General features: G+C 70.8%; 41 protein-coding genes and 2 pseudogenes. 17 read left to right on the forward strand and 26 right to left on the reverse strand.

Annotated features, from left to right (window positions below; all coding sequences use genetic code 11):
* Nucleotides 1-438: 438 nt before the first annotated feature.
* Nucleotides 439-1,374, forward strand: a complete 936-nt coding sequence (locus ABZS54_RS21060) for a diiron oxygenase (protein WP_355537974.1) — start codon at nt 439-441, stop codon at nt 1,372-1,374.
* Between the two features lie 336 nt (nt 1,375-1,710).
* On the opposite strand, the gene ABZS54_RS21065 is transcribed toward ABZS54_RS21060, so the two are convergent.
* Nucleotides 1,711-2,712: an alpha/beta hydrolase-fold protein gene (locus tag ABZS54_RS21065; protein WP_355537977.1), complete on the reverse strand. Its 1,002-nt coding sequence runs from the start codon at nt 2,710-2,712 to the stop codon at nt 1,711-1,713.
* Between the two features lie 493 nt (nt 2,713-3,205).
* Here ABZS54_RS21065 and ABZS54_RS21070 point away from each other — a divergent pair, with 493 nt between their 5' ends.
* From ABZS54_RS21070 to ABZS54_RS21085, 4 genes are all read left to right on the forward strand, one after another.
* A complete protein-coding gene (locus ABZS54_RS21070; protein ID WP_355537980.1) occupies nt 3,206-3,406 on the forward strand; it encodes a hypothetical protein in 201 nt (66 codons plus the stop codon).
* Nucleotides 3,407-3,549: 143 nt separating this feature from the next.
* Entirely contained in the window at nt 3,550-6,339 is a 2,790-nt protein-coding gene (locus ABZS54_RS21075; protein ID WP_355537983.1) for a hypothetical protein, read from the forward strand.
* A gap of 214 nt (nt 6,340-6,553) precedes the next feature.
* Nucleotides 6,554-6,772 carry a PQQ-binding-like beta-propeller repeat protein gene (locus ABZS54_RS21080; protein ID WP_355538082.1) on the forward strand — a complete coding sequence of 73 codons (219 nt, stop codon included), beginning with the start codon at nt 6,554-6,556 and terminating at the stop codon, nt 6,770-6,772.
* Between the two features lie 135 nt (nt 6,773-6,907).
* Nucleotides 6,908-8,593 (forward strand): MBL fold metallo-hydrolase, encoded by a 1,686-nt coding sequence (locus ABZS54_RS21085; RefSeq protein WP_355538085.1) that lies wholly within the window; start codon nt 6,908-6,910, stop codon nt 8,591-8,593.
* Here ABZS54_RS21085 and ABZS54_RS21090 read toward each other — a convergent pair.
* The 6 genes from ABZS54_RS21090 to ABZS54_RS21115 all read right to left on the reverse strand — a co-directional run bounded on the left by ABZS54_RS21090 (nt 8,561) and on the right by ABZS54_RS21115 (nt 15,352).
* Nucleotides 8,561-9,052 (reverse strand): S26 family signal peptidase, encoded by a 492-nt coding sequence (locus ABZS54_RS21090; protein WP_355537986.1) that lies wholly within the window; start codon nt 9,050-9,052, stop codon nt 8,561-8,563. The genes ABZS54_RS21085 and ABZS54_RS21090 overlap by 33 nt on opposite strands.
* Nucleotides 9,052-10,956: an ABC transporter ATP-binding protein gene (locus ABZS54_RS21095; protein ID WP_355537989.1), complete on the reverse strand. Its 1,905-nt coding sequence runs from the start codon at nt 10,954-10,956 to the stop codon at nt 9,052-9,054. The genes ABZS54_RS21090 and ABZS54_RS21095 overlap by 1 nt, the downstream gene beginning before the upstream one ends.
* Complete coding sequence (locus ABZS54_RS21100) at nt 10,953-11,465, reverse strand: hypothetical protein (RefSeq protein ID WP_355538087.1); 513 nt, start codon at nt 11,463-11,465, stop codon at nt 10,953-10,955. Before ABZS54_RS21100 ends, ABZS54_RS21095 begins: the two co-directional genes overlap by 4 nt.
* On the reverse strand, nt 11,350-12,045 hold the full coding sequence (locus ABZS54_RS21105) for a MauE/DoxX family redox-associated membrane protein (protein ID WP_355537992.1): 696 nt from the start codon (nt 12,043-12,045) through the stop codon (nt 11,350-11,352). Before ABZS54_RS21105 ends, ABZS54_RS21100 begins: the two co-directional genes overlap by 116 nt.
* An 85-nt stretch (nt 12,046-12,130) precedes the next feature.
* Nucleotides 12,131-12,313 carry a hypothetical protein gene (locus ABZS54_RS21110; RefSeq protein WP_355537995.1) on the reverse strand — a complete coding sequence of 61 codons (183 nt, stop codon included), beginning with the start codon at nt 12,311-12,313 and terminating at the stop codon, nt 12,131-12,133.
* Between the two features lie 216 nt (nt 12,314-12,529).
* Nucleotides 12,530-15,352, reverse strand: a complete 2,823-nt coding sequence (locus ABZS54_RS21115; RefSeq protein ID WP_355537998.1) for a BTAD domain-containing putative transcriptional regulator — start codon at nt 15,350-15,352, stop codon at nt 12,530-12,532.
* 650 nt (nt 15,353-16,002) lie between these two features.
* On the opposite strand from ABZS54_RS21115, the gene ABZS54_RS21120 reads away from it, so the two are divergent.
* The 3 genes from ABZS54_RS21120 to ABZS54_RS21130 are packed head-to-tail and all read left to right on the forward strand — an operon-like array spanning nt 16,003 to nt 18,312.
* On the forward strand, nt 16,003-16,899 hold the full coding sequence (locus tag ABZS54_RS21120) for an ABC transporter ATP-binding protein (RefSeq protein WP_355538001.1): 897 nt from the start codon (nt 16,003-16,005) through the stop codon (nt 16,897-16,899).
* Nucleotides 16,896-17,864 carry an ABC transporter gene (locus tag ABZS54_RS21125; RefSeq protein ID WP_355538004.1) on the forward strand — a complete coding sequence of 323 codons (969 nt, stop codon included), beginning with the start codon at nt 16,896-16,898 and terminating at the stop codon, nt 17,862-17,864. The genes ABZS54_RS21120 and ABZS54_RS21125 overlap by 4 nt, the downstream gene beginning before the upstream one ends.
* A gap of 55 nt (nt 17,865-17,919) precedes the next feature.
* On the forward strand, nt 17,920-18,312 hold the full coding sequence (locus tag ABZS54_RS21130; RefSeq protein ID WP_355538007.1) for a GntR family transcriptional regulator: 393 nt from the start codon (nt 17,920-17,922) through the stop codon (nt 18,310-18,312).
* 206 nt (nt 18,313-18,518) lie between these two features.
* Here ABZS54_RS21130 and ABZS54_RS21135 read toward each other — a convergent pair whose 3' ends face one another.
* The 5 genes from ABZS54_RS21135 to ABZS54_RS21155 all read right to left on the reverse strand — a co-directional run bounded on the left by ABZS54_RS21135 (nt 18,519) and on the right by ABZS54_RS21155 (nt 22,429).
* Nucleotides 18,519-19,133 (reverse strand): dihydrofolate reductase family protein, encoded by a 615-nt coding sequence (locus ABZS54_RS21135; protein ID WP_355538010.1) that lies wholly within the window; start codon nt 19,131-19,133, stop codon nt 18,519-18,521.
* A 473-nt stretch (nt 19,134-19,606) separates the two neighbouring features.
* Nucleotides 19,607-20,041: a VOC family protein gene (locus tag ABZS54_RS21140; RefSeq protein ID WP_355538013.1), complete on the reverse strand. Its 435-nt coding sequence runs from the start codon at nt 20,039-20,041 to the stop codon at nt 19,607-19,609.
* Between the two features lie 394 nt (nt 20,042-20,435).
* A complete protein-coding gene (locus ABZS54_RS21145; protein ID WP_355538016.1) occupies nt 20,436-21,158 on the reverse strand; it encodes a DUF2637 domain-containing protein in 723 nt (240 codons plus the stop codon).
* A 58-nt stretch (nt 21,159-21,216) separates the two neighbouring features.
* Nucleotides 21,217-21,414: a hypothetical protein gene (locus tag ABZS54_RS21150; protein WP_355538019.1), complete on the reverse strand. Its 198-nt coding sequence runs from the start codon at nt 21,412-21,414 to the stop codon at nt 21,217-21,219.
* 880 nt (nt 21,415-22,294) lie between these two features.
* Nucleotides 22,295-22,429, reverse strand: a complete 135-nt coding sequence (locus tag ABZS54_RS21155) for a hypothetical protein (protein WP_355538022.1) — start codon at nt 22,427-22,429, stop codon at nt 22,295-22,297.
* Nucleotides 22,430-23,383: 954 nt separating this feature from the next.
* Between ABZS54_RS21155 and ABZS54_RS21160 the strand changes: the two genes are divergently transcribed.
* The gene (locus tag ABZS54_RS21160; RefSeq protein WP_355538025.1) at nt 23,384-23,707 is read left to right on the forward strand and encodes a cupin domain-containing protein; all 324 of its coding nucleotides are present in this window, start codon (nt 23,384-23,386) and stop codon (nt 23,705-23,707) included.
* Nucleotides 23,708-23,808: 101 nt separating this feature from the next.
* On the opposite strand, the gene ABZS54_RS21165 is transcribed toward ABZS54_RS21160, so the two are convergent.
* From ABZS54_RS21165 to ABZS54_RS21175, 3 genes are all read right to left on the reverse strand, one after another.
* Nucleotides 23,809-24,300, reverse strand: coding sequence for a hypothetical protein (locus tag ABZS54_RS21165; RefSeq protein WP_355538028.1), 492 nt, complete (start codon nt 24,298-24,300; stop codon nt 23,809-23,811).
* A gap of 128 nt (nt 24,301-24,428) precedes the next feature.
* Nucleotides 24,429-25,730, reverse strand: a complete 1,302-nt coding sequence (locus ABZS54_RS21170; protein ID WP_355538031.1) for a WS/DGAT domain-containing protein — start codon at nt 25,728-25,730, stop codon at nt 24,429-24,431.
* A 196-nt stretch (nt 25,731-25,926) separates the two neighbouring features.
* Nucleotides 25,927-27,390, reverse strand: coding sequence for a pyridoxal-dependent decarboxylase (locus ABZS54_RS21175; RefSeq protein WP_355538034.1), 1,464 nt, complete (start codon nt 27,388-27,390; stop codon nt 25,927-25,929).
* A 55-nt stretch (nt 27,391-27,445) separates the two neighbouring features.
* On the opposite strand from ABZS54_RS21175, the gene ABZS54_RS21180 reads away from it, so the two are divergent.
* The 4 genes and pseudogenes from ABZS54_RS21180 (at nt 27,446) to ABZS54_RS21195 (ending at nt 31,359) form a co-directional block, all read left to right on the forward strand.
* Complete coding sequence (locus tag ABZS54_RS21180) at nt 27,446-28,423, forward strand: hypothetical protein (RefSeq protein WP_355538037.1); 978 nt, start codon at nt 27,446-27,448, stop codon at nt 28,421-28,423.
* Nucleotides 28,424-28,673: 250 nt separating this feature from the next.
* Complete coding sequence (locus ABZS54_RS21185; protein ID WP_355538040.1) at nt 28,674-29,468, forward strand: 3-hydroxybutyrate dehydrogenase; 795 nt, start codon at nt 28,674-28,676, stop codon at nt 29,466-29,468.
* A 278-nt stretch (nt 29,469-29,746) separates the two neighbouring features.
* Nucleotides 29,747-29,936, forward strand: a pseudogene (locus tag ABZS54_RS21190) (helix-turn-helix domain-containing protein); the annotation flags it as partial.
* A gap of 343 nt (nt 29,937-30,279) precedes the next feature.
* Entirely contained in the window at nt 30,280-31,359 is a 1,080-nt protein-coding gene (locus tag ABZS54_RS21195) for a hypothetical protein (RefSeq protein ID WP_355538043.1), read from the forward strand.
* A gap of 158 nt (nt 31,360-31,517) precedes the next feature.
* Here the strand turns inward: ABZS54_RS21195 and ABZS54_RS21200 are convergent, their stop codons facing one another.
* The 7 genes and pseudogenes from ABZS54_RS21200 to ABZS54_RS21230 form a co-directional block, all read right to left on the reverse strand.
* On the reverse strand, nt 31,518-31,889 hold the full coding sequence (locus ABZS54_RS21200) for an STAS domain-containing protein (RefSeq protein ID WP_355538046.1): 372 nt from the start codon (nt 31,887-31,889) through the stop codon (nt 31,518-31,520).
* Nucleotides 31,886-33,184, reverse strand: a complete 1,299-nt coding sequence (locus ABZS54_RS21205) for a PP2C family protein-serine/threonine phosphatase (RefSeq protein ID WP_355538049.1) — start codon at nt 33,182-33,184, stop codon at nt 31,886-31,888. The genes ABZS54_RS21200 and ABZS54_RS21205 overlap by 4 nt, the downstream gene beginning before the upstream one ends.
* A gap of 149 nt (nt 33,185-33,333) precedes the next feature.
* Nucleotides 33,334-34,056 (reverse strand): neocarzinostatin apoprotein domain-containing protein, encoded by a 723-nt coding sequence (locus ABZS54_RS21210; RefSeq protein WP_355538052.1) that lies wholly within the window; start codon nt 34,054-34,056, stop codon nt 33,334-33,336.
* 425 nt (nt 34,057-34,481) lie between these two features.
* The gene (locus ABZS54_RS21215; protein WP_355538090.1) at nt 34,482-34,625 is read right to left on the reverse strand and encodes a hypothetical protein; all 144 of its coding nucleotides are present in this window, start codon (nt 34,623-34,625) and stop codon (nt 34,482-34,484) included.
* A gap of 196 nt (nt 34,626-34,821) precedes the next feature.
* Nucleotides 34,822-35,355 (reverse strand): annotated as a pseudogene (locus ABZS54_RS21220) (methyltransferase domain-containing protein); the annotation flags it as partial.
* A gap of 75 nt (nt 35,356-35,430) precedes the next feature.
* Nucleotides 35,431-37,143: a DUF885 domain-containing protein gene (locus tag ABZS54_RS21225; RefSeq protein WP_355538055.1), complete on the reverse strand. Its 1,713-nt coding sequence runs from the start codon at nt 37,141-37,143 to the stop codon at nt 35,431-35,433.
* 104 nt (nt 37,144-37,247) lie between these two features.
* Nucleotides 37,248-38,066 carry a hypothetical protein gene (locus tag ABZS54_RS21230; protein WP_355538058.1) on the reverse strand — a complete coding sequence of 273 codons (819 nt, stop codon included), beginning with the start codon at nt 38,064-38,066 and terminating at the stop codon, nt 37,248-37,250.
* A 1,444-nt stretch (nt 38,067-39,510) separates the two neighbouring features.
* Here ABZS54_RS21230 and ABZS54_RS21235 point away from each other — a divergent pair.
* Together ABZS54_RS21235 and ABZS54_RS21240 are read left to right on the forward strand one after the other, a co-directional pair.
* Nucleotides 39,511-40,461: a hypothetical protein gene (locus ABZS54_RS21235; RefSeq protein ID WP_355538061.1), complete on the forward strand. Its 951-nt coding sequence runs from the start codon at nt 39,511-39,513 to the stop codon at nt 40,459-40,461.
* Nucleotides 40,462-40,657: 196 nt separating this feature from the next.
* Complete coding sequence (locus tag ABZS54_RS21240) at nt 40,658-41,068, forward strand: Rid family hydrolase (protein WP_355538064.1); 411 nt, start codon at nt 40,658-40,660, stop codon at nt 41,066-41,068.
* 163 nt (nt 41,069-41,231) lie between these two features.
* On the opposite strand, the gene ABZS54_RS21245 is transcribed toward ABZS54_RS21240, so the two are convergent.
* Nucleotides 41,232-41,960: a helix-turn-helix transcriptional regulator gene (locus tag ABZS54_RS21245; RefSeq protein WP_355538067.1), complete on the reverse strand. Its 729-nt coding sequence runs from the start codon at nt 41,958-41,960 to the stop codon at nt 41,232-41,234.
* A 265-nt stretch (nt 41,961-42,225) separates the two neighbouring features.
* Between ABZS54_RS21245 and ABZS54_RS21250 the strand changes: the two genes are divergently transcribed.
* The gene (locus tag ABZS54_RS21250) at nt 42,226-42,894 is read left to right on the forward strand and encodes an alpha/beta hydrolase family protein (RefSeq protein WP_355538070.1); all 669 of its coding nucleotides are present in this window, start codon (nt 42,226-42,228) and stop codon (nt 42,892-42,894) included.
* A 442-nt stretch (nt 42,895-43,336) separates the two neighbouring features.
* On the opposite strand, the gene ABZS54_RS21255 is transcribed toward ABZS54_RS21250, so the two are convergent.
* The 3 genes from ABZS54_RS21255 to ABZS54_RS21265 form a co-directional block, all read right to left on the reverse strand.
* Nucleotides 43,337-43,567, reverse strand: coding sequence for a YbdD/YjiX family protein (locus ABZS54_RS21255; RefSeq protein ID WP_355538073.1), 231 nt, complete (start codon nt 43,565-43,567; stop codon nt 43,337-43,339).
* Nucleotides 43,564-45,771: a carbon starvation CstA family protein gene (locus ABZS54_RS21260; protein ID WP_355538076.1), complete on the reverse strand. Its 2,208-nt coding sequence runs from the start codon at nt 45,769-45,771 to the stop codon at nt 43,564-43,566. Before ABZS54_RS21260 ends, ABZS54_RS21255 begins: the two co-directional genes overlap by 4 nt.
* Before the next feature lie 178 nt (nt 45,772-45,949).
* Nucleotides 45,950-46,195 (reverse strand): DUF3311 domain-containing protein, encoded by a 246-nt coding sequence (locus ABZS54_RS21265; protein WP_355538078.1) that lies wholly within the window; start codon nt 46,193-46,195, stop codon nt 45,950-45,952.
* A 215-nt stretch (nt 46,196-46,410) separates the two neighbouring features.
* On the opposite strand from ABZS54_RS21265, the gene ABZS54_RS21270 reads away from it, so the two are divergent.
* Nucleotides 46,411-47,973, forward strand: coding sequence for a sodium:solute symporter (locus ABZS54_RS21270; RefSeq protein ID WP_355538079.1), 1,563 nt, complete (start codon nt 46,411-46,413; stop codon nt 47,971-47,973).
* Nucleotides 47,974-48,043 lie beyond the last annotated feature (70 nt).

The following is a 48,043-nucleotide window of genomic DNA, read 5'->3' on the forward strand; positions in this document are numbered from 1 at the left end:
GGCATCGCACGCCACTTGACGCCGTTGTCGACCAGGTAACGGACCGCGTCGAGCATCTCGCGGTGGCAGTACGCCTCCGGCTGCCCGCCCCGGCCTTCCAACCACGCCGGCACAGCCGATTTCGGAGATCCTCGTCGCGCCGCGGTTCGCCCCACGTTGCCCCACGTCGGCTCGCGTGGTTCGAGCGGTTCGTCGAGGCGGTGGATCGCGGTCTCGTGCGAGTGCGTCCCGGCGCGGCGCGGTGCGTGCCGGGCGTGGGTTCCGCCCCGCGCGGATGCCACCCGATACCGCGGGGCACACGATTCGGCGCGCCGCAGCATGATTGACACAAAGTGCATATATATAACTTTATGTAACATTCCTTGCGTCCTGGCGCCAGTTTGCGCCGCCGGGAAGTACCCGCCGAACCACCAGCACGAATGGACGAGGAGGCCGCGCATGCCGGTCAAGGACGACACCATGGACCGTGAGCGCACCGCGGAGCGCCTGTTGACGGCGTCCGCGAAGAACTGGTTCGACCCGCTGACCGAGATCGACTGGGACGCGGCGCTGCTACCCGACACGTTCTTCATGAACGAGGAGCGCTGCACCCTGTACGGCACTCCCACGTGGGACCGGCTCGGCCGGCAGCAGCGCATCGACCTGTCCCGCCACGAGGTGGCCAGCACGGCGAGCGTCGGCATCTGGGTTGAGGTGATCCTGATGCAACTGCTCATCAGGCACGCGTACGACCAGGACATGACGAGCCGTCATGTCCAGTACGCCTTCATGGAGATCGCCGACGAGTGTCGCCATTCCACGATGTTCGGGCGCATGATCGGCAAGTTCGACTGCCCCAATTACGGTCCCGGCCGTCACGCGCACGAACTCGGCCGGTTCCTGAAGACGGTCGCCTCGGGCGTTCAGCCGTTCGCCGCCGCGCTCATCGCCGAGGAGATCCTCGACACCATGCAACGCGAGATGATGCGCGACGAGACCCTCCAGCCGTTGGTCCGCGACGTCGCGCGCATCCACGTGATCGAGGAGGCGCGGCACGTGCGTTACGCCCGCGAGGAGGTCGCACGCCGCACACCGCATCTGAACCGGAGGGAGAAGGCGATGTGCCGGCTGCTCATCGCGCGGGTCGCGCACGTGACCGCGCGCAACCTGATCCATCCGGGGGTCTACGCCGCGGTGGGCCTGGACCCCCGGGCCGCCGCCCGCGAGGCCTGGAAGAACCCGTACCGGAGCCGGGCGTTGCAGGACTGGGGACGGCGCCTGGTGGGGTTCTACGAGGAGAACGGGCTCATGGGCGGCCCCGGCCTGGCCCTGTGGCGGCGTTCCGGACTGGTGGCGCCCGACTATCGACCGGGAACGGCGACGGACGAAGGCTGACCGTCGCCGGCGACGGCAGGACGAACGAGCGCGTGCTCGGCCCGCCACACCCGCGAAACGACAAGGACCCGGCGCGGCCGACCGCACAACCGCCCTCCAGGACAGGACCTGAACGGTCGAGACCCATCCAACGGACGGTCGAGATACATCCACGAGCAGGGAACATCTCCGCCCGCGCCGGGCCGACCCGTCCACGGGCCGACCGGCCGCGGCCGGGACCGTGGGCGCCGGTGTCGCGGATGTGGTGGATTGAATTCCCGACGACGGCGCAGCACGCGGGCCTGCGCGGCCGGGTCGTCCAGGTGGGACAGGAAAGCCGGCAGCACGAAGAAGCAGCTACGCCGCCGGACGAAGGTGGGCGACAATGCCGTCGATGTCCTCGGCGAGGAGGTGCCAACGGAGAGTGTGGCCACCGGGAACCTCGTGGGCCGTGTACGGGATGCCCGCCTGATCGAGAAGGCCACGGAACTCGCGCTGGCCGTCCAGGACATGAGACTCCTGAAAGGCGCTGAACCACGGAATGTTCTCGGCACCCGTGCCGGCCACCATGAAGATCCGCTTGTTGTGGTAGCTCGGGATGCGCTCGACCGCGTTGTCGGCACTGACTCGCGCTTCGTTCCACAACGGGACGCCGTAGATGGTGCCGCCGCCCAGCTCGATGGCGGCCGAGGACGCGTTGGCCCAGTGGCCGACGGCACCGCCGTTGAGGCGCAGGCTGGGCGGGCCGGAGTGAGCGCTGACCGAGGCGAAGTGGCCGTAGTACTTGGCGGCGTACTTCAGCGCGCCGAAGCCGCCCATCGAGTAGCCGGCAACCGCACGTCCGTCGTACTCCGCATGGGTCCGGAAATTCGCCTCGACCCACGGCAGGAGCTGGGACATGTGAAAGGTCTCCCAGTTGCGGGGACCGACGAACGAGGTGACCGGGTTGGAGTACCAGCCGGCGCCGCCACCGTCCGGCATCACGACGATGATCGGCTTGCCGGCGGTGAGTTCCCGAATGCCGCCCGGGACATCGAAGTTGCGGAAGTCCGCGCCGGTGCCGCCGCCGTGGAACAGGTACATGACGGGGTACCTGCGGCCGCTGCTGTCGTAGTCGTCGGGCAGCAGGACGTTGACACCGGGGCCCGTGGTCCACCCGATCTGGCTCGTCTTGAAGCGGTAGTACTTCAGGCGCGGGTCGCTCTCGTTGCTGTCGATGACGCGCAGCCCGAAGCCGTCGCCGACCGCATGGGCGGCGGAGGCGCCGCCGACGACGCCTGCGGCGCCGAGCACCGCCGCCGCGGACAACCCACCGGCGGCCTTCAGGATGTTGCGGCGGGTGGGTTGGAACTCGGTCATGCCATCCCCCGTGTTCGGTTTGTGGTGTCGATGCCGGGTGCAGTGGTGTCGATGCCGGGTGCGGACGACGCTCGGCCTTCACCGAGCCGCACCTGTCCTCATGGACGAGCGAACTGCCGGCGCAGGACGACCGACCACCCTGGCGCGGCGGTTGGTTACATCCGGTGCGCGTCGATCACACACCAGTCACCCGCAATGGTCAATACCGAACCGAGCTAAGTTTTTGCACCGCCCGATGACCCCAACTCCCCTACGCATCACGGCTACACGTGTCACCGCACACCGCAGCCACCGATGGGGCAGACACGCGGTGACCCCGTCGCATCGCGCTGGAACCGCCTCGACGGGCCCTGACTGTCGTGCCGTTTGATCACGGGACGGCCGGGCGGCGGGAAGTCTCGGCCGGCGACGCGCGTCCTGGACGACGTCGCCGAGCCGCCCGGGGCTCGTCACGGTGTGGCACGAGTGCCCCGCGAACGACGACAACACCCTCGTGCCTTGGCAGCTGGTGACTCGGCTGATCGAGGCGTTGAGCGCCGCGTCGCCCGACTACGTAGCGGCGCTCAGCCGGCGGACCGGCACGCCGATGACCGTGGTCTCGCACGTCACGATCGCGAACGCCCACGGCTCGGCCGTCAGCAGCGTCTCCATCGACTCCCTGTCGCCGGAGGGGAGTCGGTGCGCTCCGCGCTGATCCGGTATCCCGGTGGCGGCGATCACATCTGATCTTGACTTATTGTCCGGAAACTCTGCTTGTTGGCCGGGCAGCCCGAATGGTGGGGTTATAGCCCGGCGTGGATCCGGCCGATTTGGTGCTCGTCTTGGGGGGCGATACGCATGGGGTTCTTCCGGCGCAAGCAGACCTTGTACAGCGTGGTGCTGGGCCGCCCCGAAGGGAACGGGTGGCAGACCGATTTCCTCAGCACTCCCGATGTGGTGGCGATCACCGAGACCGGGCTGGTCGCCTCCGGCCCACGCACGGCGGTGCTCGGCGGGCGGTACGGCGCCTTCCCGGCGCCGTTCGCCGACGGCCTCGACGGTGCGCTGCAACTGCCGCCCAACGGCCCATACGCGATGTACATGTTGTTCAGCGGCGACCAGGCGATCATCTACGAAGAGCGGCGCGGCCGGATCACTCCGGAGGGTGGGACCTGGCAGCGGATGGGCAGTCTCGCGGCGACCCAGTACAAGTCGCTCGGCTCGCTCCTGCCCGCGGCGTGGTCGTCCGACCTGGACGCGTTGATGCAGGCGCCGCCGGACCCGGCGACCGGCGAGTGGCGGACGTACTTCTTCAAGGGCGCCCGCGTGATGACGCTGGACTGGACCAACGGCGTCCTGCGCGACGTCCCGATCACCGATGGGCCGGATGCCGGGCAGGCTGGTTGGGCCTCGTTGCCTGCGGAGTTCCAGTCCGACCTCGACCACGTTGCCGCGCTGGCGCCCGCCGCAGACGGCACGCGCCGCTCGCTGCTGATCAAGGGACCACGCGGGGCGATCCTGAACTGGGCCACGGGTGTGGAGACGTCGGGTGATCTGGGATCGCTCAACCCGGGGCTGACGCAGCTCCGCGACGAGGGCTTCGCGATGCGGGTGTACCCGGTGTCCGGCCGCTACACGTTCCAGAAAGACGCGTGCTCGGTCGAGCTGCGCGTCGACATCGACGGCCCGAACGCCTCGATGATGGTCAGCGGCGACGTATACATCACGATGAACGGGATCCGCTACTACACCAATTCGTTCCGCGTGCGCCCGACACTGGTGTTCAACCAGTACGTGACGGTGCCCGTCCAGAACATCGAAATGGCGAACGGCGCGCAGGGGAAGATCTACCTGCTGCTTCTGCGGGTGCTGCCCCGCGACGACTCGCGCCGGGAGATGTCCCTCGCGCTGATCCAAGGCGACGGCTACATCGACTTCGACTCGGGCAGATGGGACTCGCCCTACATGCGCACCATCGACTACGAGGTCGACACGGTCGCGGGCTCGGGTGCCTTCACCCAGTACGACACCTCCGTCAGGGCGGTCCCGCCCGGCTACCGCAACCGGGTGCTGACCATCCCGAGCACGTTCGCCGAGGCCGGTATCGAGCTGCGGCCCGCCGGCCAGTCGAACACGCTCCCCACCACCTGGGCCGGCTCGGACCTGCGCTGGTCGGACGCCGAACTCCACGCCGCGATGCTGGCGAACTACAGTCTCTACCGGGATGCGCCGAACTGGGCCCTGTGGGTCCTGGCCTGCGGCTTCTCCGAGCGGGGCAGCAACTTCCTCGGTGTCATGTTCGACCAGTCCGGTCCCCAGCGCCAGGGGCTCGCCGTGTTCGAAGGAGCCCTGGCGAGCCCGCAGATGTACGGTGCCCACCCCGCCACGCGCGTGCACACCTACGTCCACGAGATCGGACACGCGCTCAACCTGCTCCACTCCTGGCAGAAGGATCTGGCCACCCCACCCGCGCCGCTGGGACCCAACCTGGGCTACGGCGACCTGTCCTGGATGAACTACCCGCAGAACTACCAACTGCCCAACGGCGGCAGCAACGCCCAGCGAGCCGCCGCCGCCGACGCCTTCTGGGCCGCGTTCCCGTTCCGGTTCAGCGACAGCGAACTCCAGCACCTGCGCCACGCCTTCCTCGGCTACGTCATCCCCGGCGGAGCCAAGTTCATGGGCGGCGCGGCCTTGGACGCGGATGCCGCAGCGGCGTCCTTCGGCGCGCCGGTCGCCGAGGAGACGGGCCTGCGCCTCGAACTGCAAGGCGCCACAACATTCGAGTACGGCGAACCCGTCGTCGTACAGATCAAGCTCGCCCGCACCGGCGGACGCGGCGACGTCGCCGTCACCCCGCACCTGCACCCGAGCGCGGGCGCCGTCGCCCTGGCGATCACCAATCCCGCCGGCACCACCCGGGTGTTCCGCCCGTTGGTCAACGCGTGCCACGGACACGGCGACGACCAGGCCACCACACTCCTGACCGAACAAAACCCGGCGGTCTACGAGAGCGCGTACATCGGATACGGCGGCGCCGGACTCTACTTCGGCGAACCCGGCCGCTACACGATCACCGCCGCCTACCACGGCCCCGACGGCTCCCGAACCGTCGCGAGCTCCCGCGCCATCCTGGTCCGGCACCCCCTGACCCGCACCGACCAGCACGTCGGCGAGCTGCTCCTGGACGACGCCCAAGGGCAGCTCCTCACCCTCCTCGGCTCCGACGCCCCGCAACTGCAAAGCGGCAACGACGCGCTCCAGGAGGTCGTCGAACGCTACGGCAGCCACCCCCTTGCCACCTACGCCAGACTCGCCCGAGGCGCCAACGCCGGACGCCACTTCCAGCGCATCGAAGGCAGCCAAGTGCTGGTCCGCGAAGCGGACATCAAGGAAAGCGTCCAGCAGCTCGGCGCGGTCGTCAGCGCCTCCGCCGGCGACGAAGGCGTGGACAACATCACCCTCAACGAGACCATGCGCCGACTCGCGCGAGTTCACGCGAAAGACGGCAACCTCGCCGAGGCCGACGCGGTCCTGGACCGCATGATCGACGTGTTCACCGCCAAGAACCTGCCCGACACGGTGCAAGCCACGATCGCCGACCAGGCCGAGGAGGCCCGGAACCGGATTCACGAGACGAACGGCTAGCCAGGCCGGCTACGTGCCCCTGAAGAAGCCCGGGGTCGGGGTGGCGGACACGCAGCGAATCGCGAAGATACGGCCGAGGTGCCCCTGTGCCCGCCACTGCGGCGACGGGATCATCCGTAGGAGCAGGGCGAGTTCGATTCAACGGGAACTCGCCCGGGCCGTCGCGCGCAGCGGCTGTTGCCGAGGTCCTCACCTCACGCGGGTCGTTGCGGGGGTGCTGTATGTAGGCAGCTACGACAAGAACGTGTACGCCTTGGACGCCGCCACCGGGAAACAGCGATGGGCCTTCACCACCGGCGGCGGCGTCTCCGCGACGTCGGCGGTGGCCGAACGGGTCGTGTACGTAGGCAGCGCCGACGGAAACATGGACGCCACCAGGAATAACCGGCATAGCTATCCTCCGCACCCTCGACGGTCAACGGTTGCGGCGTAGGAGTCGAACGGCCTCGCCCCGAGCAGCGGCCGGCGGCGTCGGGAGGTGGTCGCGCAGCGTCGCGACAAGGTCTGGTCGGAGCCGAAGTGCCGGGCGATCGAGGTTGCGCCGCGCACGTGGCAGGTCACCGCCGGGGTGGTCGACGTCGCGGTGATCGAGACGGACGAGGGACTGGTCCTGGTCGACGCCGCGATGAGGCACGACGGGCCGGAGCTGTTGCGTCTGATCCGCACCGTCACCGATGCGCCGCTGCGCACGGTCGTGTACAGCCACGCGCACATCGACCACGCGTTCGGGCACGGTCCACTGCTCGCCGAGGCGGCCGAGCGCGGCGACCCGCCCCCGCGCATCGTGGCGCACCGCGCCGTCGTGGACCGGTTCCGCCGCTACATCCGCACCGCCGACCTCAACACCACCCTCAACGCCCGCCAGTCCGGCGGCCCGCGCACCTGGTGGCCCCGTCACGACACCGACGTGTTCCGGCCGGACACCGTGTACGACGACACGCTGACCCTGCGGATCGGCGGCGCTGCCGTCGAGCGCGTGGCGGCTGTTGAGGGCGCACGGCTGGTCGCCGCAGGGGCCGGCTCGTCGTACTGGTGTGGGACACCCTCGGCAGTCGTCGCAGTCGAAGGATGCGCGCGTTCGCCGACCGCGTCGACAACCGCCCCGCACCGAATCCGGCAGAAGGAAGTGCGCTGTGCGCGCGAACGCTATCCCTGCCGGGCCTTCGCGGCGAGGTGGATAGGTGATATGCGTCCTCCATTGTCTGTTTTCCCGACGTTGTGCGTTCTGGCCAGCGACATTCGGGCGCGCCCGAAGGCCGTTGCCCGCATCGGTCTCGGCCGAAGAGGCTTTGCCCAGGTCGACCGCAAGGCACGAAGTCGCGTGTCCTGCCCTCGTACGGTTTCCAGCAGCACGTCGGGAGCACGCAGTACACCCGCGAGAAGGGCGCATTCGGCACAACAAGTGGTGAATTCCCGCTGCCTGGACGGCCGACCCAGTGCCGTGCCCCTCACACCGATGGCTACTACTGCCTCTGGGCCTATCCCTGAAGGTTTCCAAGTAGTCGGGTCAAAGGGCGTTGCACGACCGGCCAAGACATTCAGGCTCGACCACTCGGGAGAAATATGCGTAAGGCAATCGTATGGATCGGGCGAGGCGTTGGTAGCCGGGTGCGCCGTGGTCAGGAGCGCGGATGGAGCCGCACACTTCGGCCGGAGCGCGCGCACAGTGCGGTCGGGGGCGGGGTCCAGGTCCAGGTCCAGGTCCAGGTCCAGGTCCATCATCGCCTCCCGGATACGCTCCGCGAGGTCCGCGTCCTCCCCGACCAACCGACGCGGCTCGTCGGCGTTGATCCGCCACACCACCCACGCGAAGTCCGAGCGGTGGGTCACGTTTCCGCTCCAGCCCTGGGCCCTGTGCATGGTGGTCGATACGTCAGGGCTCGTGTGGAGGTCGGTGGCAACGTCGGCGGACAAGGAGACCTGCGGGGCGTACGTGACGTCGGTGAGGACGTGGCCCGATCGGGATTCACCCGGACGAGCGACCGGTGAACCGTCGACGTCCGGGGTAGGAGACACCTTGGGCGCGGCACCGGGTCCTCGGGGAAAAAGACCCGGTCCGCGCCCCGTCACGAACCGCCGCTCCGGCCCAACGCCGGGCGGCCGTTCGGTAAAGCAACTCGCCCATCCAGGTCCGATGAAACCGTACCGACGCTTCCGCGCAGATGTCAGCGCAATCCCCGCACGACCTGCCGGCCGCAACCACCGGGTCGAGAACGAGACTTCACCGACGCTCCAGCAACGTCGTGGGCGCTGACAGCCCCATCCGACGCATCACGGTCCCCAGGACCCGGTCCGCCGCGAAGTAGCCCATCTGCCGGGAGTCGAGACTCGCGTCCGGATTGTCGCCGAGCAGGACCAGCTTCCCCGGTGGCACATGCCGTTCGGGTACCGCGGCCAGCGCCGCCACGCCGTCGCGCGGCACCGGGTCTCCGGGTACCGCGGCCACGCGCTTGATCAACCACGTCCGGGTCCGGGCGTCCGAGGCGGATCGTCCGGGCCTGGCGTGCGCGATCACCACGACCCGCCCTGGAGCGGGCCGAGACCCGCGCGTCACGAGCACGCGATCTCCGTCACGGTACGCGGGCTCCATGCTGGAACCGCGCACGGTGACCGCCACCAACCGCCTGCGCGCCGACACGACGACGAGCATGAACGAGACCATGCCGAGGCCCACGAGCACGACCGGCAGCCGTCGTCCGAGCGCCCCGCGCATCAGTGCCCGCCTGTGCGAACGTCATCGCCCAGATACCCGGCCGCTTGGAGCGTGAACAGCCGGGCGTACTCGCCGTCCAAGGTCATGAGCACGTCGTGGGGGCCCTGTTCCACGATGCGACCGCCGCCCAGCACGACGATGCGGTCCGCGTCGCGCACCGCACCGAGACGGTGCGAGATCAACAGGCTTGTGCGTCCGGCCCGATAACACGCGAGCGACGCGTGGATCTCGTGTTCGGCCGCCGCGTCGAGCCCGGCCGACGGCTCGTCCAAGATCATCAGGTCTCGCTCGTCGCCGTGGTCGCGCAGGAACGCGCGTGCCAGGGCGAGGCGTTGCCACTGACCGCCCGAGAGCATGACACCGGCCTGCGACCGGGCGCCCTCGACATCGTCCTCGACGGTGCCCTCGGCGGCGTCCCCATCGTCGTCCCCGGACGGCGCCGAGAACATCCGCGACAGCAGGGTGTCGTAGCCGTGCGGCAGTTGGGCGAGCTTGTCGTGGATACCCGCGCGTCGGGCCGCGTCCCGCAGTCGGATGCCGTCGTCGAGCGCGGTCAGATCGCCGAGGGCGATGTTCTCCGCCGCCGTCATGTCGTAGTGCATGTAGTCCTGGAACACCGCGCCGATGCGTCGGCGGTACGCGGCGACGTCCATGTCGCGCACGTCCACGCCGTCCCACAGGATCGCGCCTGCGGTCGGGTCGTGGAAGCGGCACAACAGCTTCACGAGCGTGGATTTGCCCGCTCCGTTGAGCCCCACGAGCGCGATCACGCTCCCGTGGGGGATGTAGAGGTCGACCCCGCGCAGGATCCACGGATGCCCGTCGGAGTAACGGAACCACACGTCGCGCAGCTCGATCCCCCCGCGCAGCGCCGTCGCCGGACGAGGTGCGGCGACGACGGGCAGGTCCGGCTCGGCGGTCGTCACCGCGAGGTAGTGGTCGAACATCAGCAGGGCCTGATGGGTGCGGGCGACCTCCGTCGCGAGCGTGGCCAACGCCGCCTGCACCCCGGCCACCGCCGCGACGAACATCGTCACGCCGCCTACCGACAGCACCCCTGAACGCGCCGCGCCGACCGCCCACAGCAGGCCGCCGCCGGAGACGAGCGCCGCGAGCAGCCCCAGTCCGGTCTGGACACGGACCTCGCGCCGATCCAGAGCTCGCCTGGCGGCATCCGCCGCGCGTCGTTCGGTCAGCATCCGCCCGCGCAGGAACGCGCCGATGCCGAACAGCCGGATCTCCTTGGCCGCTTCCACGCCGGTGAGCAGGTCGCCATAGAACAACTCGCGCCGCTCGGTGGGGCCGATGTCCCAGAGCATGCGCGAGCGACGCCGCGACAGCGCGATCTCCGCGAGCAGCACCGGTATGCCGGACACCAGCACGAGTCCGGCCATGACCGGGCCGAGCAGCGCCAACGACCCGAGGAACCCGGTGATCGTGAGCACCGAGCGGACGACGCCCAGGGCTCCGACCACCGTCTCGTTCGGGTTGTGGCCCACGCTCTGCTGGGCCAGTCGCAGCCGGTCCAGGAAGCCGGGGTCCTCGAACCGTCCGAGCCCCACGAACCCGTCCACGGCGGTGAACAGCCGGTCGCGCCCCAGCAGTCCCACCCGTCGGTCCAACTCCGCCCGCAGGTACTCGGTGACCTGCTGCGTCGCCCCGGCGACGATCCCGGCCGCCGCCAGGCCCGCCGCCAACGCGAGCAACGTCCCCGTGGACGCACCCGCAACCAGGTCATCCAGGAGCAGCTTTGTCAGGAAGGCGGCGACCACGGGGAGCGCACCGGCCGCCAACGTCAGCAGCACGTACGCCGCGAGCGTCCCGGGGGCGCCCTCGATCGCCAACGAGCCCGCGGCGAATACCCGGCGTGCGGCGGCCCGGGCCCGCGTCGACAAGTCACTCATCGCGCCGCGGCGGCCGATCGGCCCAGGTCGACCCGGTTCGCGGTGACCACGAGTCGACCCGCGTCGTCCGGGGCCACCCGCAGCAGCGTCGGGTACGACCTGGCCCGGAACGCCCGCCCCAGCGCGTCGTCCGGACCTGCCTCCACGACCACCCGTGCGAACGGTGACAGTTCGGCGACGAACGCGGCCGCCTCGCCCGCGTCGCCCACCACCGCGGCCAGCACGCGATCGCGCCCCCCGGGCAACGTCCGCGCGTGCTCGACGAAGCGCGGCAGCTTCTCCCGGCACGGTTCGCAGCCCGGCGAGAAGAACGCCACCAGCGTCTCCTCGGCCAGCATCCCCCGGGTCAAAGGCTCGCCGTCCACCATCGACGTCGAGAATTCGCCGACCTCCTCACCCACCGCCATGTCGAGCGGGTCGCCCGAGCCACCCCCGCTCGACAGCAGTTCGGCGTGCTCCCGCAGTCGCCTGATCACGCCCAGCGTGAGGACCAGGTCGAGTGCGCACAACGCGCCCACGAGCACCAACGCGACCACCAGGAACGGCATCGTCCCTCTCCTTCGTCGACGAGCGGAACAGCGCTTCGATGTCCTCGATTCGGATCACCGTCATACCGACGACGACGCCGGCCGCCGACGCCACCGCCACCTGGGCCGGTTCGACCCGCCCGCCCGAGGTTGCGAACGCACCGAGGACGGCGATCAGCGTCAGAGTGCCGTTGCGCACCACGTGAAGCCGACCCATCGGCTTCCCTCCGGCCCCGAAACAGCGGCACTCGACGTGAGCCCCGCGAATGACGGTCGCTGCGGCGACCGTCGTGAACGCGAACAGGAGGCCGGCGGCGAGCGCGAATCCCGCGACGCCCGCATGCCACGTCGCGTATTGCCCGGCCAACAGCGGCGGCACCGCCGCCTCGGCCGCCACGACGGCCGCGGCGCACGCACGGGCCCACCTGCGGGGCACCGCTTCCACGGCGGCCAGCGCCCGGACGAACGCCGCGTACGATGCCCGGTTGCGCAATTTGCCCACGGCCGCCGCGGCGAACACCACGGCGAGCGCCGAGCCACAGGCCACGGCAAGGATTTCCACGAACCGTCACTCCTCCCCGGGGCGGGCGTCGGTCGGGCGCACGCTCGCGCGGCGTCCCGACCGACGACCTATGGGACGAGTACGACTAGAAGCAGCCGCACCGGATGAACGTGTTGGTGCACGAGTCCTTGACCCACGTGTGGTTCCAGCGTGCGCACCCCGAACCGGGGCCGCCCGTGACGCATACGTAGCCGCAGGCGGCGGCCTCGACCCTGGGCACGAACCGTTCGAGGAGGCCGTTCCCCCACGCCTCGATCTTCTTGTACATGTCCACACTCCTGACATGATCGGACCGGGCGCGGGATCCGCCCGGCGGCTGCACGACGGCCGCGGCAAAGAACCGGGCCATCGAGATGGCGCCCCTTACGATGCTCGGCCGACCGTGCATAAACCTTGTCCAAACCTTGAATCGGCTGGTGGGACAGGCAGCGGGAGTGCTGTGCGGGACGCGGGAACCCGGCCGGGCGGGCATGTGATCGTGCCGCTACGGGCGCGGATCGCCGTCGACGGGCGCCAGGCGGTCCACCACGCCCTCGGCCCGATCGCTCCGGCCCTGGTGCCGGTACAGCGCGAGCGCACGCCGCCACGCGTTCCGTGCCTCGGCGTCCTGGCCCAGGGCGTGGTGGACGTCGCCGAGGCACACCAGCGCGTCGGCCTCCTCGTAGGCGTCGTCGAGGTCGCGGCGCAGCGCCACCACCCGGCGGTAGTGGTCCAGGGCCTCGGTGTGTTCGCCGTCGCGGTGCGCGAGGTAGCCGAGGCTGTCGAGCGTGAACGCCTCCCCCTCGCGGAAGCCGTGCCGACGACACAGGGCGAGGGCCCGCTCGCAGTGGTCACGGGCGGATCGCAGGTCGCCCAGGCGGGCTTGGTACCAGCCCACGGCGTTGAGCGCCTCGGCCTCCCGATGCGGGCTGTCCAGCGTGCGTCGGATGCGGAGGTTCTCCAGGGCGTGCGTCAGGGCCTGCCGGTCGTCGCCGTGCTGTTCCCACGCGAGCGCGAGGTTGAGTTGGGCCTGGGCCCGACCCGCGCCGTCGTCGATCGCCTCCGACAACGCGAGGGATCTGCGCAGGTGTTCGAGTGCGTCGGCGTGGTCTGCGAGCGGTACGTGGGCCCGGCCGAGCAGTCGGTGCGCGAGGGCCCGGTCGGCCGGATCGGCCCACACGTCGACGTCCGCCAGGGTTGCCCGAAGCATGGCGACGCGCTCGGGCAACCGACCACGCCGCCACTGGAACGTGTCCAGCGACCAGGCCAGTTCCCACGCTCGACGGCTCAGGCCGTGTTCCATCGCGAACGCGTGCGCGTCGCGCAGGCATGCGTGTTCGGCCTCGAACCAGGACATCGCGGTGGTCGCGTCCCGGAACGGGGGCGACGCGGCAGGAGGCCGTGCCGCCGCGAGCGGGGTTCGCTGTGGGGAGAGCACGCGGTCGCCGGCGTGGGCGGCGTCGACGTAGAAGTCCACGAGCCGGCGCAGCGCTTCCTCGCGGGCGCGGCCTCGCTCGGGCTCGCGGGCGCGCTCGGCGGCGTACAGTCGCACGAGGTCGTGCATGCGGTGGCGGCCCGTGACGTGTTCCTCCGTCAGGTGCGCGGCCTCGAGTGCGCGCAGGTGCGACCGGGTCCGTGCGGGCGTGAGCCCGGTGAGCGCCGAGGCCGCCGCGAGCGCGATGTCCGGGCCCGGCGCGGCGCCCAGCAGTGCGAACACCCATGCGGTCGTCGGGTCCAGGGCGGCGTACGACGACGCGAACACCGCTCGCAGGTCCGCGATCGGGTCGTCGGTTCCCAGGGCGTCCAAGCGGGCTGAGCGGTCCTGGAGTTCCGCCGCGAGCACCGCGAGCGGGAAACCGGGGCGGCCGGCCGTGCGCGCGGCCACGATGGCGACGGCCAGCGGCAGGCCCGCGCAGTGGTCCACGAGCGCGGACACCGCCTGCGGTTCGGCTGCGGCGCGTTTCGGTCCGAGGTGGTGCACGAGCAGTTCGCGGGCTTCGGTTTCGGTCAGCAAGCCCAAGACGAGCGAACGGGCGCCGTGCGCGGCGGTCAGCCCCGCCAGGCGCCGGCGGCTGGTGACCAACACGGTGCAGGATGGGCCGCCGGGCAGCAGGGGCACGACCTGTTCACTGTCCCGCGCGTTGTCCAGCACGATCAGCATCCGCTTGTCGGCGACGAGGCTGCGGTAGAGCGCGGCACGACCGGGCCGGTCCGCCGGGATCGCGTCCGCCGCGACGCCGAGAGCGTCGAGGAATCCGCGCAGTGCCGCGGCCGGGGCGACGGGCTCGCCCACCGGAACGAAGCCGTGGAGGTCGACGTACAACTGCCCATCGGGGAAGGCCGCGGCATTCCGGTGCGCCCAATGCAGCGCGAGCCAGGTCTTCCCGACCCCGCCGGCGCCGCCGATCGTCGCGATCGCCACGCCACGACCCAAGTCGCCGCGCTCGTTCAGATGCCGGTCGAGCTCGGCCGCCGTCACCGCACGGCCAATGAAGACCGGTGGTGCTGCGGGGAGTTGGCGCGGGACCGGGGTCGCGGTGGTCATGCGTGGGTGCGGGGAGGACGGGGCGGCCAGGGCTGCCGGGGCGGCGAGCGAGGGCGAGGCAGTGAGAATCTGCTGGTGCAGTCGCCGCAGCTCCGGACCGGGGTCGGTGCCCAATTCCTCCACGAGGCGCCGTCGGACGTGTCGGTAGTGGGTCAGCGCCTCGGCGGGGCGACCGCCGCGGTACTGCGCGAGCATGAGCTGCGCGGCCAGGCGCTCGTCGAGGGGGTCCGCCCGCGCGCGGGCGGCTAGTCCCGGCAGCAGCCCCGCATGCTCGCCCAGCCGCAACCGAACGTCGACCAGGTCGAGTTCGGCCTCGTAGCGCTCCCGGTGCAGTGCCTCGCGGAGGGCGTTGAACCACGGCGTGTCGACCGCGGCGAAGGCGTCCCCGTGCCACAGGTCGAGGGCTTGCCGCCACATCGACGCGGCGCTGTGGTCGTCTTCGGCCGCGCGGGCCTCGGCCGCGAGCGCCCGGAAGCGATGCAGGTCGACGGCGAACGCGTCGATCTCCAGGAGGTAGCCGCCCGAGTGGCGGGCGATACGCACCTCCGTGGTGGCGGCCAGGCGGCGGCGCAGCCGGGAGAGGTAGCTGTAGAGGGTGCCCTGCGCGCGCTGCGGAAAGCTTTCGCCCCAGATCCGTTCGACGATGCGATCGATGGACACCGGACGATTGGCCTCGATCAACAGCACCGCCAGCACACAGCGTTGCCGGGTATGGCCGAGGTCGACGAGCGCGCCGCCGACGCGCGCCTCGATGCCGCCGAGCAGAGCGAATTCCACCACCATGGAAGACAACCCTGTCGCAAAGCCCGGCCGTCGGGCAGTGCTTCGGCCGGCGAAGTCGCCCATCCGATACGAAAGATGGGTTCGGGTCGAGACATGTCCGACCTGTGGACGGGCGGGGCGCGAGCCGACGCGATCGGGGCACTCTCACCGGCTCCTGTGCCTCGCGAATCATCCGAGGACCCGGGCCGGGCGGCGGTGTAAAAGCGGGCCGTGATCCCGTCGGCCGAAGGCGATGGGCACTTCGCACGTATGCAGCCCTGCGTTGATTACCAGGGAAGACGACACCCCGGCGAAAACTCGCGTGCCCGAACGCGAACACGGCGGCTTCGGACTCCTGCGGCAGCCCCGGGCAACGCGCGCCCATCGGGCGCGGAGCGGGCGCGGGGCTCCGTCGGGCGGCCTGGTGATGATGTGTCCCGCACAGACTTCGCGGTGCGTCGTATGCCGCGGCCATCGGTGTCGGCCGGCCAATATGCGGCCCCCTGCCGGGCAGTCGCACCCTGAACAGGCACGCGCGCTCGTCGTCGCGCAGCGGAGCGTCCGCGGGCAGGGGCGAGATCGACCCGGACGAAGCCGGGTTGACAGGGAGGGAGCCGACTTGCACCATGATTCCACTAACTACTTAGTGGAATCATGAAGGGCGGAGCGGTGTGAACGACACCTGGGCGATCGAGGCGCGCGGCCTCGGCAAGCGGTATCGGCGCGGCTGGGCCCTGCGCGACTGCTCGTTGCGCATCCCCGCCGGCCGGATCTGCGGCCTGGTCGGCCCGAACGGGGCGGGCAAGAGCACCCTGTTGAACCTGGCCGCGCGGCTGCGCCGACCCACCGCCGGCAGCCTGCGGCTGTTCGGCACCTCGATCTCCGATCCCGAGGCGATCCTGCGGATGGCCTTCCTCCCCCAGGACAAGCCGCTGTTCAAGCGATTCACCGTGGAGGAGACCCTGCGCCTGGGTCGGGAATTGAACCCGAGCTGGGATCAGAGCGTGGCCGAGCGCATCGTCCGGGCCGGAAACATTCCCCTGCATGCCCGGGTGGGCACGCTCTCCGGCGGTCAGCGCACTCGTGTCGCCTTCGCGCTGGCCTTCGGCAAGCGGCCGAACCTGCTCGTCCTGGACGAGCCGATGGCCGACCTCGATCCCCTCGCCCGGCACGAGACGGCCGCGACCCTGATGGCCGAAGCCGCCGACTCCGGCACGACGGTGGTGATGTCCTCGCACCTGCTCGGCGAACTGGCGGACATGTGCGACTACTTCGTCCTCCTCCGCGAGGGACGAATCCGGCTGGCGGGCGACGTGGACGAACTCCTGCCCGAACACCGGCTGATCACCGGAGCCGGCACCCACCTGGAACCGCACACCGTGGTCGAGAGCCGGACCGCCGGACGTCAGACCACCGCGTTGATCCGGCCCCAAGGCCCCATCGCCCCGTCCTGGGCAGTCGTGGAACCATGCCTGGAGGACGTGCTATTGGCTTACCTGCGCGCACCGGCCGCGCCCGCCCTGCTGACCGACGTCGCCCGGGTACCGGAGCGGGCGGTGGCTGCGTGAGCACACTCGCCCACACCCCATCCACCCGGTCGGCCGCGCGCCGCCGACCGCACCTGAGCGGCATGGCCTGGCTGACCTGGCGTCAACACCGCGCCGCCTACCGGGTGGCCATCGTGGCCACCCTCTCGGCCGGCGCCTGGATGCTCTACCAGGGTCTGCGCTGGCGTGACTTCCTGCGCGACGCACCGCCGTTCCACGACGAGCGGTACTCCCACGAGTACATGAGCTGGTACCTGCCCGCGCAGCTGTACACGGGCCTGGCCCTGTACATCCTTCCGCTGCTCCTGGGCGTCTTCCTGGGCGCGCCGCTCCTCGCCGCGGACCGCGACAACGGCACGGCGAAGCTGGTCGTCACCCAGTCGGTGTCCCGGGTGCGGTGGATGGCCACCAGACTGGCCGTAACCGCGCTCGTGGTGGTGGTGTGTACCGGTGTGCTGTCCGCCGCGTTCACCTGGTGGTGGCAACCGCACGGCCTGAAGGTCGAGTGGTATCGACCCGAACGCTTCGCCACCACCGGCCCGATGCCGGTCGCACTCGCCCTGGCGACGACTTTGCTGGGCGCCCTGATCGGCTTCGCGATCGGCCGAACACTGCCGGCCATGGTGATCACCCTCGGCGCGAGTACGGCCGTCCTGTACGTGTCCACGCGTTTTCGGGGCCTGCTCGGCGTGCGCCGCACGATCAGCGGCCCGCTTCCCGACCCCGCCGTCCGCGCGCCGGAACACTCGGCCCACGTCGACCACTTCTTCACCACCGCCTCCGGCCGGCAGGTGCCGCTGGGCAAGTGCTCGCCCGACCCGATCGACTCGTGCCTGGCCGTCAAGGGTGTCGTGCACTCGTCGGTGAAGTACTTCGACCTCGCCCAACGCGACACCCTGCAGTGGACCGGTGCCGCGTTCTGGACCGCTGTGGCCCTGATCGCCGGCGCCCTGACCGTATGGTGGGCCGCCCGCCGACCGCTTTGACACCAACCGGTGACAACCTCGAACATCGACCCACCCGGCCGGAGGTGACGAGGAGGTGAACACCATCGAATTCCGCATCGACCGCCGCAGCGGGGTCGCCACCTACCTGCAGATCGTCGACCAGGTCAAACAGGCCCTACGCCTTGGCGTCCTCATCGAAGGCGACCGCCTCCCCACCGCCCGCGAAGTCGCCGAGACCACCGCGGTCAACCCCAACACCACCCTCAAGGCCTACCGCGAACTCGAACGCGAGGGCCTGGTCGAACCCCGCCCCGGCCGGGGCACCTTCATCCTGCACTCGCTCGTAATGCCGGCCGGCGCCGACGACTCCCCCCTACGCGCCGAACTCCGCGACTGGATCACCCGCGCACACGCCGCCGGCCTACAACGCGAAGACATCACCGCCCTGGTCACCTCCCTCACCGAAGACCACTACGGCCGCCACTGACACGCGGCGTCCGGCACGCGGCGCGTTCACGGTCATCGGCGATCTCGGATGCGATCGGCCCGGGCTCGCGGCCCTTGGTGATCGGCTCCCGGCGGTGGCCGAGCCGACCGGAACGTACCCTCGGTCGGCTCGGCCACCGCCGCACCCCTGCCGTAGGGGCCCGCCGTTTTTTTGACTGCTCGATGCGAAGTTCCGCGACGTCGTCGTCACAGGACGTCGTAAGTCAGGTGCGTCGCGGTCGATGTCGGGGTCACGCTCCGCCGTACCAGCGTGCGCGGCGTTCCGCCGGTGAACAGCGGCGTCCCGGCGCCCAGCACAACGGGCGCCAGGTGCAGCGTCAGCACGTCGACCAGCCCGGCATCGAGCGCCGAGCCGATGGTGGCCCCGCCGCCCATGAGGACGACGTCCAGGTCCCTGCCGCTGTCCGACGACGCCGCCTCGGCACGCTCGCGCGCGGCGGTGACCGCGTCGGGCAGACCGGTGGTGACGAACGTCCAGTCGAGGTCGGTGAGCCGCACCGACTCCGGCGGCGAGCTCGTCACGACGACGAACACGGGCCTGCCGACCTCGCCGGCGCCGTAGCCGGTTCTATCGTCCCAGCCGTTCGGACCGTCGACCATGTCGAAGAGCCGGCGACCGAGGACGACGGCGCCCGAACGGGCGGTCGCCTCGCGCAGGACCCGGCGATCGTCGGGGTCGTCGGAGAACGCCCAGGTGTGCAGAGCCTCGCCACCGATGCCCAGACCGTTGTCCGGGCCGGGGTCCGGCCCGGTGACGAAGCCGTCGAGGGAAACCGAGATGTCGGCGATGATGCGAGTCATACCAGGACAGTCCCCATCCGCCGCCCGAACTCATCGCTGACGCGGGAAACGTGTCCCGGATGCGAACCCGAGAGCCCCCAGACGGGCAGCCGACCCGGCCTGCGGGGGATCGAAGAGGATTTCGGGTCGCGCCGCGACAGCGGTCGGACACTCGGGATCCGATCACCCGCAAGTCATCCCCTGGGACGCAGTACGCCCTCGACACCTGGGCCCGCCGCGAGACGGTGCTCCGGGCGTCGCCGACACCCTTGGGCGTGTCGGCGCGAGAGCCCGGACCATGGAGCGCACGGAGGTGCTTGAGCGCGCATTGTCGGCGGCATGAGCGGATGTTCTCGCCGATCGCCGCCGGATTCGTGCCCGTGGACACCGAGGGGTGGTTCTGGATCAGGAGTGGCGCGCCGCGGGATGGCGACCGACCCTCGTGACGGCGAACCGCTCCAGTCGACTCGCGAAGGTGCCACGTTCGCGGCCCCTCAGTCGAGACAGAACTCGTTGCCCTCGATGTCCTGCATCCCGAGGCACGACTCGTTGTCGTCGTCGGCAGGCAGTAGTCGCCCGCGTACCGCGCCGAGCGGGACCAGTCGTGCGCATTCGGCCTCAATTGCGGCCAAGCGCTCTTCACCCACGAGCCCGGTGCCGACCCGTACGTCAAGATGCACCCGATTCTTGACGACCTTGCCTTCGGGAACGCGCTGGAAGAACAGTCGCGGGCCCACACCTGAGGGATCGATGCATGCGAACGCCGAACCCCGACGCTCAGGCGGCAGCGCGCGATCGAAATCGTCCCAAGTGGCAAACCCCTCCGGTGGCGGCGGTACGACGTACCCCAACACCTCGCACCAGAAACGAGCGACGCGCTCGGGTTCTGCGCAGTCGAAGGTGACTTGGAACTGCTTGATCGACGCCATCGGGCCACCGTAGCGGCGGGGTTTCGTCGTCGCTACGGGCTTACTCCTGGCCGGGTACCGCGCAAGGGTCACGATCTCCGCCGGCCTGATGCCTTCGTGGCAACGGCCATCCGCCGTGAAAGGGGTCGGCGGATCTCCACCCGGTATCGGCGCCGTCGGGCCGCTTCGCCGCCGCGGGCGACGAGGCGACCCGGAGCAGCCGGGACTTGTGGATCGTGTTCTCGCGAAAGGGGGCGCCGTGGAGCCCGGCACCGGCCGACACGCCCGCGACAGCGGGGTTCGACCGGGTCGGCAGTGCACGACGGCGCCCACACCTCTCGTGTTCCCGTATGACGCGAGAACGAGGGCGATGCCCGCCCCGGGGCGATTCCTGGGCCATGCGCTCGGGCGTGGTTCAGGGTGAGGAGTTGCGGCGTTGGTCGGGGACGGATCGTCGGGGTGGTCGGGTGAGGGTGATCTGGCGTACGAGTTGGTGTAGGCAGGCGGTGGTCGCGGCGGCGGGCAGGGCGGCGACGACGACGCCTTGCACGGTCCTGGGGGCGTGGGTGAGGGAGAGCAGCATGGACAGGCCCGCGAAGGCGCCGACCACGATCCACGAGTGCAGTGCCCGGCGGCGGTGGAGGCTGGAGCGCAGGATGGACAGGGAGGCCACGATCCAGGGGCCGTGGACCAGAACGGGCCACCACCGGGCCGGGCCGGTGGTGGAGGTGGCGGTGTGCCGCAGCGACGCGAGGGTGATCACCGCGCCCAGCACGCTGATCGTGGCGACCAGGAGGACGCTCGCCACCACCATGGTGCGGCTGAGCCGGTCCAGCAGCCGTGCGCCGCCCGCCGGTCGGACGGGCGCCGGGGACCGCCGGCGATGACTGCCGGGTCCCCGGATCGGGGTCGGCAGTTCGACGGTGGCGGGAACGTCGTCGACCGGGTTGCCCAGGAGCCGGGCGAGATCGGCCTCGAACTCCGGATCCCCCACCACCGCGAACGACGAGGAGAGCCCGTCGGGTGGCGCGGCCGCGTCCGGGGCCGGCCACTCCGCAATGCCGGGGAACGATGCGACGCCCTGCGGGAATTGCATGCCGGGCGGGAGATACGGGTCGTATCCATAACCTTCGTACATGGGCCTGACTCGTTCATGGGCTCGGGCGTTGTCGGATGTCGGTAAGTATTCCCGCGGGTCACGATCGTGGATCGTCCAACACGTCGTCGAGTCGGCGCGAGTACTCCGCAGCGATCAACAGCATCGTCAGGGCGAACTGCTCCATGTCGGCGGAGCAGTGGCGAAGCAGGATGCGATCTCCCGCGCGTTCGATGCACGCGTGCGGGGAGCGCTTGAGGAAAGTCGCGGCCCGAGGGGTGAGTACCCAATCCCCCATACGGAAGGTTCGTTGGGCGAGTGCGGGAGGAGCCGCGACGGAGGCGGATGCTCTGGGGGTCACGCCGAGGGTAACGACGCGCTTTCCTCGTGGGCGCTGGTCCATAACGGTGAACTACGGCCCGCGTTCCTGTCCTTTTCGACCTCGCGTCGCACATTTCCGAACACCGGCCGCGTGGAGGACTGCCCCCAAGTACGCGAATTCCGTGCCGCCAAAGGGATGTGTGACCGCACCGGCCGGCCTCTTCACCTTCGCAACGAACAACTCTCGGATTGGTAAAGATTAGGAAAACCGGCCGAATGGCAGTCTTATCTTCCGTCATGTTCATATTCGGGTGAACACCTTGTAATCCCCGCAGAGCCACGAACCCGTGCCGACAAGGCCACGACATGCGGGCAGTCGAACGCGTCGGCGCGCGCTCGACGCAAATGCCCCCGCTCGACGTAGCGGTCCGGATCGCACACCCTTGCTCGGCGCCAGGTGATCTCGGTGCGAACTTCGACGTCGGGACGGTTGCGCGATCGGCGCAGCAGGGCGACGGCAGCGTCGACGCCCGCCGTAACGGCGGCTGTGACGAAGCGGTGTGCGGTGTCGGGTCGGGCATCGCAGTGGCGTCCGAGCCGGCCTTTGATCCGATGTCATGCTCCACGCGTCGGACGTGCAACACGGCGACCGGGTCCACCGTTCATGGAGTAGCCGCGCGAAAGGCCCTTTCCACGCCGGGAATTGGCGCGGCCGCTTCTTCCCGACGGGGAAGGGCTGTGCCTCGCAACGGGACAGGGAACAGCCCCGAACCGCGGGGATGCGCGGTTCGGGGCCGTTCCTGTCGTCGCGCGGGCGACCGGCGGAGGGGGGTGCCGGGGCGTGCCCGTGGACGGGTCTACCGCGGCTCGCCGCTCCGGATCCGGATCCGGTCCACGATGGTCTCGATCCGCGGATCGAACATGCAATCGTCGCCGACGACGACCCTGCGGAGGCGGCGCTCGTCGTTGATCCATGCACGGATGACCCACATTTCGGGACCTCCAGAACCGGGACCGAGAACAGTACTCCGCCGATCCGACAAGAAAAAGAGGGTCGCGGCGCGAACCGCAGCCGACGGGAGCATCGAAACGGGCTCGTCCGTGGACTCCGCACACCATCCGGTCCCGGCCTGAGTTGGAAGAGCAGGCCGGCTCTCCTCCCCCGGCCCGACCTCGTGTGACACACCACGACCCCAGGGAACGGCTCGCCGGTTCGGGTGAATGCGCGTACCGGATCCGGCGAGGCGCCCGCGCCTGCCGCCCGCGCGGGCGCGATGGTGGGGCGTGTCGCGGGGTGTTCGCGTGTGGGCCCGAACATCCCCGTCGACACACCGCGGCCGGCCGCCCCGCCCCTCGGGCGCCCGGCCGCGCCTCACCCTCCCGGGGCGCCGGGTAGGCCGGGGAGGCATCGTGGTGGTACAGGGACGCGGACAAGGCAGCGCACGCAGATGTTGGTCGCGTTGGGGGCGTACCGATGCGAACGCCGCCGTCGGCCGACTGCTTGGCTCCACCGCAGCACCGTTGACGTGTGGCTCCGGAAGCCGAACGGCTTCGGACCCGCCTGCGTCACCGAAATCACCCAGCGCGGCACCAGCCCGGATCGGGGCAGGATCGAGTGCCCTGCCTGCGCACGCTGGTCGTGGAAGACTGGTGTCGGCGTACTCGGCTCGCCGGCAGGGGAATGCGCCGGAGTGGGAGCCGTTGCCGGTGCAGTACACGGATTACACGCTGTGGCAGCGGCAGTTGCTGGGCGATGAGGCCGACCCGGGGAGCATCGCGGCGAAGCAACTGGGCTACTGGCGTGCGGAGTTGACCGGACACCGGAGCCGGTGCAGTTGCCGGTGGACCGGCCGCGGCCTACGGAGGGCAGCCACCGCGGCGGCGACGTCCTCTTCCGTTCCCGTACTCCCCTATGTCGGGCGGCACGGCCGTGGCATCATCGCCGTATGGAGGTCATTGACGCCGGCCGGTTCGCACCCGCCGCAGACGGGTCCGCCGACTACGTCGAGCACCTGCGGGTGCCCGCACTCAGCTTCGGGACGTACTCGATCCCCGCCGGACAACCCGACGATCAGGCCCCGCATTCGGAGGACGAGATCTACGCCGTGGCCGGCGGCCGCGGGAGGTTCACCTCCGGCGGCCGCACGATCGACGTCGGTCCCGGCTCCACGCTGTTCGTCCCGGCGGGCGAGGAGCACCGCTTCCACGACGTCACCGAGGACCTCACGGTGCTGGTCTTCTTCGCACCCGCCTACACCGGGCGCCCCTGACCCGAACCCCTGCCCACCGAGTGCGGCAGCCGTCGCCGAGCGTCTTCCCCCGGCCGCTGCGTCCTGCGAAGTCGTGGCGAGACGATACGGTTCGGCCGTTCTCAGTCGTCCGGTTCGACGATCCGCATCAGGGTCAGGTCGGGCAGGTCGAGGTGGAGCAGGCAACCGCGTCCGGAGATGGTTCCGTGGTAGGCGAGATCGTCCACGTCGACCCCCATGGCGGCGATCGCGTCGACGAGCATGGTCGCCGCGCTGTCGGCGTGTCCGCTGTTCCGTACGGCGTCGTCGAAGCGTCGTTGCCATCGATCGCCGCTTTTGGTCCAGCCGAGCCGGTCGGGGTCGGTCCCCGGTTCCGCGTGGTGGTTGAACGCCTCTATGCACAGGTCAAGTCCATCGCTCCACGCGCTGACGTATCTGAGCCGGTCGCGGCCGGATTGAAAGTGAAGGATGAACCTGCCGGGGAACGCGGGCATGTCCGCGCACAAGGCGCGCAGTGTGGTGGCCAGTTCGGCCTCCGCTCGGGGCCACGTCCGGGTGGGGGCCAGGCGTGGTTCGGGGCTGGGCAGATCGGCCGGCTCTCCGGCGCGCCACACTCCGTGCTTCAGGCCTGCGGCGTCGTTGTCGCGCGCGGTGTCGAGCGGCGTGAACTCATCGGTCCACCGGGTCGACGAGTCGGTACGTCAGTGCCGGACGGGTTCCGACGTCCGGACGGGAAGGGTGGTCAGCGTGTCGCGGTGTGCTCCGGGTCGCCCGGTGCCGGGGCGGCGACTGCTCCCGACGCGATCGCGGCAGGGGCGGCGCGCGGGGTGCGTTCGAGGGCGTCGAGTTCGGCGAGCCATCGGGTGGGAAGTTCGTCGACGGCGGGCAGGCTGGGATCGGCGACCACGGCCAGGTGCGCGGTTCCGGCGTATTCGGCCAGGCAGATCGACAGGTGGTGACCGGGAGGCAGGAACATCAGCGGTAGCAGGGTGTGGATGCTGTGGCCGTGGAGTTCGAGTGGTTGGGCGGGGCCGGGGACATAGGTCGACACCAGGGTGGTGCGCCGCGGGTGCAGGGACAGTGCCATGGCCCGGCCGTGCCAGCGGGTGGGCAGCGTGTCGAACAGGGTGTCCGCGTCGGGGTCGTATCGGCCGCTTCGGATGTCCGCGGTGGCCAAGTATGTGGCGGCCAGCCGCTCGGCGGCGGTGGGCGTTCGGCAGGGCAACGCGACACGGACACCGCGATGGAAGTTGCCCACCGCGTTGCTCGTGTCGCTGCGTCGGGTGTCGAGGGGGACCATCGCCTGCACGGTGCCTGCGGCGTCGTCGGGCAGCCAGGGCCGCAGAGCGCCGGCAAGGGCGGCGAGGTAGACGTCGTTGAGATTGGTACCACCCGCCCGCGCGATGGCCTTCATGCGGGTCAGCGGAGTGTGGGCCCATCGGCGTCGCGGTGGACCGGTCGGGGCCCGCACACCCGCGGGGCCCAGGGTGACCGCCTGCCCGGGCAGTGCGATGTCGGCGACCCCGCGCAGCAGGGCGCGCACGCGGCGGGGTGTCCACGACGTTGGTGGTTTGGGCGGTGTGCGGCGAGGCCGCAGACCGGGTTCGCCCAGCGCGGCGAGCATGATCCCGATCAGGGACATGCCGTCCAGGAGGCCGTGGTGGGCGCGCAGGAGCAGGGCGAACTCGTTGTCACGGTGGCCGTGAAACAGGGTCACGCCCCAGGTGACCTCCGTAAGGGGCTGGGCGCACCCGCGCTCGATCGCCGCGTGCAGCGCGACTTCACCGCCGTCGGTGGGCAGTTCGAACTTCTCCAGGTGATCGGCGGGCGCGGCCGGGCCACGCGCGTTCGCGCCGGGCGCGCGGGCTCGGTCGCGCAGCGGCGGGTGGGCCGCGCGGACCATGTCGATCAACACGAGCAGTTCGTCGGTCGAGGGCACGGGGCCGGAGACCACGGCCACCCCACCGATCTCCATGGTCGAGTGGGGGTGTGCCGCCCCGTAATGGAACCAGCGTTCGCCCGCCGCGCTGTCACGCTCGTGCATGGTGTTCTCCGTTCGATGTCGTTCGCGCGGCGCGGGTGCGGGTTCGTGGGCGTGTACGCGCTTCGCGGTCGGCGCGCACGAGGTGGGCGATCGTGCGCCCACGGTCCTCGGCCTGCCCTCCGGTACGCGTTCCGCATTGCCGAGGCAGGTACCGCCACCGGAGCGTGGTGGCGGGTGGGCGCGGACGCGTTCGTGGTCACCGGGCGCCCACCGAGATCGTCGCCGGCGCCTCGGAGGGCGTGGGCGAGTCGTCGGGGATCGCGGCGGCGACCTCGCGCACCAGGGCCCAGGCGTTGCGGACGGAGGTCTGCGAGGCCAGGCGCGAGCCCAGGGCCGCGCGCAGGACGTAGCGGCCGTCGACGGTGGTGGGGGTCACCAGGATTCGGTGGGTGGCGTCCAGGTCGGTGCGCAGGCGTTCGGTGCGCGTGTTGTCGCCGGCGAGACGAAAGCACACCAGCCCGAGCGTGTGCGAGACCAGTTCGAAGCCGGGGCTGTCCCGGACCAGGTCGGCGAACAGTTCGGCAAGGGAGAGCTGCTCGCGAATGTGCGCGCGCAGGCCCTCGATGCCGTGGGTACGCAGGACGAACCACAGCTTCAGGGCCCGGAAGGGGTGCATGAGCGGCACCTGCCAGTCCCGGAAGTCGGTGACGTCGCCCGAGTCGCTGGCCCGGTTGCGCAGGAAGTCCGGGCGGATGTCCATGGCCGCGGTGAGGCTGCGCCGGTCGGCCACCCACATCGCGTCGCAGGGCGGTCCCGTCAGCAGCCACTTGTGACAGTTGACGGCGTAGGAGTCGGCGTGTTCGACGCCGTCGTTGATCCAGCGGTTCTCCGGGCAGATGGCGGCCGATCCCGCGTAGGCGGCGTCCACGTGCAGCCACGCCCCGAATTCGCGGCACACCGCGGCGATGTCGGCGACGGGATCGATGGCGCAGGTGCCCGTGGTGCCGACGGAGGCGACCACGATCGCCGGAACGACGCCCGCGGCGCGGTCGGCCGTCAGTTGCTCGCGGAGGGCGCGGGGGTCCATCTCGCAGGTGCCCGCCGTGGTGGCGATCAGGGCCGGTTCCCCCAGGCCCGCGATGCGCGAGGCCTTGGGGACACAGGAGTTGGCCTGGTCGGTGCAGTACAGGCGGTAGCGTCCCTCGGTGCCGTGCTCGCGCCAGCGCCCGTCCGAGGCCCGGTACAGGGCGGCGACCACCGCCACCAGGACCGCCGATGACGCGGAGTCCTGCAGGACTCCGCCGCCTTCCCCGTCGCCGAGGAACCGCTCGGGCAGGCCCAGCGCGACCGCGAGCTGGTCCAGCACCGCTTCCTCGAGTTCGGTGGCGGCCGGACCCGTCGACCACATCATGTGCTGGACCGCCAGACCCGACGCCAGGAGCTCGCCCACCACCGACGCGGGGCTGGTCTGGGTGGGGTAGTAGCCCAGGAACGACGGATGTTGCCAGTGCACGAGCCCGGGCATCACCAGACGCCGTACATCGGCCAGCACGTCCCGGATCGGTTCACCGTGCGCCGGCACGTGGTCGGGCAGCATCGCGCGCACGTCGCCCGGCCGGAGGTCGGGTGTCACCGGCAGGCGCTCCTCGCGCAGGTCCTCCCAATAGTCCTCGAGAATCTCCGCGACCACGCCGATCGCGCCACGAAACGAATCTTCCATAGAAATCCCTGACATGCCGGGTAACGTACAGTACAAAACCACTGAAATGGGGCATATGACAAGCGAATCCGTGCTGTGGCTCGCTCCTCCCCACCGCCTCCCCCACGACCTGGCGACCCTGCGCGAGTCCGCGAGCCGACCCGATCGGCACCACATGCCCCCCGACCACCGACGCCTCCCCGATGGCGCGCCCCGCGAAGCCGCGTTCGACGAGTACTTCGCGGTCGCACGTTGCGCCTGCGCCCCGGCGCCCCTGTTGATCGGCGCCTTGGACGCCACTCTCGCCGAGGTGCGGGCCTTCTCCCGGCACGCGGACGGCACGTTGACGGAGCCCGATCTGGAGCTCGCCGCGTACGCGGCCGGGTTGACCTCCGGGACCGATTCCGCCGAGCCCCCGACGGACGCCACGGTGCGCGAGCGCTGGGTCCAGGGACACCGATTGTTCTTCGCCCTCACCCAGGCCACCGTCGTCGCCCTGCGACACGCCCTCCACGCTCCCTCGCCCGACGGGTCCGCCCTCGGTCTGGAGAGCGCCGCGCACTTCCTGCGCGCCTGCGCGGCCGCCCTGCGCGTCACCGCGTCCTTCGGCGTCGACGACTACCACGAGATCGTCCGGCCCTCGATGGCTCCGCCACACGTCGCCCGAGCCGGATTCTCCGGCCTGTGGTCGGCCGATCACCGCATCCTGGTGCGGGACCTGCGCAAGTGGGGTCTGGTCGCGCCGGCGAAGTCCTCCAGCCTGCGCCCCGCTCATCGGCACCTGGTCGAGGTCCTGACGGACGTCCACCACGCCCACGTGGGCGTCTGCTCGCGCTTCGTCGGCTCCGGGCCCTCGCTGCTCCGCGGCGAGGAACCGGGGGTACAGGCACTGGAACGCCTGTGTCACCGGCGCCGCGCCGGCCTGGACGCCGGGCCTGCGACCAAGCCGGCCGGCCGACCGGCGCCCAAAACGGACACCGCACTCTGCCCTGTCCCGGACCGTACCCCGGAGCGGGCCACCATCCCTTCGGCCGGCCGTATGTCCCGGCCCTGAGAAGGCGGGTCGCCCCGAGGGCGGAACCGCCGTCGAGCCGCACCGTGGCCTGGCGCGACGACGTCGACGACGCCGACATCCGTACCTGGTGACCCCTCACCGTCAAGGTGCCGTCCTCGTGGTTGTCACGCCTGTGAGGCGATGCTGCCGCGCCCACGGGATCGGCATGGGGAGGCGGGCCATGGCTTACCCGGCAACTGTGGTGGCGGAGGCCATGTGCCCGCGGTAACGCGGTTTCTACGGTGTCGCCATGGAAACCAGCGCTATCACCGGCGACCACTCGCCAACCCCCGCCACCGACCCATTCCTCACCGGGCGCGTCGCATTGGTAACCGGGGCGGCGAGCGGCATCGGACGGGCATGCGCCCTCGCCTTCGCCGCGGCGGGCGCGCCCGTGCACGTCGTCGACATCGCAGCCGACGCGGCCGAGGCGGTCGCCGACGAAATCGGCGGCACCGCGCACGGAACCGACCTGGCCGATCCCGTCGCCGTCGACGCCTTGCCGGCCCGGGTCGACATCGTGGTGAACAACGCCGGCCTGCAACATGTGGCGCCGATCCAGGACTTCCCCACCGAGTGGTTCACCCTCATCCACAAGGTGATGGTGGAAGCGCCCTTTCGCATCGTGCGCCGAACCCTGCCGCACATGTACGCGCAGAACTGGGGGCGCATCGTCAACATCTCCTCGGTGCACGGCCTGCGGGCGAGCGCGTTCAAGTCGGCGTACGTGGCCGCCAAGCACGCCCTGGAGGGACTCAGCAAGGTCGCCGCGCTCGAAGGCGCTCCGTTTGGGGTGACCAGCAACTGCATCTGCCCCGGCTACGTCCGCACGCCGCTGACCGAGAACCAGATCGCCGCCCAGGCCACCACGCACGGCATCCACGCCGACGACGTGATCCGCGACATCATGCTGGACCGCTCGGCGATCAAGCGGCTGATCGAACCCGACGAAGTCGCCGCAGCGGCTCTCTTCCTGTGTCGACCGCACGCCCGCCACGTCACCGGCACCTCGCTCGCGTTGGACGGCGGCTGGACCGCGCACTGAGCGGCGCGCCGAGGCCGCGCCCTGTCTCCGGACCGCGCCGGCACCCGCGCCAGGCCCGGAAATTCTCGACTCGGCCCGGCGGACGCGCCGCGGCTGTCCGCATCACGTCGCGAGCGGCGTGATGCGCCGCGTCCGGGCGGCGTGGACCCCATCGACCGCGTGCGTGCCCATCGCACCGGCGGGGAGGGTCGCTCCGCCCGGACGCAATGTCCGCGCACGTGATGGTGTACATCCCCATACCCGGACCCGTGGTTGTGTCCCGTGGCACCATGTCTCGCTCCGGCGGCAGCCTGACCCGAGCCAAGGACGAGCTGCACATCCACGTCAACACGGTCGTGCAACGACTGGACCGCATCGAGGCCCTGCTCCGGACCGGAGTGGAACCAGCCGCAGCAAGCGCTCGAACTGCAACTCGCCCTGCGCCTGCACCAACTCACCGAACGCGCCTCGGCGAAACCGAACACCTGACCCCGGCCACGCGCCGCAGCCGTCCCCGACCCGGGGCAGGACCGTGAAGCCGACGGGAGTCGACGGGAACCGACGGGAGTCGACGACAATCGCGGCCGGTGTCACGGCCCCGCTGTGAGCCCGCCGCGTAAGGGGAGGCGGATGATTCCGCCTCGATACCGGGCCGCGAGCACATATCGTCGCCGGGACGAACGCGCTTCGGCTTCCCGCTGCGCGCAGACGGCCGATCACGTCGGGACGTAGCGCCGATGCGTAACTGTCGACGCGTAATCGTCGACTGTTTCGGGCAGCCGTGCCCTGTGCGACCGGCTGGTGGCCGGTCGGCGGAGAGGAGGCGGGGCCGATGGCACGCCGCGCCGGGTCGGACTCCGGTGACCGCGCCGACGCGAAGGGCTTCGAGGCGATCGCCGACGAGCTGTACGCGCTGCCGCCGTCCGAGTTCACCGCAGCACGCGACGCCCGCGCCGCCCGGGCCCGCCGAGACGGGGACCGCGGCCTCGCGACGCGGGTCAAAGCCCTGCGCCGCCCCACCCTCGCCGCCTGGGCGAGCAACGTTCTGGTGCGCGCCCACCCGGACCGGGTGCGCGGCCTGCTCGAACTCGGGGAGGAGCTGCGCCGGGCGCATCAGGACCTCGACGGGACACGGTTGCGGGCGCTTTCCGTTCGGCATCGCGCGCTGACGACGGCACTCGCCGGGCAGGCCCGCGAGTTGGCCGGGAAGGCCGGGCAGCCGCTGAGCGACCAGGCCACCCTGGAGGTCGGCGGCACCCTCCAGGCCGCCCTCGCCGACCCGGAGTCCGCCGCGGCATGGGCATCCGGTCGGCTCGCCCACGCCCTCCTGCCGCCCGCGTTCCCTTTCGCCGCGACCGACGCCGCGGCACCCGCCGTCCCGTCCGCCGGAGCCGGAGCGGGGGCGCGGGCCGGGGCGCGGCGGCGGACCGGTCCGTCGCCGGGTCCGGCGCCGGTCGAACCGGGCGACTCGAAGCCGGCGCAGGCCCGTCGCGAAGCCCGCGCCCAAGCCGTCGCGGCCCGTCGCAGCGCCGAGGAAGCCGCAGCGGCCGTCGCCGAGGCGGAAGCGGCCCTCGAACAGGCCCGCAACCGGTCCCGCGACACACAGAAACGAAAGCGGCAGGCCCGTGAACACCTCGCGGAGCTGCGCCGCAAGGTCGCGGACGCCGAACAGGCCGAACAGGACGCCGCCGAGGACGAACAGCGCGCCCATGACGAGGTCGGGCAAGCCGAACGCGGCCTGCCCGGCGCCCGCCGCCACGCCCGGGAGGCCGCCGCGCATGCCGAGCGCCTCGCCCGCCGGGCCGACGGCGACCACACCGGCACCACCACCGCCGCCCGGGGCCGGACCGAAAACCGACCTCGCGGCCGTTCCCGGGGCGGTTCGCAAGGCCGTTCCCGGGGCCGACGGTGAAGGGGCGGTGAGGTGCCGTCGCGGCACGCGCCGATCACGGCCGGGGAGTCCACCACGCGAACCCTGTTCCGGGACGGGAGCGGTGCCGAGACCGGAACCGGAATGGCCGCTGCCGCCATCGACGGTCGAGTTGTTTCCCGAGGGCCGTAACGGGCCGGTCAGGCTGTGGGCGGAGCGCCCGGAGCAGGAATCGCCGCCCATGCCTCGGCCAGGCTGCCGTGGATGGTGAAGACGCTCACGGCACCGGTGACGGAGAGCAGGCGCAGCATCTGCCGGGGCGGCGCGACCAGCACGAGCCGGCCGCCGAGTTCCTGAGCGCGGCGGCGAAGGCGCAGGAGGGTGTTGAGGCCGGAGGAGTCGCAGAAGGTGACGCCGGTCAGGTCCAGAATCACGGTGGGGTGGTCGCCGAGCACGTCCGCCACCCTGTGGTGGACGACCGCGACCGTGTGCAGGTCCAGGTCCCCGGTCACCGTGAGGGCTGTCGTCTGCCCCCGGGTGTCGGCGATGTCGACGCGCGGCGCGCTGGTCATGACCGCCTGCTCCCGGGCTCGATGGTGCTGTGGACGGTGGCGAGGTCGCGGGACGGCAGCCCCGTCAGGACGGCCGCCGGTTCGGTGTTGTCCAGGGCGGGGCCGAGCCATTCGCACATCAAGACGGTGGCGTCGTCCTGGAGGTTGCCGTCGTGGTAGTCGAGGACGGCCTGCATGAGGCGGCGCAGCGTTTCGGGGACGGGCAGGCCCTCGGCGTGCCGGAGCACCAGGAAGTCGGTGAAACGTTCGAGGCCGAACTCGCCGTCGTCGGCGCGGCGGGCCTCGGTGATGCCGTCGGTGTAGAGCACGATGCGGTCGCCTGGTTGCAGCTGTTCGCGGCAAACGGTGCCGGCCAGCCCGAGGTTGGTGCCCATGGGGTGGGCCGGAGGGCACTCGAGGTGCCTGATCCATCGGTTGCCGCGGATGATGATCGGTGGATGGTGGCCGCGGTTGACCCAACTCAGCTCACCCGTCCGGGTGTCGAGGATGGCGAGGATGCCGGTGACGTAGCGTCGCTGGTCGTACTGGTCGACCAGGGCAGCTTCCACGGCCTCACCCTTGGCGACGAGGCCGGCGCCCTGTCTGCGGGAATTGCGGCAGGCCCCCAGGGCCAGGGCTCCGCACAGGCCGGCGGCGATGTCGTGACCCATCGCGTCGAGGAGCGTCAGGTGAACCAGGGGGCCGTCGATGGCGTACTCGTAGACGTCGCCACTGATCCGGTAGGCCGGTTCCAGTGACGCGGCGATCACGACCCGCCCGTCGGCGTACGAGCGCGGTGGCATCAGGTTCCACGCCATCTCGGCTCCGAGGCTCAGCGGCTCGGTCCGCATCAGTTTGGCCAGGGTGTCACTGGAGACACGTTTGGCGGCGATCATCAGCGCCAGAAGTCCGGCGAGACGATCGGCGTCCTCACGGGCCCGGGCATCGTCGTAGGCGGAGCGCACGCGCAGCAACCCCAGGCGCTCGGTACCGTCCACCAAGGGCACCCACCAGTCGCTGCGTCCCGCCTCCTGCGATGTGACGGGCGTGAGCCGCCCGTACTGATACGCCTGCCCGGGCACCGTGCCCTCGATCCGGATGTGCCTTTCGCTGTCCGGCGGGGCCTCGCCGGGGTTGGCCAACAGATGCAGCCCCTGCCGGTGGAGATCGGCCACATAGATGAGCACATCGGTGAAACCCGCGGCCCGGGCATACACGCCGACCTTCTCCGGCAGCGCGTCGAGAGGCATCAGATGGCCGGCGTCCAGCAGACCGGCAAGCATTGCCCGGCCACCCGCCTCACGGTCCACGTCCACGCCCCACTCCCTCTCCTCGCCCGGCCATCCCCCCACCTCTGGTACCCGGGATGCCCGACCGCAGCCCGGGCGGTCGCAAGCGCCGACGACACGAGCGACCGCTTCGCCGGCGGGGTGCCCGGTTCGAGCGCCGGGCCGGTATCGGCGGGTCACTGGTCGCCGCTGTCTCGCCCCGTACCGGCCTGGCGTCGGTTGCGGAGCACGAACACCACGATGACCGCGATCACCGCGATCACGCCGGCCATCACGGCCGGGAGAATCCAGGGGTTCCGCTGCGCGTCGTTGTTCTGTGCGCTGGAGGTCGCCGAGTCGGTGGAAGCCGACGGGCTTACCGGCGCGGGTGGCACGGCCGAGGCATCCTCGTCGCCGGGGGCGACCGCCGGGGCGGGTGGCCAGGTCGCCGGCAGGCCGGGGGCCTCGCCTCGGAATCCGATCGGTAGGTAGGTCTCCTGGCTGCGATCCCCGCCGCCGCCGACCTTGGTGGTGGCCACGGCGCAGCGGGTGTGGAGGCAGTCGACCCCGCCGAACGCGGCGCGTACTCGCAGTTGTCTGCCGAACGTACCGTCGGTGTCCACCCGCACGGGGTCTTCGCCGAGGTCGGAGTCGCATGCCTTGTCGGGGCCCTGGGCCGGATCGCACGTTTTCACCCGCACCTCGCTGCCGGGCCGAAAACCGCGGCCGATCACGGTGATCCGGTCCTCGTTCGGGTCCAGCGCGCCGGTCCGGTCGGCCGTCAGCGTCGGCCCCCCTTCGTTCGTCGGGCTCGGGGAGGCGTGCGCGAGACCGGGCGGACCCGCGAGTGTCCACACCAGGGCGGGCGCAGCAAGGATGAGGGCCAACCGGGAGGAGCGGCAGGCGGAGGGCATGTCCATGGTCTTCCCAACCGTTTCCGTACGTTGGTCCGCGCTCGTGCCCGCAGCGGGCGTGACGGGTTCGTCCTCGTGGGTGCCGGCTCGACTCCGGCTTGCCGGGGGAGCGTCGAGGCACGACGCGCGATGATCGCTTTCGGTTTCCTTCTCTACCCGGCCGGGTCCCGGTCATCCGCGAGGCGCGACCGCCCCGGACACAGGGAAGGAGTGCCACGCGGCGCCGAGGCAATCGAGGGCAAGGGCCGGACCGGGCCGCTCTGCCTCTCGTCGCCCGCGTAGGCCCGGCTGTGGGGCGGAAGTCGGGCGCGCGTCCGCGCTCCCGCTTTCGCTCGGCGTCACGCTCGTGCCGCTCGCCGCGACAACACGATCGGCCTATGGCGCGTCGGCGCGGACGACCACCGGTTCCTCTTCGCGGCAGCCGGGAACGATCAGGCGCGTTTCTCCAGGAAGGTCGCGCGGGCGGTCAGGACCGGGCCGAAGGGTTCCAGGCGGCGGGCCACGACCTCGGCCCGCAGGCCGAGGGACTCCAAAAGGCCCAGGGTCGTGCCCGCGCCGCCCAGCGCCGAATGCACGACAAGAAGCGTCCCGCCGGGATTGAGGTGCTGCGGCACCTGGGCAACACAGCCGGTCCAGGACGAGTCTCCCGTCCGTGTCGGCGTCCCACGCGCGTGCGCGTCCGCCCGCGGGGGCGTTCTGCTGGGGTGACGGCACATACGGCGGGTTCGCCGGCACCACGTCGAACGTCTGTCCGGCGACCGGTTCCAGCAGGTCTCCACGCAATACGGACAAGCGCCGCCACGCGCTGTTGAGCCGGGTGGTCCACACCGCCTGCCGTGAGACGTCGACCGCCGTCACCGAGCAGGCCCGGGAACCGGCCGACGCCGCCGCGAGTGCCACCGCCCCCGTCCCGGTGCCCACGTCGAGCACCCGCCCGGCCCGATACAGCCCCTGACGAATGCCGACGCCAACAATCTCGTGTCGGCCTGGGGACGGTACGGCTCCGGCAGCCTCAGCAACCACACCGTCCCCGAGTGCCCGGACCGCCTCGGGGAAAACTTCGCGAACGGCGGCCGGGCCGCCGGTCACGGGGCCGATCCAACGGTCCCCAGCGGCCTTCCTGGGCAGGTCGCGGGCCTCACGTGGCGCGGACCGGGTGATCCATCCGACGGCCCGCTCCGCGATCACGAGCGGGGCGAGCCCGGCGCGATCGTGTCGACCGGCCGGGCTCGGCGCTCGGCGAGGAATGACCGTGCCCTGGGCCGGGTGTGCTCGCTGCTGTGCGGCGGGCTGCGTCGAGGGCATCACCCCTCGACGCAGCCCGCGACGCCCGACGGGCGCCGCTCCGGCGTGGCCGTGGTCCGGCCACACCGCCGCCGGCTACGTGGCGGGGTCCGGGGCGGGGATCGAGGAGAGTTCGTCGGTCAGGTCGTCCAGGCCCAGGGAGCCCTGGGACAGGGCGGCCATGTGCCAGGACTTCAGGTCGAAGGCGGCGCCCTGGGCCCGGCGAGCGTTTTCCCGACCCAGCAGCCAGGCGCGTTCGCCGAGCTTGTAGCCGATCGCCTGGCCGGGGATGGTCAGGTAGCGGGTGAGTTCGCTCTCGACGAAGTCGGCGGGGCGGCTGCTGTGCGCGGCGAAGAACTCCTGTGCCAGGTCCGGGGTCCAGCGCTCGCCGGGACGGAACGGGGCGTCCGCGGGGATCTCCAGTTCCAGGTGCATGCCGATGTCGACGATGACGCGGGTCGCGCGCATCATCTGGGCGTCGAGGTAGCCCAGGCGCTGCTCGGCGTCGGTGAGGAAGCCGAGTTCGTCCATCAGGCGCTCGGCGTACAGGGCCCAGCCCTCGGCATTGGCGCTCACCACGCCGACGGTGGCCTGGTAGCGGGACAGGTCGCCGGCGATGTGGGTCCACTGCGCGAGCTGGAGGTGGTGGCCGGGGACGCCCTCGTGGTACCAGGTCGACACCAGGTCGTAGACCGGGAAGCTGGTGCGGCCCATGGTCGGCAGCCACGTACGGCCCGGGCGGGTGAAGTCCTCGGAGGGCGACGTGTAGTACGGCGCGGCGGCGCTCCCGGGCGGGGCGATGCACGACTCGACTTTGCGTACGCGCGGGGCGAGTTCGAAGTGGGTGCCGTCGAGGCGGTCGATCGCCTGGTCCATCAGGCCCTGGAGCCATGCCCGGACCTCGTCGACGCCTTCGATGTGGGTGCCGTGCTCGTCGAGGTGGGCCAGCGCGACCCAGGGCGTGGCGGCGCCGGGGAGGACCTTCTCGGCCTCCTCGCGCATCTCGCCGAGGATGCGGTGGTACTCGGACCAGCCGTAGGCGTAGGCCTCGTCCAGGTCGAAGTCCGTGCCGTTGAAGAAGCGCGACCAGCGGGCGTAACGCTCGCGCCCGACCGTGTCGGGAGCGCCGGCCACGGCGGGGGCGTACACATCGCGCATCCAGTCGCGCAGCGCCACGACCGCGACGGTCGCGACGCGCCCGGCCTCGTCGAGTTCGGTGCGTAGGGCGTCCGGGCCGTCCGCGGCGAAGTCCTCGAACCAGCCGCGTCCGTTGCCGTCGGTGTCGGCCCACTCGCCGAGTTGGGCGATACATGTCGCGGTCGGGCGCGGGCCCGCGTACAACTCGCGCTCCAGGCCCAGGGCGAGCGACGCGCGGTAGCCCTCCAGCGCGTCGGGCACCGCGCGCAGGCGCTCCGCGATCGCCGCCCAGTCCTCGACGGTCTGCGCGGGCGTCACCGAGAACACCTCGCGGACGTCGTGCAGCGGCGTACCGAGATTGCCCACGGCACGCAGGCCCTCGTCGGCGTCGTGCACCGCGAGTTCCGCGGTCAACCGCTCGCGGAGCAGCCGGGCACAGCGCCGCTCGATGTCGTCGTTCGCGCCGGGCTGTTGCTCGGCTCGGGCAAGCTTGGCGAGCGTGGACCGCGCGAGGTCGGCGCGCGCCTCCCGCCCGGCCGGGAAGAGATCGGGCAGCTTGGCGGAACTCTCCGGGACGCCGAGGTAGGTCCCGATGATCGGGTCGAGAGCGATGAGCTCGTCGACGTACGTGTCGGCGACCCGACGGGGCAACGAGGGGATGGTGTCTGACATGTGGACATCCTCGTATGGCGACGGCGCCGGCGTCACATGGGTTCCCTCGTCACGTGGGCGAACTCGTCGCGGTGCCGGCGCTGTGGTGTTCTGCTTTTCGGTCGTCAGGGTGTGAGGGGGAGTTGCTCGCTGGTGGCGCCGGCTTCCAGGGTGGGGTAGTCGGGGTGGTCCAGGCGGTGGTGGACGTAGATCTGGTCGGCCCAGGGCGGGTCGAAGGGGGTGAACGCCCGCAGGCCCAGGACTCGGCCGATCGCTCGGTCCGGGTGGGCGGCGTTGAAGTCGGCGATCGCGGCGGCCTCGCCGATTTGCTCGATGGTGCCCGGGAGGTCGTCGAGGTAGCAGGTGACCCGGGGCAGCAGGTGCTCGTGGCCGGGGCGGTGGAAGAGCTCCAGCGCGGTCGCCGTCGAGGTGTAGTGATCCAGGTCCAGAGCGACGAAACCGACCGGGTGATCCCGTAGTTCGCGCGTGTGGGTGTCGAGGTAGTCGGGCAGCGTCCGGGCGAGATCGCCGATGACCAGTTCGGCCTCGCCCAGGCGGGCGCGCAACCGCTCGTGGTTCATGGCGTAGAAGCCGGGACCGAAGAGGTAGGGCAGATCCCGAGGATCCTTGGCCGGCGGCATGCCCACCCCGCCGTCGAAACCGACCACCCGCACCGTGACGCCCGTGGCGGCGGCGTAGTGCCGGGCGTGTTCGGCGAGCGCCAACAACCCGTTGCCGCCGGCCACCCCGAACTCCACCACCGTCACGCCCCGATGCCCCAGGCGCGCGGCCGATTCGGTGGCCCGGCGCACCCCGTACGCGTAGTGCGCCCGCTCCACCAGGCCGAACCGGTATGCCGTCGCCGAGCCGACGCCGGGCAGCCGCCGTAACAACCGGTTCCGGGCCGCTTGACGGGTACCGGACTTCGACCAGTCCCACACCACGTCGGCCCACCCACCGGCCGACCGACGACCGAATGGATGACCCTTTTGGGCACTCGTACGTGAAGCTCTGCGCATCTTGAGCACTTCCCCTCGACACAACGGACGAACAGACGGACGAATGGACGGACGGACGAACGGACGACCGCACGGGGCAACGGACGTCGGACGTCGGTAAGGCCTCGGTGTGGTACGCACCGGGGTCCAGGGCGGCCGTACGGGCCTCGTTCGGCCAGGAGCCGGGTGCCGGCGACCTGGGCGGCGACGTCCCGGACGAGGTCCGGCGGCGCGGGTGGCGGTTGATCGTCGGCGCGATCGGGTTCCGCGTCGTGTCCGAACATCCGGCGTACGAACGCTGCTTCGCGGCGGTTGTGGGCCGTGGGCTCGGCGGCGACGGTGCCACGTGCCTGGGCGCGCAGGGCTTGCCGGTGTCCGCGGGCACGGGTGCGTCGTTCCTGGGCCACGGTCGGCGAGGTCGAACAGATGTCGATCACCGCCTCGACGAAGTCCCAGCGCGAGGCGACGCCCGCCGGCCAGTCCGAGACGGTGGCGCGCCCGGGACGTTCGCGATGGTCGACGAAGTGTTCGGGCCCGAGCCGATCGCGTAATTCGCTCCGGGTCAGCCCCGCCTCGTCCAGCCACACACGCAATGATCCGGCGAGGATGTCGGCCTCGGTCGAAGTACCCGGAGATTTCCCCACGTTCTCCCCCGCCCCTTCCTCCCGGACATGATCCGGCCTCCCTCGACCTCGCGGATGAGCCCCCGGCTCACAGTCGTCCGTTCGTCTGCTGTCCGGGATTGTCCGGACGTTTGTTGTCGCTGTCATCCTCCCGGACACAAGGTCGCAATATGCCCTGATTCGACAGGTGCGTACGCACCGGATCCCACCGACGCGAAAGCCGCGTCGCCCTCGCCGGGCTCCTCCAGGCCTGGCACTCCTCACGCACCCGCGACCACGACGATCCCTCGACGCCGACGCGCCCGTCGTCGTGCCCTTCGTCGTCCGACGACGAGGGAGAAGAGCCCGTGCGCGAGACGCCCACGCGGTGACGTGGCCAGGGCGTCTTCCGAACCTCGGACACGGCTCGCAGCGGTGCGGGCGTGGGGCACGGATGCTCACCACACGGGTCGTGCGCGCCCGCGCGCAGGGCGGGCGGTGGTGGCGGGTGAGGGCCTCGCGGGCACCCCGGCCGAGGGCCGCCTGCCGCGCGAAGGTGCCGACACCCGCCCGCTCCTCGAGGTAGGCATGCTCGCGGCCGAAAACGAGTCGGCGGCGGCCGACGCGCCACGGATCCGAACGCCACGCCCGCCCGCGCATTTCGGAACGTCGGGAACTGGTTCAGGGGTGTTCAGGTGGGGGGCGTCTGGCAGACACAGTTCTGCGCCATGGTCTTGGCGTTCGAACACATTGGTGTGGGATCGGCGCGGTGGAGGAGTTCGGTGGCTATGAGGCTGGTCTCGAAGGGTTTGCGAGCGGTATGGCGGGGCGCGTCGGTCGGCGCGGTCTGTGTTGCGCTGTGTGCCGGTGGCGGGCTCGCCGGTACGGCGCACGCGACGACGGCGGAGGCGGAGGCGGCTGACGGTGCGGGGGCGGCGTTCCCGTCCGCGGTCAGTGGGTGGAAGCCGGTCGGGAAGTACGAGATCGACGCGCAGTCCCAGGCCCAGGGGTTGGCCGGCGTGCGGCCTCAGCACGGAAAGCCCTACATGTACTACGCCGGGAACACCTCGATCCCCGCGTCCGTGCGTGAGCGTGGCTGGTCGCACATCGGTGACCCGGACTCCTCGCGTGGCTACGTGTTCGATGCCTACCAGGGCGGTGGCGACGCGACGGCGAAGATGTTCCGGGTCACCACGCCGGCGGGGGACGCCTACGAGTACGTGCATCCGTTGGCTGCGGGTGAGGCGATGAACAACTCCTTCGCTGCTGTTTCCCCCGACGCTCGTTGGCTCGTCTCCGGCGAGTGGGACACGATGAATCGGCTGCTCGTCTTCCCCACGCCGATGCTGAACGCCACCACGCCGCGGACCGGAGGCGCCCTCCCGCTCGCCGCGACCATCGAACTGGACCGGCCGGTCAAGGACATCCAGGGGTGCACGTTCCTGGACGAGAAGCGGTTGGTGTGCGCGTCGGACGACTCCGACGCGAAGTTGTTCCCCGTGGCCAAGCCGCTGCTCCAGATCGAACTGAAGAAGGCGCTCAACGGGAAGACGGTGACCGGGCACGTGACTTCGCTCGGTGGGCTGCCGCTGCTGAGCGCATGCCCGGGCGCTCCCGCCGACTTCGAGACCGAGGGCAACGACTACGACCGGCGTACGGGCGTCCTGCGGGTGGAGATGATTCCGCCGCGTGATTGTGCCGCGCGTGCCACCGTGTACGAGTTCAAGCGGAAGCGCTGATCCGCGTCGCCCACGCGGAACCCGCCAACGGGCGGGCCGCGTGGGCGGCTTTGGCGTGAGTCGCGCATTCGGCGAGGGCCGTGCGGGGGCTGGGGTGCGTGGGCACTGCGCGACCAGGAGCTGGGGTGTTCCGGTGCCGGCGCGCCGTTGGCAGGATGTCCGTGCCAAGCACTCGATGAGAAAGGACCCGACGACCGTGGCTCGTGCCGTCACTTTGATCCGCTCCGCCGCCCTGTCCGACGTCGCCGAGTATGCCTATGCGGCCACGGCGCCCGCCGAGTCCCGCCTGATCTTCCTCGCCGGGGCGTGTCCACTGAACGACGACGGATCCACGGCAGCGATCGGAGACTACGCGGGCCAGGCATTGAAGGCCGTCGAGAACATGCGGGCTGCTCTCACTGCCGCCGGCGCGTCCCTCCGGGACGTCATCAGTACGAGAGTTCTCGTGGCATCCGCCCGTCGGGAGGATTTGGTGGCTGCCTGGGAGGTGGTCCGGGACTCGTTCGCCGACCATGACGTCCCCAGTACTTTGATGGGCGTCACTGTGCTCGGCTACAAGGACCAGCTCGTCGAGATCGAGGCCGTCGCCGCCGTACTCGATTCGTGAGGCCCGTTGACACACTGCGGGGCCCGAGCGCGGCCCGGCCCAGACGTTGTTGGTGCCGCCGCTGTGGTTGTGCGGGAATCGCGAGGCACACGGGGATCATCTCCTGCCCGATCGCGGACCACATCGGCCCGGGTGCGAGTACGAATCACCCCTGAGGACTTGACTACCTCGGGCGTTGAGACGCGTGGGCGGTGGTCCGCCGACCGGTTCGGTAGCGGCCCGGGGTCGTTCCGATGATGTTGGTGAACGCTGTGATGAAGCTGCTGGGGTTGGCCCATCCGCAGGCGTAGGCGGTTTGGGTGGTGTCGTGGCCGTCGGCGAGGAGCATGAGCGCGTGGTAGATGCGTAGCTGCGTGCGCCACTCATAGAAGGTCATGCCGAGTTCGTTGCGGAACAGTCGGCTGAGGGTGCGGGTGCCGGCTCCGACCGTCTTCCCGAGTTCGGCCAGCGTGGCGTTGTCCGCCGGCGTCTCGTGCAACATCCGGGCGATGGCTTGCAGTCGGTCGTCCCGTGGCTCGGGCAGGTGCAGCGGCTGTTCGTGTGCTTCGCGGAGTTCGTCGACGAGGACTCGAAGAAGGCGAGCGCGCGCGGAGCGGCTGTAGTCGGGCGCGGCGTCGTCGTAGTTGCGGGGGCCGGTCAGGGCGAGCAGGACCTCGCGGGCGAGGTCGGAGGCCAGGAACACGGCGGGATGGTCTGGTACGAGCCGGGCCATGGATGGCGCGAGAAAGACGATCCGCATATCGGTGTCGCCGTGGGCGCGGTGGTAGTGCGTGAACCCGGCGGGGGTCCAGGCGACCCGGTTGGCGGGAACGATCGACGTGCCGTACTCGGTGTGAACTGCCAGGACGCCGCCGGCCGCGTAGACCAGGTGTCCCCGTGCGTGCGACTGCACCGCACTTGTCTCGCCGGATGGCCACAGGTGGCGCCCGCCGGAGGGCCACATATATGACGTCGCTCCGGCAATCGGGCGAGGTTGGCGGGGAACAGGCATCGGTTGGCATCCTAGCGGTAGCACGCCACATCTTCCCCCGCTGACACTGTCTCCATGCGGAGTGGTTTTCAGTCGCGCAGAGCGCCGGCCGCACCACATGTCATCGAGGCAGCATGCCTCGACGCCGCGGCTTGGATGCCGCGGCTCGAGATAGAAGGAGAAACGCATGGCGACGTTCGTCCTTGTGCCCGGCGCTTGGAAGGGCTCCTGGTCGTTTGAGGCGGTGGTTCCGCTGCTGGAGCGTGCCGGTCACACCGCTCACGCCCTGACCCTGACCGGTCTGCGGCCGGACGACGACAACGCGACGGTCGCGACCGCCAACCTCGACACGCACGCCGACGACGTATTGCGGCACCTCGATCGCAACCACATCACCAGCGCGACGCTGGTCGGCCACAGCTATGCAGGGATGGTGATCGCCGCCGCCGCCGACCGCGCCGGCGGCCGGATCTCACGACTGGTGCATCTCGACGCCTACGTACCGCGCGACGGCGAGTCGTGCTGGTCGTCAACGAACGAGCACTTCCGGGGAGTGTTCGCCGTCGGAGCCGCGGCCACCGGCTACGCCGTGCGACCGCCGGACGGCGGCGATCCCCGCCGCCGTCCCCATCCCCTCGCCTCGTTCCTGCAAACGATCCGGCTCACAGGCACGCTCGCCCAGGTCCCTCGTCGCGAGTTCGTCTACTGCTCGGGGTGGGAAGACCGGACGCCGTTCGCTGAACTTCGCACCCGGCTCCAAGCCGATCCCGAGTGGCGGGTCCACGACCTCCCCACCGGCCACGACGCAATGCATGAGGCCCCGGAGGCGGTCGCTGCACTACTGCTTGGCGAATGATCTCGACACACGGACGGCAGTCCTGCCATCGAGGCCACACACGCGTGGTCACGATCCGTCGTTACCGGTACACCGGCTGCGGACATGTGTGACGCCAGGACACCAGCCGGGCGGCCGAATCTCGGCGCCGGCACGGGACTTCGGTGATCGCGTCGCGCCTGGTCCGCGGCAGGTACCGGAGTTCGTCCGGGCCGGCGGCGCTCCGGGGACCCGGCACGCCGGTTCGACGATCGCCACGGCATCGGCAAGGAGCCGGGTATGCGGTACGGGTGCCTGCCGGCTCGGCCGATTCGTGCTCCGGGCGCGTCGATTCGGCCGGTTGCCTTCGGGCGTCGCTCGGTCCGCCGCCGCACGGTCGCCAGACATACATCGGACACTCATCGGACACGCGTCGGGCGCGTCGAAGGAGCTTCGACACGCCCGACGCGATGGTGACCGGGAGTCAACAGCAGCGGGTTTGTGGGTGCTCCTCACGCCGCTTGGTCCGCCAGGTTTCGTAGGCCCGGCGGGACGGGATCGGCCGATCCGGGTGTTCACGCAGGTGCCGCAGGCAGTGCCGGTCGTAGTCCGCCGCGCCGGAGATCTCCCGTAGGTACCACCGGATCCACCGGAACAGCCGGAACAGCCGGGTCGGACCGACCCGACCCCCGGCACTCGCCGTCGAACCGCTCACAATCGACCCGCTTCGCCGCCGGAGCCATCGCCGGCGCCGGAGTCGTCGTCGGGCCCGGCGCCGACGCCCACCCGGGCGAGTTGCTTCTCCCGGGGTGCGCCCACCGGTTCGAGCACCAGTGTCGACGCGACGTAGGGCGTTTCGGTGGTGGGCACGGGCGCGCCGGCGCGGATCGCCCGACCGCACACGATGGCCGCGTTGCCCATCACCAGGGCGATCAGCACGAGGAACAGCGCAATCAGCACGCCGTCCACGGTGGAGTTCAGCACCACGGTGTGCATGTCGTCCATGTTCTTCGCCGGGCCCAGCACCTTGCCCGCGTCGATCGCGTCGGCGTACCGGTCGCGTTGGGCGAAGAAGCCGACCCGAGGGTCGTCGGAGAAAATCTTCTGCCATCCGGCGGAGTAGGTCACCGCCACATCCCAGGCCAGCGGGACGCCGGTGACCCAGGCCCAGCGCAGCTTGCCCGACTTGATCAGCACGGTGGTCGCCACGGTGAGCGCGACCGCGGCAAGGAGCTGGTTGGCGATGCCGAACAGCGGGAAGAGCTGGTTGATCCCGCCCAGCGGGTCGGTGGCCCCGGCGTAGAGGAAGTAGCCCCACAGGCCGACCACCACGGCACTGGTCAACCAGATGCCGGGCTTCCAGTTGACTCGGCCGATCGGCTTCCACACATTGCCCAGCATGTCCTGGAGCATGAAGCGGCCCACCCGGGTTCCCGCGTCCACGGTGGTCAGGATGAACAGCGCCTCGAACATGATCGCGAAGTGGTACCAGAACGCCTTCATCCCGGAACCGCCGAACACGTCGGCGAAGATCTCCGACATGCCCACGGCCAGCGTGGGTGCTCCGCCGGAGCGGGCGATCAGCGTCTTCTCCTCGACGGCCGAGGCCGCCGCGCGCAGGTCATCGGGGGTGATCGTGAAGCCGAGGCCGGCCACCGCGTGCGAGGCGCTCTCGGCGGTGGCGCCGAGCACGCCGGCCGGGGCGTTCATCGCGTAGTACAGGCCGGGATCGATCACGCACGCCGCGACCAGTGCCATGATCGCCACGAACGACTCCATCAGCATGGCGCCGTAGCCGATCATCCGGACCTGCGATTCCTTCTGGATCAGCTTCGGCGTGGTGCCGGAGGCGACCAGGGCATGGAAGCCGGAGAGTGCGCCGCACGCGATGGTGATGAACAGGAACGGGAACATCGACCCGGCGAACACCGGCCCGGAGCCGGAGTCCGCGAAGGAACTGATCGCGTCGGTCTTCAGGTTCGGCGCGGCCACCAGCACGCCGACGGCCAGCAGCACGATGGTGCCGACCTTCATGAAGGTGGACAGGTAGTCGCGCGGGGCCAGGAGCAGCCACACCGGCAGCACCGACGCGACGAAGCCGTACCCGACCAGACAGAACACCAGTGTGGTCGGACTCCAGGTGAACGCGTCGCCCAGCGCGGTGTCCTCGATCTGCCCGCCGCCGACGATCGCGGCCAGGAGCAGCGCCACCCCGATCACGCTGGTCTCCAGTACCCGGCCGGGTCGCAGGAAGCGCAAATAGACGCCCATGAACAGGGCGATCGGGATGGTCAGCGTCACCGAGAAAGTCCCCCACGGCGAGTTCGCCAGCGCGTTGACCACGACCAGGGCGAGCACCGCGAGCAGGATGATCATGATCACGAACACCGCGATCAACGCCGCGATGCCGCCGACCCGGCCGATCTCCTCACGGGCCATCTGGCCCAGGCTCTTGCCATCCCGACGCATGGACAGGAAGAGGATCACCATGTCCTGCACGGCCCCGGCGAAGATCACCCCCACCACGATCCAGATGGTGCCCGGCAGGTAACCCATCTGCGCGGCCAGCACCGGGCCCACCAGCGGTCCGGCGCCGGCGATCGCGGCGAAGTGGTGACCGAACAGCACCCGGCGGTCGGTCGGTTGGTAGTCGACGCCGTCGTCGAGCCGCTCGGCCGGGGTGGCCCGGGTGTCGTCCGGTTCCAACACTCGTTTGGTGATGAAGCGGGAGTAGAAGCCGTAGGCGATCGCGTACGAGGCGACCGCCGCGAAGATCAGCCAGACGGCCGAGATCTCCTCGCCGCGAGCCAGGGCGACCACGCCCCAGCCGGCCGCGCCGAGCAGCGCGACGACGGTCCAGATCAGGATCGTTCTCGGGTGGTACGAACGGGGGCTGCGGGTGCCGGTCGTGGTGGGCACGCGTACTCCTCATCGGGCAGGGGACGAAAGAGCGACGGACAGGAACTGCGGGATCAGCCGCGGCAGGCAGCCGATCCGGGTCGGCCGGGTCGAGTCGGGCAATCAGGGCAAATCAGGTCGATCAAGGCCGGTCGGACCGATCCGAGGGCAACGCCGCCCGGCCCGAGGACACCGTCGGTCAGGGATGTCGCCGCTCGGGACGGCGCAACAGCAGGTAGGCAATGAACATGGCGGCGGCGCATCCCGGTACCCAGGCGAGCTGATACCAGTAGAAGAACGGGATGCCGGCCAACTCCGGCTCTCGACGCGTGTATGCGGGCACCCACAGCAGTGCCGCGACGGGTGCGGCGAGGCAGCCGCCGGCCGCGATCCGGCGTGCCGTACGGGCCCGTGCGGCGTCGGGCGGGGGGCGATCCCCGGTCATCGCGCCTCCTCCGGTTCGGTCGTCCGGGCCGCCGGTTCGCCGGCCCTGTGGAAGAGTTGCGCGGGCTCGCGTTTTGGTTGACAACCGATGTCGGGCGGATTTCCGCGAGGTTGCCCGACCGGTGCCGCGAACGTTTTCGGCCACGCCACTAAAGTCGGTACGCTCGCGGCAATCCGTGCCCGAGTGCGCTCGCACGCCGATCCGGACGGTGACGGATGACCGACGGGGCCATGACCGCGGCCGTTTTGATCGTCGTCGGCGGCGCCTCGCTACTGGCCGTGACCGCGCCGCGGCTGCACCGCAGTCACGAGCTGCCGTCGTTGGAGAACTGGGCGCTGGCCGATCGCGGCCTGGGCCCGGTCTGGACCTGGTTCCTGCTCGGCGGCACGATCTTCACCGCGTACACCTTCACCGCGGTACCGGGCCAGGTGTACGGGCGAGGCGCGTCCGCGTTCTTCGCCCTGCCGTACACGGTGATCGTCTGCCCGATGGCCTTCGTACTGCTCCCCCGGCTGTGGTCGGTGGCCCGTCGGCACGGCTACCTCACCGTGGGGGACTTCGTCCGGGGCCGCTACGGTTCACCGGCGCTGGCCCTGGTGGTCGCGCTGACCGGGATCCTGGCCACAATGCCCTACCTGGCGCTTCAGGTGCTCGGCATCCGCGCCGTGCTCGCCGCCGCCGGGCTGCATCCGCGCGGCGCGGCCGGCGACCTGAGCATGGTCGCGCTGTTCGCCGGGCTCGCGATCGCCACGTACCGGCACGGGTTACGTGCGCCGACGGTGATCTCGGCGCTGAAGGGGGTGGCCATCTTCGGCTCCGCCGCGGTGGCGGTCACGTTCGTGCTGCGCCGCTTCGGCGGGCCGGGTCCGATGTTCGAGGCCGCGGATCGGCGGCTCGCCGGGCGCGGGCCGGTCGACGCGTCGTTGGTGCTCGCCCCGCATCAGCAGGCCGGGTTCGCCACCCTGGCGCTCGGTTCGGCGCTGGCGCTGTTGATGTACCCGCACGTCCTGACCGCCGGGTTCGCCGCCGCCGGACCCGACACGCTGCGTCGGGTGTCGGTCGCGCTGCCCGCGTGGACGTCGGTGCTGGCGATGTTCGGCGTGCTCGGCATCGCGGCTCTGGCGATCGGCGTCGACGCGCCCTCGGGCACCGCCGAGGCGGCCGTACCGCTGCTGGTCGATCGGCTGCTGCCGGCCTTCCCGGCGGGCCTGGTGTTCGGCGCGATCATCGTCGGCGCGCTGGTGCCGGCGGCGGTGATGTCGATCGCCGCAGCGACCTCGTTCGTGCGCAACGTCTACGTCGAGTACTTCCATCCGACGGCCACTCCGAAGCGGCAGATGTGGGTTGCCCAACTGGTGTCGCTGATCGCGAAGCTGGGCGCGGTGGCGTTCGTCTTCGGGTTGCGCGACCAGGCCGCGATCAATCTGCAACTGCTGGGCGGGGTGTGGATCCTGCAGATCTTCCCGGCCGTGGTGATCGGACTGTTCACCCGGCGACTGCACCATCGGGCGCTGCTGGTGGGCTGGGCGGTGGGCATGCTGGCCGGTACGGTCGCGGTCGTGCGGGAGGGCTTCGTCTCGCTGATCCGGGTCGAACTGGGAGGTCACGGCGTGCAGATGTACGCGGGGCTCGCCGCGCTGCTGCTCAACCTGGCCGTCACCCTGGCCCTGACCGAGGTGTTCGACCGGCTCGGCGCGGCGCGCGGCACGGACACCACGGCCCTGCCGTCCCGGCTGACCGGCCGGGGCACCTCGGCGAAGGAGGCGAAAGGCTCGTGAAACGCCTGCGCCGCGAGGCCCACGCACCGCCGGAGCCGCGTACCGCGCCGGCGCAGCCCGCCCCGGGCCC

This window comes from Embleya sp. NPDC005575 (assembly GCF_040605455.1).
GTDB lineage: Bacteria > Actinomycetota > Actinomycetes > Streptomycetales > Streptomycetaceae > Embleya.

Bases quoted from the DNA above. Each gene is read 5' to 3' on its own strand.
- ABZS54_RS21060 (WP_355537974.1), top strand. From the start codon at position 439: ATGCCGGTCAAGGACGACACCATGGACCGTGAGCGCACCGCGGAGCGC.
- ABZS54_RS21065 (WP_355537977.1), bottom strand. From the start codon at position 2,712: ATGACCGAGTTCCAACCCACCCGCCGCAACATCCTGAAGGCCGCCGGT.
- ABZS54_RS21075 (WP_355537983.1), top strand. From the start codon at position 3,550: ATGGGGTTCTTCCGGCGCAAGCAGACCTTGTACAGCGTGGTGCTGGGC.
- ABZS54_RS21090 (WP_355537986.1), bottom strand. From the start codon at position 9,052: ATGCGCGGGGCGCTCGGACGACGGCTGCCGGTCGTGCTCGTGGGCCTC.
- ABZS54_RS21095 (WP_355537989.1), bottom strand. From the start codon at position 10,956: ATGAGTGACTTGTCGACGCGGGCCCGGGCCGCCGCACGCCGGGTATTC.
- ABZS54_RS21110 (WP_355537995.1), bottom strand. From the start codon at position 12,313: ATGTACAAGAAGATCGAGGCGTGGGGGAACGGCCTCCTCGAACGGTTC.
- ABZS54_RS21115 (WP_355537998.1), bottom strand. From the start codon at position 15,352: ATGGTGGTGGAATTCGCTCTGCTCGGCGGCATCGAGGCGCGCGTCGGC.
- ABZS54_RS21135 (WP_355538010.1), bottom strand. From the start codon at position 19,133: ATGACTCGCATCATCGCCGACATCTCGGTTTCCCTCGACGGCTTCGTC.
- ABZS54_RS21140 (WP_355538013.1), bottom strand. From the start codon at position 20,041: ATGGCGTCGATCAAGCAGTTCCAAGTCACCTTCGACTGCGCAGAACCC.
- ABZS54_RS21145 (WP_355538016.1), bottom strand. From the start codon at position 21,158: ATGTACGAAGGTTATGGATACGACCCGTATCTCCCGCCCGGCATGCAA.
- ABZS54_RS21150 (WP_355538019.1), bottom strand. From the start codon at position 21,414: ATGGGGGATTGGGTACTCACCCCTCGGGCCGCGACTTTCCTCAAGCGC.
- ABZS54_RS21155 (WP_355538022.1), bottom strand. From the start codon at position 22,429: ATGTGGGTCATCCGTGCATGGATCAACGACGAGCGCCGCCTCCGCAGG.
- ABZS54_RS21160 (WP_355538025.1), top strand. From the start codon at position 23,384: ATGGAGGTCATTGACGCCGGCCGGTTCGCACCCGCCGCAGACGGGTCC.
- ABZS54_RS21170 (WP_355538031.1), bottom strand. From the start codon at position 25,730: ATGCACGAGCGTGACAGCGCGGCGGGCGAACGCTGGTTCCATTACGGG.
- ABZS54_RS21175 (WP_355538034.1), bottom strand. From the start codon at position 27,390: ATGGAAGATTCGTTTCGTGGCGCGATCGGCGTGGTCGCGGAGATTCTC.
- ABZS54_RS21180 (WP_355538037.1), top strand. From the start codon at position 27,446: ATGACAAGCGAATCCGTGCTGTGGCTCGCTCCTCCCCACCGCCTCCCC.
- ABZS54_RS21185 (WP_355538040.1), top strand. From the start codon at position 28,674: ATGGAAACCAGCGCTATCACCGGCGACCACTCGCCAACCCCCGCCACC.
- ABZS54_RS21195 (WP_355538043.1), top strand. From the start codon at position 30,280: ATGGCACGCCGCGCCGGGTCGGACTCCGGTGACCGCGCCGACGCGAAG.
- ABZS54_RS21200 (WP_355538046.1), bottom strand. From the start codon at position 31,889: ATGACCAGCGCGCCGCGCGTCGACATCGCCGACACCCGGGGGCAGACG.
- ABZS54_RS21210 (WP_355538052.1), bottom strand. From the start codon at position 34,056: ATGGACATGCCCTCCGCCTGCCGCTCCTCCCGGTTGGCCCTCATCCTT.
- ABZS54_RS21225 (WP_355538055.1), bottom strand. From the start codon at position 37,143: ATGTCAGACACCATCCCCTCGTTGCCCCGTCGGGTCGCCGACACGTAC.
- ABZS54_RS21235 (WP_355538061.1), top strand. From the start codon at position 39,511: ATGAGGCTGGTCTCGAAGGGTTTGCGAGCGGTATGGCGGGGCGCGTCG.
- ABZS54_RS21250 (WP_355538070.1), top strand. From the start codon at position 42,226: ATGGCGACGTTCGTCCTTGTGCCCGGCGCTTGGAAGGGCTCCTGGTCG.
- ABZS54_RS21265 (WP_355538078.1), bottom strand. From the start codon at position 46,195: ATGACCGGGGATCGCCCCCCGCCCGACGCCGCACGGGCCCGTACGGCA.
- ABZS54_RS21270 (WP_355538079.1), top strand. From the start codon at position 46,411: ATGACCGACGGGGCCATGACCGCGGCCGTTTTGATCGTCGTCGGCGGC.